Origin of the sequence: Commensalibacter melissae, from assembly GCF_009734185.1 — a bacterium.
In the GTDB taxonomy this organism is placed as follows: domain Bacteria; phylum Pseudomonadota; class Alphaproteobacteria; order Acetobacterales; family Acetobacteraceae; genus Commensalibacter; species Commensalibacter melissae.
Genome location: NZ_CP046393.1, coordinates 1,571,272 through 1,628,942 on the forward strand (window position 1 = coordinate 1,571,272; position 57,671 = coordinate 1,628,942).

A 57,671-nucleotide genomic window follows, 5' to 3' on the forward strand; every position below is an offset into this window, starting at 1 on the left:
CCTGTTTATATTGATTGTCGTAAAATTATTTTTTATCCTCGTGCCCGGGCAAAGATTATTGAATTAGGGGTTGAAAAAATTTATCGTCACGTTGGATATGAATCTTTTGATGCCGTCGTGGGTGGTGAAACAGCTGGAATTCCATTTGCTGCATGGTTCGCAGACCGAATGATGACTCCAATGGCCTATGTCCGCAAAAAACCTAAAGGATTTGGTAAAAATGCACAGATCGAAGGGGATGTACCTGAAAATATGCGTACTCTTTTGGTGGAAGACTTAACTACAGATGGTATTTCCAAGGTTGGGTTTGCCAAAGCTTTACGCAAGGCTGGTGCAATTGTTGATCATGCTTTTGTTGTTTTCTTTTATGGAGTTTTTTCAAGCGCTTATCAGACACTAAATGATATTGGTATCAGTCTGCATTCCCTTTGCACTTGGTGGGATATTTTAGAAGTCAGTTCAGAATACCCAGCCTTTTCAAATGGAGATACCTCAGAAATCAGACGTTTCCTTGAAGATCCTTGCGCATGGTCTGCCAAGCATGGCGGAGTCAGCAATGAACAGGAGGCTCTAGCTTATAAACAATCCCGTTTATAATCTTTTATACCCTATGCCTTATCGTGTTTTAGCATTCGATTCTGGTATTGGAGGTTTAGGCATCGTTCAAAACCTCCAAACACAATTGAAAACAACTGATTTACAGGTTTCAATTGACTATCTTGCCGACAACCTTGTTTTCCCTTATGGTGAGCAAGAAGATAATTTTCTGGTTAAACGAATTATCAATCTTATCGGACAGGCGATTCAATCAATTAAACCAAACCTTGTTATCATTGCCTGTAATACCGCCAGTACTATTGCACTCGACAAGCTGAGGAAAATATATCCTTTCATTCCATTTGTTGGCTGTGTTCCACCTGTTCGATGGGCCGCCCGCGTGAGTCAAAGCAAAATAATTGGATTATTGGCAACACGTGCGACCATTGCACGACCCTATTTATGTCATTTAAAAGAACAATTTGCCTCGGATTGCAAACTTATCGCTTATGGTTCTCCTGTACTTGCAAAACTGGCAGAGAATTATTTCCGGACAAAGTCTTGCGATATACATCTAATCCAGCAAGAACTTGATAATATGTTTAATCATCCATATTCTGATCAAATGGATGCAATATGTATAGGATGTACCCATTACAGCTTTATTCTTGATCTTTTACGTCAGAACACATCCCCATCCATTCAATGGCTGGATCCTGCAGCTGCTGTAGCCAAGCACACTATTGACATTTTACGGCAAGAGAAATTTTCACATACTGATAATAACGTAAATAACTGTTTTTATTCTACTGCACCATTAACTAAGGACAAACCTCTTTTAAGTCGGCTTGCCCTGATGAAATTTACACAAATCAAAACATTTATATTGCAATAAACCAATTTTAAAAATGTCTATGCACGGTGTAATTAGCAATATTTTTTAAGATAGTATGTAATTCACTCTCTGGAAAAACATCGAGCGCTGAACTGGCTTTATTTGCAAAAACCATAGCTTCTTTAAGGGTTTCTTCAATTACATTGTACTTTCGAATAAGGATTAGGGCCTGTTTTAAATCGCCTTTTTCCTGCTTGCCATCCTGTATTACCCGTTGCCAAAATTCCTTTTCCACTGGAGTGGACTTTTCATAGGCAATCAAAATTGGATAGGTTATTTTACCCTCACGAAAATCATCGCCAATCGTTTTACCCAATTCTTCCTGTTTCGCTGAATAATCCAATGCATCATCAACCAGCTGAAAAGCCATTCCCAAATTTGTACCAAAAGATTCCAACGCCAATTCATGCTGTCTTGATTGATTGGCTACAATAGCCCCAACTCGACAAGAAGCTGCAAATAATGCCGCAGTCTTTCCATGAATAACTTCAAAATAGCGTGATATTGAAGTTGACAAATCATTCTGTACGGTCATTTGCAAAATTTCACCTTCAGCAATGGTTGCCGAAGCCTTTGAAATGATTCGCATAACTTCTAAGGAACCATCTTCTGTCATGATCTGAAATGCACGGGAAAAAAGAAAATCTCCCACCAATACAGACGCTGAATTACCAAAAACAGCATTTGCACTTTCCGTCCCCCGTCGCAACATACTTTCATCAACCACATCATCATGCAACAGGGTCGCGGTATGAAGGAATTCAATACAGGCAGCCAACCGGACATGACGTGTAATGTGATCTGCAGAATCTTTTTCGTATCCACATAATCGTGCTGAGGCCAAGGTTAGTAAAGGTCTTAAACGCTTTCCTCCTGCCACAATTAGATGTGCTGCCAATTGTGAAACTAACGGTACGGAGCTTTGCATCCGATCCATAATGACATGATTACAAGCTTGCATGTCAACAGCTAAATAATCCACTAATGCTTGTAAAGGTTCTTCTTTCCCCATCAGAACAGGCATTTTACTTTCTACCTTCTGTCTCATTGGCATATGTTGATCCAACCGACCCTATATAAAACTTATAAAAATTTATTCAAGTTGTAAAAATAAAAACAGAATTGATCATTATCATTAACATTTCATTATCGGTTACGCTAGAATACATTTTATTTGTCTAACATATTTATTTGGTTAATGATTTATGCAGTCGCTTTCTTTTACGTCACCTTATATACACCATAAATCAAAAAATACATCCAATGGAACGTTATTAGAAGGAAAGATATTTTATAAACAATTCCAAAAAGGATACAGGACAGCCCTCGAGCCCATATTGATGGCAGCCAGTATTCCAGCCAAAAAAAAACAGATAATTATTGAGGGTGGATGTGGAGCCGGTGCAGGATTGATGTGTCTTGCCTATCGTATTCCCTTGATTACTGGAATAGGTTTTGAGCAACATCCAGAGATGGTTGAACTAGCAAATGAAAATTTTCAACTTAATGCGATGTCCAATCTAAAGGCAATGCAGGTCACATTACCAAAACTTCCAAAACGTCCTTTTACATTTTTACCTAATGGTCAGGAACTTGTTGATCATGTCTTCGCCAACCCTCCCTGGCATCAACATAATAGCTGTCCTTCACCAGACCCAGAAAAAAATCTGGCAAAAAAACTTCCCCGAGGCTTGCTTGCTGAATGGATTTATGCTTTAAGCCGTCCATTACGACAAGGAGGAACATTAACTCTGGCCCTTTCAGCCAGCCTGTATAGTGAAGCAAGTGCCCTTATGTATCAATATAAACTGGGATCGATTATTCTATTTCCTTTATGGCCAAAACTAAACCGACCACCCCGAATTATACTTTTACAAGGACGAATGGGATCGACCGGAGGGAGTCAGATTGCACCAGGCCTGATACTACATAATGACAATGGAGAATTTACCAATGAAACAAATCGAATCTTGCGTCAGGGAAAAAAACTAACCTTGTTATCTTGATATAAGCGTTTATATGGGATGAATCTAAGTCAAGAAGTTTATTTTTATAAAACACTATATATCGATATTAAATTTATTTATATGACTATATATTGATAAAAGAGCATAATTAAATCATAAATCACCCAAGGAGTTAAAACTGTGGAAAAGCAAGATTCAAAAACAGCACAAACACATAATCTGATGACGTATAACCCAGTTTACAAACCCTTTCATTATCCTTGGGCCTATGATGTATGGCTAACCCAACAGAGACTACATTGGTTACCTGAAGAGGTTCCATTGGCGGAAGATGTCAAGGACTGGCATAAAAAATTGACCGAACCCGAACGGAATTTGATCACCCAAATTTTTCGATTCTTTACGCAATCAGATGTCGAGGTAAATAATGCCTATATGAAATATTACAGCCAAGTATTCAAACCTATTGAGGTTCTTATGATGCTGTCAGCATTCTCCAATATCGAGACGATTCATATCGCGGCATATAGTTATCTTCTTGATACTATTGGTATGCCGGAAGTCGAATATTCTGCTTTCCTCAAATATAAGGAAATGAAAGATAAATACGACTACATGCAGAATTTTTCAATTGATAATCCACTCGAAATTGCCAAAACAATGGCGGTTTTCGGAGCATTCACTGAAGGATTACAATTATTCTCATCCTTTGCCATCCTTATGAACTTTCCACGTTTTAATAAACTAAAAGGAATGGGGCAGATTATTTCGTGGTCGGTAAGAGATGAAACATTACATTGCCTATCCATTATCAAGCTTTTCCGTACGTTCATTCAAGAAAATCCCCATTTGTGGACGGAAAAATTTCAACAAGAGCTGATCCATATATGTAAAACTATCGTTGAACATGAATTTGCCTTTATTGACCTAGCTTTCGAAATGGGTTCTGTCGAAGGATTAACCGCACAGGATGTCAAAAATTATATTTGTTTCATTGCCAATCGTCGCTTAACACAGTTAGGCTTGGATACAATTTACGATATTGATAAAAATCCGTTACCCTGGATGGATGAAATGCTCAATGCTGTTGAACATACCAATTTCTTTGAAAATCGTGCCACCGAATATAGCCGAGCCGCCACAGAAGGAACCTGGGAAGAAGCTTTTGAAAGCATGACAGTTTAGGAATTCCCTGTTATTCCTCAGGGTCAAATAGATATTAATCCTGAGGGAATAATATTAAGAATTAAAATTCTTCATATTTTGAGGGATCCTGTCCTTTTAAACGACCATCTGGTTTTGATAATGCATCAATTTTTTGCATATCTTCTGTCGTAATATCAAAATCAAATATGTCAAGATTTTCCTTTTGCCTTTGATCTGATGTTGCTTTTGGAATGGGAACAACACCAAGCTGGACATGCCAGCGCAAAATTAGTTGTCCTACCGACTTATGATAATTTTTGGCAATTTCTTTCAGGATCGGGTGTGTCAACAGATCATTGGCACGGCCCAGCGGACTCCAGGCCTCTGTAACAATTCCCAATTTTTTATCATAGGCACGCTGTTTTGCCTGGGAGAAATATGGATGCAATTCCACTTGGTTAATACTTGGTGTCACCCCTGTTTCCTTAATAATACAATCAAGATGCTCAGGCAGGAAATTTGAAACACCTATGGATTTAATCATCCCTCTTTTTTTCGCCTCGACCAGAGCTTCCCAGGCTTCAAGATATTTTCCTGTTATCGGGTTGGGCCAATGAATCAAATATATATCATAATAATCAAGCTGTGCACGATATAAAGATTCCTCAATCGTTAACAATGCCTGATCATATTGATGACGACGTCCTGGTAATTTGGAAGTGATTCGCAACTGATCACGGGAAATTCCACATTGTCGGACCGCTTCACCAACAGCACCTTCATTTTCATAATTAAAAGCTGAATCCAACAAACGGTAACCATTATGAATGGCACTGATGATAGATTTTACCCCTTCCCTACCGTTAAGTTTGTAAGTGCCAAATCCAACAGCAGGAATATTCGTCCCATCATTTAATTTAATTTGAGGGATAGATGACATTCAATATGTGTCCTTTTTACAAAAAATATTAAAGACAAAATCAATATTTCGATTGATATCATAAATAGATGTCTGTTTAAAAAGCAATATTATCTTGTTTATAAATGAATATCACCTATATCGGCCAAAAATCTTCCTAAATCTTAAAATATTAGGGATATAGAAAGAATAAAATCCGTTTAGATCAGACTTTTGCCCAGTTAACAAAAAAGACCTTTTCCTCTAAAAAATCCTTCAAAACAATATTATTGACAAGATAGACATTCTTCATAACTTGTCGAGGTATCAGCCTGTATCTGATCACCTTTATTTAGAATATCCTCTTTAACTGCCAAATTGCTAACAGTATCTGCACGCTGGATAGAAAGAGAACGGCAATAATATAGGGATTTCATTCCTTTTTTCCATGCCTGATAATGCATCATATGTAAATCACGCTTGTGAACATTGGCTGGAACAAATAAATTAACTGATTGAGACTGACAAATAAAAGGTGAACGGTCAGCAGCATGTTCAATGATCCAACGTTGATCCAATTCAAATGCTGTTTTGTAAATATCCTTTTCATCCTGAGTCAGAAAATCAAGATGTTGAACACTCCCTTTGTTTAAAGTGATAGAAGACCAGACTGCCTCAGTATCCTGGCCTTTTTCCTGTAATACCTTACGTAAATGCCTATTTCTTACGGTAAAGGAGCCTGACAAGGTTTTCTGCAAAAATACATTGGCCGTAATTGGTTCAATACCGGGACTTGCATTTCCCGCAATAATCGAAATGGAAGCCGTTGGCGCAATCGCAATCTTGTTTGAAAAGCGCTCATTAATGCCGTAATCGGCAGCATCCGGACAAGGTCCACGCAAATTCGCCAGGGTAACGGATGCCTTGTCTGCTTCCTGACGTATATGCTGAAACATTTTCTTGTTCCATACTTTTGCCATAACGCTTTCAAACGGAATTTTATGAGCTTGAAGAAAAGAATGAAAACCCATTACACCCATACCAACGGAACGTTCACGTGCAGCGGCATATCTTGCACGTTCCATTTCGTCAGGAGCATGATCAATGAAATCCTGCAAAACATTATCAAGAAACAACATGACATCCTGGATAAATTGTGGGTTTCTTGACCATTGATCCCAATATTCAAGATTTAAAGAGGAAAGACAACAAACAGCCGTCCGTTCCTTTCCTTTATGATCTATTCCTGTAGGTAACGTAATTTCAGCACAAAGATTAGAGGTTTTTACTTCCAGTCCAGCCAGTTTATGATGTTCAGGACGGGCATTATTCACCGTATCGGAAAAGACAATATAAGGCTCACCCTGTTCAATTCGTGTCGTCAGCAGTCTGATCCACAAAGAACGGGCAGAAATTTTCCTAATGACTGACTGATCTTTTGGGGAGACAAGCGCCCATTCCTCATTATTTTCAACTGCACGCATAAAAGCGTCAGAAATTAGAACACCATGATGTAGATTCAAGGCTTTACGATTGGGATCTCCACCCGTTGGTCTGCGTAATTCAATAAATTCCTCAATTTCAGGATGCCAGATAGGCAAATAAACAGCTGCTGAACCCCGTCTCAAAGATCCCTGACTAATTGCCAGGGTCAGGCTGTCCATCACCCTTATGAATGGAATGACACCTGAAGTTTTGCCATTCCGACTAACATTTTCACCAATAGAACGCAAATTTCCCCAATAAGATCCAATTCCCCCGCCACGAGAGGCAAGCCAGACATTTTCATTCCACAGTTCAACAATTCCCTTCAGGCTGTCTTCCGCTTCATTCAAAAAACAGGAAATAGGCAACCCTCTGGCCGTCCCACCATTTGACAGTACTGGAGTGGCCGGCATAAACCAATGCTGAGACATATAGTCATATAAACGCTGGGCATGTTCCGCATCATCCCCGTAGTAGGAAGCCACCCTTGCAAACAGCTCCTGGTAGCTTTCACCTTCAATAAGATAACGGTCATCAAGCGTCGCTTTACCAAAATCTGTCAATAAAGCATCACGAGAATGATCTAATTTAACCTGATAACGCCCATACAACTGTATTTTTCCTGCCAAGGCATCTGTAAAAAGAGAACCATTATCTGTTTTACCTTTTCCAGCATTGGCAACAGGCTTTTTTTCAAGCAGATCAACTGGGGTCACAACCATATCCTCGCAAAACAACAAACCTTTAAGGATTTTACATCCTTACTATACCATTATAAAATTTTAAATGTAATGGTAAATTTCTATATATAGTATATAAAAAAACATACATACCTATATGATGATATAAAATCAACATAACATTAGGCTTGACATGCAAGATTTTGATAAAAACAAAAACTTTAATTTTACAATCGAAAAAGATCAGAAATGATAACAATATGGTATAATATAGGTCAGACTTTATTGGTTTAACAATATATTTAATTTTAAAATTTTTTTTAAATATATTAGCCAGATACCTCTGTATATTTATCGAGTTTTAAAAATAGAATGGCTATACAATTATATTGTCATAAATTCCTTATATAAAAAACAAGTCTATAACTTGTCAATGCGTAACCTGAACAATAGATAGCACCCCAATTAAACCTATGAAATAATTGAGGTGACACTTTCTCAAGATATTGATTATCTTGCAATCTTATTCCCATTCAATTGTTCCGGGTGGTTTTGATGTAATATCATAAGTTACACGATTAATGCCTTTGACTTCATTAACAATCCGCCCCGCCACTCTGGTAAGGAATTCCATATCAAAAGAATAAACATCGGCAGTCATACCATCCACACTTGTAACAGCCCGCAATGCACAAGCCTGATCATATGTTCGGCTATCCCCCATAACGCCAACCGTACGAATAGGCAACAAAACAGCAAACGCTTGCCAAATTTTGTCATATAACCCAGCCTTGCGAATTTCATCCAAATACACGGCATCAACACGACGCAACAAATCAAGCCGTTCACGCGTAATGTCCCCTAAAATTCGTATGGCAAGACCTGGTCCTGGAAATGGATGACGACCAACAATATTTTCTGGAATACCCAATTCCCGACCCAAATCCCTGACTTCATCCTTGAAAAGTTCACGTAAAGGTTCGACAAGCTTCATATTCATCCGTTCAGGCAATCCACCCACATTATGATGAGACTTAATAGTTACTGATTTTCCCGTGACACTGACGCTTTCAATAACATCCGGATAAAGGGTACCCTGAGCCAGAAAATCAGCCCCACCCAGTTTTTGCGCCTCCTGTTCAAATACCTCGATAAACAAACGGCCAATGGTTTTACGTTTAACCTCTGGATCGGTTACTCCAGTCAATTCTTTCAGAAACAAGTCAGACGCGTCTTTAGCAATCAAATGAATATTAAATTTCTCTTTGAATGTTTTAACAACCTCGTCCGCTTCATTTTGACGCAGCATGCCGTGATCGACAAAAATACAGGTTAGCTGATCTCCAATAGCTTCATGAATCAATACAGCTGCCACTGCGGAATCAACCCCACCTGATAAACCGCAGATGACTTTTTTGTCACCAACCTTTTGACGAATACGTTCAATTTCCAAATTACGAAAACCGGCCATGGTCCAATTACCCTGACACCCGGCAATATTATGCGTGAAATTCTTTAATAATGCGGCACCGTGAGGTGTATGAACAACTTCAGGATGAAACTGAACACCATAATAGTGACGATCCTCATCAGCAATCATGGCATAGGGTGCACCCTCACTAACCCCTACCACCTTGAATCCGGGGGGGATTTTTGTAACTCGATCACCATGACTCATCCATACTTGTTCACGGTTCCCCTTTGACCATACACCCTGACATAACGCACTATCCTCAAGAATTTTAACATACGCACGGCCAAATTCACGGTGGTCACCGGATTCCACCTGTCCACCCAATTGATGACACATTGCCTGTTCACCATAACAAATTCCCAATACGGGAACCTTTAATGTAAAAACTTCATTCGGAATCCTTGGGGCATCCATTTGAGTGACGCTGGAAGGGCCGCCAGATAAAATAATCCCTTTTGGTGCAAATGAACGAATCTTTTCATCATCACTCGTATAAGGCCATATTTCGCAATAAACGCCACTTTCTCTTATTCTGCGTGCAATCAACTGGGTTACCTGACTGCCAAAATCAAGAATAAGAATCTTTTCTTGATGTAAAGATTGTTCCAATTCGCTTACCTGGGTCATTTTTATCAATCACTTCCTCTTTCAGTAAAATACGTTTTCATATCACAAATAGATAAAAAAAATGTAAATTAAACAATTTATCTGAAAAAAAACTATTTCTCCTTTATATAGAAATAAATTCCTTTTCATATTTTTTCACTCTGGAGCATTCCGTGATCAAGTATCGCCTGAAATTAGTCCATCGCAAAATACGGATTATCCCTATTTTTATATTAGTGTTGACTGCTGCCTGCAGTCATTTAGCCGAAGACCACCCCACAGGAATATGGTTAGGCAAAATGGAAACACAACAGGGAATTTGTCCACATGATCGTATGGCCGCCCTGAGAATCGATAAAAAGAAAATATTGTTTTCACCTGATAATGGGGCATTGGTCTTGACAGGTATCTATCACAAAAAGGAACATCCAAGGCATCTTGTCGCTGTCCTCCACCGTACGGATATGGATCATAAACCCTACGATCTCATTTTTGAAGGGAAAGCCAAGGATAAAAATATAATTGGAACCTATGGAACTCCTGACTGTCGGGCGACAATTACCTTTTATCGTCCACATCATTACGGCTTATCAAACGCTATTGCACATTAAAATCACAAAAAGTTAAAAAAACACTTGCAGAGGGGAAAAAGATCGGTTAAAAGCCTAGGGCAAGACGCACCCGTAGCTCAACTGGATAGAGCACCAGACTACGAATCTGGGGGTTATGGGTTCGATTCCTGTCGGGTGCGCCACTTAAATTAGAGGTCAATTTCATAACTAGATTGAAAACCTGATTAAAAAGTTAAAATAAGCTTTATTAATATTATTTAACTACTCCTTTATACATATTAAATTATACTTTATTTATACGTTTTTTTTTGGTATAAAGATAAAAAAGTAATTTTTTTGATAGATTTCTAAATGCTTTCTAATACGTCTCTTCTTATTATAGAAGATCAGCCTGAGATATGCGATCTTATTAAGTTAAGCTTTGCCAATCGAATTCCGACAATTCAACTGGCACATTCTCTTGCTGAAGCTGCTGAACTAATCAAAGAAACTTCATTTACCCTCATGATTGTCGATGTTTATTTACCTGACGGGGATCCATATCCGCTGATTCTTAAAATGTTGCAAAAAAAATGCAGGGTACTTTTGATGAGTGGAAATTTTCAAATCAACCAGCGTATTAATGATTTACCATTTCCACGTATTGAAAAACCATTCAGGATAAAGAATTTAATTAAAAAAGTGGAAGAAACCGTTTCCAACCCTTTATCAGATGAATTGATAGAACTCGCTTCCTAATTGAAATTTTCATTAGGGCAGATAAACGATTTCATGCTGGTTAGCATTTGAATAATTTAACTCTACTTTATAGATATTATAGGTTTCCGCAATTCTCTGTTTGATTCTTCTTACGACAATCCCCTGTTTTTCTGAATTTAAAAAATAAACTGAAGGTGGCATATCTTTGCGACGCTGTGTACGAATTAAATAGCCATTTTTCCCATGGTAATCAGCTAAAGCAAAATATTTCCAGCGTCTATCAACCAGAATAATTGGATGATGCACCTCATAAAATGCCAATTCTGCAGCTATGCCATATTCATCGACAATTATTGGAACTGAATCAGGAATTTGACATGAAACCACTTTAGCTAATTCAGCCCACCCCCCCAATCGTTTTAACATGAGATCATATTTTGCCGGAATTGGAAAATATGCAAAAACCGATTGAATGTAAATCAAACCAACCATTATATTCCCGAGGATACAGGCTGACTTGATAAAACGATGAAAATAAATTGCCGTTATGACAGACAGGACCGGATATAATATTCCCATCCAGTTGGCCTGTACACGATCCCCAAAGGCATGCTGAACAAATACACAAACTGGAATAATAACCCATAACCACAATAAAAAATCATTCTCCGCTTTACTCTCCCAAACAATTTTTGTCAGTTTAATCATGGCCCAACAAAAACAAACAAAAAGAATGGGAGTAGCCAATCCGATCTGGCCGATCATTAATTCAGACAAAAACTGAACCGCACGACTGGGATGCCAATCCGCTGTTCTTCCACCCTGTTTTAAAAAACTGATCCATTGATGTCTTGAATTCCAAATAATCACGGGTAAGAAAATAAGTATCGTTAAAAACAGCCCTCCCCATAATTTCCAGGATTTTAAAGAAGATCGACCCAAAACTGTCAGAATGCACCAAACTCCTAATCCCGCAATCATTAACAACGCAGTATACTTACTGAGCAATGCGCATCCTGCAGCTATACCAATAACCAGCCACCATCCCAATTTTTGAGTGGCAAGTAAACGTCCACATCCCCATATAAAAATACAAATAAAGAAAATTAATGGAGTATCGGGAGTTATTGTTACACTACCGACGCTAATAGCGAGGGTTGTATTTAATGTCAAAACCGCAGTAATCGCATTTTTTTCTTTATCATGACTGGTATGACAAAAATCCATAACACTAAAATATATAAAAACACTTCCTATCAAACCGGCAAAAGGGGCAAGAAAACGGACACCCAGAGCGGTTTTATTACCAATCCAGCATCCCAATTTTATCCACAACGCCACCATTGGTGGATGATCATAAAAACTGTAATCTAAATGATTTGACCATAACCAATAATATGCTTCATCTGGCGTAAGCGGGCTGGCGGCAGCAACCCATAAACGAATGAGTGTCACGATAGATAAACCAAACCAAAACCATAATAAACAAGGTTTTACCGTTAACTTTTTTACCCATTCAAAATCAGCTTTTACAGAAAACATACCAATAACCAAAATTCATGAGATCATCTGTTTTACATATTTTAAATTATAATTCGTTATCAAGAATGATTGGATGACACAGTATATAAATATTTTAATTTTCGTCAGTTTTTTTGATAAATTCCTCAAAGCAGCAAAATGGATTTATCAGATTGTCATCGTTAAATTTGAATTATCTAGGATATCTTTTTAATTTTTTTTGAAGCAGCATTACAATAAATTGCATCATTATTTTTAAACCAAGTTTACTTTGTCCTGAAAAACGTTTTCGAAACTGAAAGGGAATTTCGATAACACGTATTGTAGAAGGACAGGATAATATCAAATCAAGTAATATTTTAAAACCGGTTCCTGTTAATGTCGGCATAAGATTTAAAAACAGCTTTCTTTTCAATACAAAAAAACCGCTCATTGGATCCTTTAATGGAACAGGTAAAATTTTTTGTGATAATGCAATGCCACGATCCGATAAAAATCTCCTCCAGTAATTTGCCAATCCCTGATTACTGCCACCCGATACATGACGGCTGCCAACTGCAAAATCAAAATTTCTATGAATTACAGCCTCAAGCATATCTGGCAATCGTGTCTCATCATGCTGCATATCTCCATCAATTACCGCTATATAATCAGCAGAAGAGGATAAGACACCATCAATCACTGCAGACGACAAGCCTCTTTTGTTAACTCTAAGTATTCCACGTGCCCTTATATCTTGTCTGGCAAGTTTTCTAATCTCTTCAATTGTACCATCCGGAGAATTATCATCGACATAAATAGCCTCCCATCGCCACCCTACCAAAGCCGTTTCTAAAGCTCTAAAAAGAGGAAGGACATTATTTTTTTCATTATAACACGGAACAATAATACTAACTTCCGCGCCTATCGCTTTTTCTGAAGCGGATAAATATTTCATTTTTCAATAAAAGTTTACATTTGATCATCCAGTATTTATTTAGATATATCTGGATGATCGTATTCCAATGGAACGCCATGTCGATTAAAGCTGGTATGAATAACTTGTAATGTCTGAACCCTGGCAATGTGAGGATGCGTTATCAATTCATGCGTTATTCTATTTTCATCTTCGGTATTTCGCGCAATAAAACGAATTAAGAAATCAACGCCACCACGCACCATATGACATTCCCTTACCTCGGGAATATCCGCCATTTCCTTTTCAAATTCTTTTAATATGGCCTCTTTCTGGCTATCAAGACCAACCAGCACAAATACTGATAGGCACCATCCTACAGATTTCATATCGATATCCGCATGATAACTTTGAATAACCCCCATCGTTTCCAGACGTCTTACCCGCCTTAAGCAGGGTGGAGCAGAAATACCAACTCTTTGTGCCAATTCAATATTTGTTATTCGCCCATCTTTTTGAAGCTCATCTAAAATGAGCCAGTCAATTTTATCAAGATCCGCTGCCTGATTCATAAATCGATTATCCTACCAAAACTTTCACTTTGTATAATTTAACAATTTATTCTTTAAACAATAGTTTCTTATTATACTATAGATGACTTATATATAAAAAATCTTTGTAATAATAGGACGAATAATATGGGTGAAACATTTCTTACGGATTTATTAATTATTGGGGCAGGCCCAGCAGGATACACAGCGGCAATCTATGGAGCCAGAGCAAATCTAAGTCCAACTCTCCTAACTGGATTACAGCCCGGTGGTCAGTTGACCATTACCAATGAAATCGAGAATTTCCCTGGTTTTGCTGATCCCATACAAGGCCCCTGGTTGATGGAACAGATGACTCAACAAGCCATAAATGTTGGCGCCAAGATTATCAATGACAGCGTAACAAGGTGCTCCCTTCAACATAAACAAAAAGAAAATAATTATTTCATATTTCAAACCGATATGGGAAATACCTACAAAGCAAAAACCGTCATCATTGCTACAGGTGCCCAAGCCCGTTGGCTAGGTCTTGAGGCTGAAAAAAAACTGCAGGGATTTGGTGTTTCCGCCTGTGCAACCTGTGATGGATTTTTTTATCGTGGTAAACAAGTTGCGGTAATTGGTGGAGGAAATACCGCTGTTGAAGAAGCTCTTTATTTAACCCATCATGCAGCTCATGTTTTCCTCATTCATCGTCGCAACAGTTTACGGGCGGAAAAAATCCAACAAACACGCCTCATGAAAAATCCAAAAGTTACGATTATCTGGAATAGCGTTATAGAAGATATTTTGGCGGAAAGTAATCCTCCTTCTGTTACAGGACTTACATTAAAAAATACACTTACAAAAGAAATAAGCCAATTGCCTGTTAATGGTGTTTTTATAGCAATCGGTCACACACCAAATACAGAACTTTTCAAAAATCAAATTGATCTTGATGAGGAAGGCTATATACAAACAACACCGGGAACAACAAAAACATCTGTTCCTGGCATATTTGCCGCTGGAGATGTTCAAGACAAAATCTACCGTCAAGCGATCACCGCAGCAGGCTCAGGTTGCATGGCTGCACTTGAAGCTGAACGTTTCCTTTCCGCTTCAGAAGGATGAATATCGAAAAATAGAGGTCAAATATCTGGATTTTCTGAATAGTCGTATCGTATTCATACAATACGATGATACTGATCATCCAGTCTTACAATATCACTTTCATCAAGATAAGAACCAGATTGTACTTCAATGACAATTAAAGGTATATCACCCGCATTTTTCAATCGGTGCACCATTCCCAGAGGAATGTAAACACTTTCGTTTTCATGCAGAAATATAACTTCATCTCCACGGGTTACCTCAGCAATACCGGAAACAATAACCCAATGTTCTGAACGATGATGATGTTTTTGCAGAGAAAGCTGCGCTCCAGTTTTTACAATAAGCTGTTTGACAAGAAACCGTTCTCCATGTGCCAACGTTTCATAATGCCCCCAGGGTCGATAACATTGGTTATGCCAAACAGCCTCCTGTTGTTTTACAGCATTCAATTTTTGAACAATTTTCTTAACATTTTGCGATTTGTTTCGATCAGAAACCAAAACGGCATCTTTTGTCACAATTACAACAACATTATCTATATCATTAACAGCCGCTACCATTTCTTCAGAACGAATATAGCTATTATGCGTGTTTTCTAGGAATACATTCCCTATAACCACATTCCCTGACCGATCCTTCTGGCTTACATTCCATAATCCATTCCAGCTTCCGATGTCTGACCAGACAAGATCGGCAGATACTACGACCATGGCTTTTGTTTTTTCGGCAATGGCATAATCTATTGAAAGATCAGGGACCTTTATGAAATCATCATATAATATACGCTCGAAATATAAATCTGACTGTCTATTGTCAACAGCCTTTTTAACCAAGGATAGTAATGTTGGGGTATAACGTTTCATTTCCTGCAACATCGTTTGTGCAGAAAACATGAACATGCCCGAATTCCATAAATATCCTCCCGTCTCAACCATTAGCTGAGCCTGTCGAATATCAGGTTTTTCAGTAAAAGCCTTTACGGCATAAATATTCTTGATCTTATCAATAACTGAACCTTTCTCAATATATCCATATCCTGTTTCTAAACGTGTAGGTTGAATGCCGAAAGTTACAATTTTCCCGTTTTGTGCAAAAGCGGCTGTCTCTTCTACCAATTTCACCAGTTTTGGAACATCTTGAATATATGCGTCTGCCGCCATTACCCATAAAATTGTCTGAGCATCCAGTTCATTCGCCAACAAACTTGCAGTTGCTATGGCTGGTGCTGAATTTCGTCCAACCGGTTCCAAAACAATACGGGCATTTTCAACGCCAATTTCTCTCAATTGCTCTGCAATCAAGAAACGATGATCCTGATTGCAAATAACGATTGGCTCTAAAAAAATATCCCCTTTACCGCGTACAACCGTGTCTTGAAACATGGATTTTTCAGTAATAAGGGGCCATAACTGTTTAGGGAAACTGGCACGAGACAGGGGCCATAACCGACTACCCGTGCCTCCTGACAAAATAACAGGAACAATTTTCATTATGGATGTATCCTGCATTGCTGTTTCCCTTTATAATGTTTTAAAATTTTATTGCTGATTTATCCTTTCCCTTAATTCCTTCCCCGTTTTAAAAAAGGGAACATATTTTTCCTCCACAGTTACAGTTTCCCCTGTCCGAGGATTTCTTCCCGTACGGGCTTTACGATTTTTTACAAAAAAGGCACCAAAACCACGAAGCTCAACCCGATCACCCCTCGCCAGCGTTGTCTCTATTTCATCAAAAACTGTTGAAACAATTTCCTCAATATATTTCAACATTAAATTAGGATGTTCGGATGCAATTTCTAATATTAGTTCAGATTTAGTCATTAACTCACTCAAATGTTATTATAGCTTATAATGATTCTTTTATGGGTGCCAAATAGCTAAAATACCACCAAAATTTTCATTTTCCTTATAAAAAATTTGATTGGCAATTGTTTTTAACGAAAAATTCATGATTGATTTGCCGCCAAGCCCAAACCAGTTTTCACTTTTATCTTTTTTTAATGTAACAACTTCAATGTCTGTTGGAAGATGATATGTTTTGATCATCCATTGTTTCGCATCCTCTTCATTACCAATCTGATCGACCAGTCCCAATCTAACGGCTTGCTGACCACTATAAGGTCGCCCATCCCCCAATTCCTTGACACGGGCGATATCTATATGTCGCCCTTCAGCAACCATATTCGTAAACTGATCATAAAAATTGCCAATCAATCCCTGCAGCATTTTTTGACCGGCTGGAGACAAGGGTTTGACCATTGACGGCTGACCCTTTAAAGGACCTGAAACAAGCTGATCAAATGAAATACCGACCTTGTCTAACAACCCAGAAAAATCAGGAGATTCCATAATGACGCCAATTGATCCGGTTAAGGTAGAATTAAATGCAAAAATACGTTTTGCAGGTACTGAAATCATATAGCCTGCTGAAGCTGCCACACCTCCCATTGAAACAACAACAGGTTTGGTTTTTGAGAATTTTACCAGCGCATCATGTAACTGTTCCCCGCCGGTAACCGCCCCACCAGGACTGTTTACATAAAGGATCATTCCCTTGACAGATTTATCCTTTAAAGCAGTATTGATCAGGGTTACCTGTTTGGAAACATCATTTCCAATAACACCCTCAACTTTCAATTTCACCAAATGCGCGTCATGATTACCAAGCCTCTTCGTTATTAATTTGGCAGAACCTGCCATTATCGATAAAACAAACAGACAGACAGCAAATAAACGCCATAAAACCAATTTGCGTTTCATCTTTTGCCGTTCCATTAATAAATCATTATCCACGTAAATTCATTCTCCACTTTTTAATAAAAGCATCAAATCTATCAATCTAAAATTTATAACGATCACGAAGCAAACAGTCAAAACATTATATAAAAATTACTTAATAGGGTTCTATTTTGTCTTAAGAGGCCTCTCTTCTCCCTCTCCTTACACTGCGAATATCACTGATGGTATTTTTACGACCAAGACCGATTTCTCGAGCCAGACTGGAACGACGTTCAGCATAGTTGGGGGCAACCATTGGATAATCAGGAGGCAAATTCCAACGTTCACGGTATTGTTCAGGAGTTAAACCATAGGCACTCTGAATATGCCGTTTCAACATTTTCAATTTTTTACCATCTTCGAGACAAATGATGTAATCCGGAAATACAGACCGTTTTACAGGAACAACAGGCTGTAATTTTTCTGCCTCATGACCATTTTTTTCAATTGAGGAAAGCGTTTGATATACCTGACGAATAAGTTCAGGCAATTGTTCGGTCTCCACTGAATTATTAGATATATGTGATGACACAATCTTGGATGTCAATTGTAATAATGATATTTTCTTGTCTTCTAATTCCATTTTATTCACCAATAATTTTTTAAATTCTAAAATAAATAAAGTATATCAAATACTTCATGTTAAAATAATTTAATGTCGAATAATACTTAGCATTATTTTTTGAAAATTAAAGAAGATAATTAATAAAATAATGTATAAATGTTAATAGTAACTTACTTATGATCAATAATTATGATATTGCTGTACAATATATTGAATAACACTATTTGCAAAAACAATGAGTAACTTTGGAATTAAAAGAATTTTAATTTTATCTTTGATAACAATATTGTTATGCACAACAAATTGTAAAAATAATACACCTCATAATTCTACTGGTCCCTATATAGGAATCAATAATGGGGTTCAACCATAATAATAAAATCTATAATATTACGAATTATAAATATTTAACCACGATAGCAGGAAAATATCATTTTTGATATTCATTTATTTATTCAAACATGGCGGAGAAAGTGGGATTCGAACCCACGGTACAATAGAATTGCACAACGGTTTTCGAGACCGCCCCATTCGACCGCTCTGGCATCTCTCCACAAACAGAAACAACCATGATTTTTTATAAAACCAACGAATATATAATCTATTCCTTCAAAGAAAACCAGATAAAATATTCAAACTTAACGGAATTATGAAAAGAAATTTATTAAACAATTTGTATTTATTTAAATAGCTTATTGACTTTTTACTTTAAAAATCAATATAAACAAGACTTCACAATAAATATATTCCTGTTTTATGGGATATTGATAAAAAGAAACTAAGTTAGATTTTCTAACAAGAGTTTGAAAAATTAAAGGGTTTATTATGTTCGCAATCATCCGCACAGGTGGAAAACAATATCGCGTTACACCTAATATGGTTCTAAAAGTTGAAAAACTGGATACCGAGGCAGGTAATACAGTCACATTCACCGAAGTTTTAAGTGTCGGTAATGAAGGAAACTGCACAATCGGAACACCTGTTGTTGAAGGTGCCAGCGTTAAGGCAACAGTTGTTGCGCAAGATCGTCTTAAAAAAGTCATTATTTTCAAAAAACGTCGCCGTCAAAACAGCCGTCGTAAAAACGGACACCGTCAACCTGTAACAGTTTTACGAATCACTGAAATCAACGCTGCTTAGTTCTAGCCTAAACAGACCATATTGATATTTTTAGAATAGGAGAAAAAAATGGCCCATAAAAAAGCCGGAGGTTCATCCAGAAACGGACGCGATACCATTGGACGTCGTCTTGGCGTTAAGAAATTTGGTGGACAGCATGTTGTTGCTGGAAACATTATCGTTAGACAACGCGGTACAAAAATCAAACCAGGTCAAAATGTCGGTTTAGGTCGTGATCATACCATTTTTGCCCTTATTGATGGAAATGTACGATTTGAAAGCCGTTCAAAAGGTAACGTGCATGTTTCTGTGGATGCAATCAGCAACGCTGCAGAATAGATCAAAATATACTTAAACAATTTTAAGTATTGACTATTATACGAAGGGTCGATTCAATAAGAATCGGCCCTTTTATTTTAAAGGTTTTAAAACATGAAATTTCTGGATCAAGCTAAGATCTATGTTAAATCAGGAAATGGAGGCGATGGTGCGGTCGCCTTTAGAAGAGAGAAATATATTGAATTTGGTGGTCCGGACGGGGGCGATGGCGGACGTGGTGGTGATATCATTTTTGAGGCAGTTGACAATTTAAATACTTTGATAGATTTTCGCTATACCCAACATTTCCGTGCCAAAAAGGGTCAAAATGGATCCGGAGCCAATAAAACTGGTGCAAATGCAGAAAATATCTGTATTAAAGTTCCCATAGGCACACAAATATTTGCCGAAGATAAGGAAACCTTGCTTGCAGACCTAAATCAAAAAGGGAAAAAGATAGTTCTTTGTCGGGGGGGAGATGGAGGATTTGGCAATACACGTTTTAAATCCAGCACAAACCGGGCACCCCGTCATGCTGATAAAGGTTGGCCTGGAGAAGAACGTTGGGTCTGGTTGCGATTAAAGCTTATTGCCGATGTAGGATTAGTAGGCTTACCCAACGCAGGAAAATCAACCTTTCTTTCTGTTGCCTCTGCTGCCCGGCCAAAAATTGCCGATTATCCGTTTACAACCCTGCATCCACAACTAGGAATGGTAAGATTGTCACCAACTGAGGAATTTGTCCTAACAGATATACCCGGTCTCATTGAGGGAGCCCATGAAGGCAATGGATTAGGTGATCGTTTCCTAGGGCATGTTGAACGATGCAGTATGCTATTGCACCTTATCGATGCAACAGCTGATGATGTTGTCAACAACTGGAAAATTATTCGCAATGAATTGGAATCCTATCAAACGGAACTTGCCAATAAACGGGAAGTGATTGGACTTAATAAAACTGATCTGCTTACCCCTGAAGAAATTCTGCAAAAACAAAAAGAGCTGGAACAAGCAAGTGGACATAAGGTTTTCCTTCTTTCAGGGGCTACCCATAATGGGGTGAAAGAAATTTTATTTTATTTACAGAACTACATAACAAAATATAAACAGGATATAATTTTAAAATCAAAACATTTCAGTCCTATATAATGAAAAATCTACATCTTAACCAAGCCCGCAGAATTGTCATAAAAATTGGCAGCGCCTTATTAATTGACGGGAAAAATGCTTGCGTTCGTCAATCATGGCTAGAAAGCCTGATAGAGGATATAATCCATTTACGTCAGCAAAATTGCCAGATTTTAATTGTATCTTCAGGTGCGATCGCTTTGGCACGTTACAAGTTAAAATTAAATCGATATAAGCTTCGCCTCGATGAAAAACAGGCTGCCGCCGCAATAGGTCAAATCAAACTGGCTCAGACCTGGCATGAGGCTTTCGCTGCCCATAAAATCACAACTGCACAAATTTTATTGACTCTGGATGATACGGAAACGCGGTTACAATATAGCAATGCCCGTTCAGCCATTGAAACACTTTTGAAATTAAACTGCATTCCCATCATTAACGAAAATGATACCGTTGCCACTTCCGAAATTCGTTTTGGAGATAATGACCGGTTGGCAGCAAGAGTTGCAGAAATGGTCAAAGCTGATCGGCTTATCCTTTTCTCGGATATTGACGGGTTATATACCGCAGATCCCAAAACCAATCCATCAGCCAAGCATCTTGCCTCAATTCCTGAACTTACTCCACAAATTTACGCCATGGGAGGCAAGGCGCCAACTGGATATTCATCAGGTGGCATGGCAACAAAACTGGCAGCCGCAAAAATAGCCACAACTGCAGGATGTGCCATGGCAATCGCTTATGGAAAACTGCTTCATCCTCTCAAGGCCCTTCAAGAAGGAGCAAGATGTTCATGGTTTCTTCCCAATCGCAAACCCTATCCTGCCCGTAAACGCTGGATTGCTGGAAGCATCTCGACCAAAGGCACTATTTTTATTGATAATGGCGCGGAAAAAGCATTGAAAAACGGAAAATCTTTATTGCCTGCCGGTATTATCAAAGTTGAAGGCCATTTCCAACGGGGAGATATCATTAAAATTGCCAACAAGAATGGAAAAATTGTCGGAAATGGTATTTCTGCTTATGATTCTTCAGAAATCACTCAAATTATAGGTCTTCAAACTGATAAAATTAATTCCCAACTGGGCTGGGACGGCCCCAATGAGGTTATCCATCATGATGATATGGTGATTGTTCCCCCACTCACAGCGGCGGCCAGCGTAAAATAGGTTCTTTACGTTTTTTTAAATTAATAACCTCCTTTTTTTCATCATGAGAAGAGGGAGGGTCATATAATCCCCCCTCCCCATTTTCTACATAAATTTTCTGAGCCTGCTTATCAAAGTTATTTTCCGGTTTCTTAACCTCTACCTTACCAATATTCTCACCAAATTTATTCAGGGATGACCGCGATACATCACATGAATTCTGATTTGAAATATCAGAAGCTGCAAAACGCTTTTTCAAGGCAGGTAAGGGATAAACATAATTTTCAGGCTCATACAATTTTTTTTCTGAATTTTCTATTTTACCTGCTTTTTCTGTATCATCTCGATGATTGGCAACCACTTGTATTTTAGTTTCCAAACGAGGCCGCAAATCAGCCGTGCGCTTTAACAAGATACGTAATTGAGCCTGAATATCCTCCATTTGTTGACTTAAATAATTTAAACGTCCTTTTAGCCCAAAAACAGCAAAAGGCATAAACAAAAAACAAATTCCAAAAGTAACAGTCAATATTAGGATAACAAACTGCGCCCAAGAAGGGATCCACTCTGGAAAAGTTAAATTCATGATATTATTTCAACAATTTTATTAAATCTATATTCTACTACATACCCAATGCACGACGATAAACATCAAAAAGAGTTTCCTGTTCTTCCACTTCAGCAGGCTCCTGTTTACGTGCCCGAATTATCCTTCTGATTACAGGAACGTCAAATCCCGCCGATTTTGCCTCAGCATAAATATCTTTGATATCATTTGCCAACCCTTTTCGCTCCTCTTCCAAACGCTCAATACGTTCAACAATTGTCCGAAGACGATCAACGGCGATCCCTCCGACTTCGGGTTTATTATCAAATTCATTCATCCACTTTTCCTATTTTGATTTTTTTAAAATATATTTAAAGCTGTTTCTATTCATTACGTAACCCTGCATGCCAGGTCAATCGCCAATAGCCACAGAATATGAAAATTTTAATCCTTTGAAAATTTAAAGAATATTTTTTCCTGTTTTGAAAACCATGTTACTATCAAAAAAAATATTACAGAGTAGATTCACAAAATATATACGATTCAAAATAATATTCAAAAATTAAACTTTATAGAATGTAGAGAGACCAAATTTATGGAACAGACACAAGCCTATGCACCTTTTGATATTATCATTTTTGGGGCAACAGGCGACCTAACTGCAAGGAAATTATTACCCGCATTGTATTATCGTTATCTGGACAAACAAATTCCACCCCAAACTCGTATTATCGGTACAGCAAGATCACCTTTGACAGACGACGATTTTAAAAAACGCATTCATGACGGATTGGTTGAATTTGTTCAAGAATCCTATCAAGATCCAGAAAATATTAGAAATTTTTTAAATCTTATTTCCTACGTCAGCTTAAATGGTGCAGAAGCTGATAGCAACTGGCCAGAACTGCAAGCGAAATTCGAACATAACAAGGCTAATGATATTCGCATTTTTTATTTTGCGACTGCACCAAGATTGTATGGTGATATTTGTGACAATCTTGCATTGAAAAAACTGATCACTCCGACAACCCGTATAATCCTTGAAAAACCCATTGGAACCTCGTTAAAAACTGCCGAAGAGATCAACCAGCGTGTTGGCAAGCATTTCCCTGAAAATAATATCTACCGTATTGATCATTATCTTGGCAAGGAAACTGTTCAGAATGTTATTGCCCTTCGTTTCGCCAATCCAGTTTTTGAACGGCTTTGGAATTCGGATGCCATTGACTACGTCCAGATCACCGCTGCTGAAACCGTAGGAGTGGGTAAACGGGGTGGATATTATGATGGAGCTGGCGCATTAAGGGATATGGTTCAGAACCATCTTTTACAGGTTTTATGTATGGTGGCCATGGATCCTCCCATTTCATTAAATGCCGATGACCTGAGAAATGAAAAGTTAAAAGTCCTTCGTTCTTTAAAACCCATGACGGAACAGGATATCAAGAATAATACTGTTCGCGGCCAATATACATCATGCGTTTACAAAAATGAAAAAATACCCGGATATCTTGAGGATCTTGGTAAGGATCAAAGCAATACAGAAACTTTCATTACTTTAAAAGCCGAAATCAATACCGCCCGTTGGGGAGGTGTACCATTTTACCTGAGAACAGGAAAGAGGCTTGCAAAAAAAGTCAGTGAAATCATTATTCAGTTCAAACCCTCCGCCTGGAATCTTTTTGCCACGCCACCAAAAGCGAACCGTCTTGTGATTCGTATTCAACCAGACGAGGGTGTTTCATTATCCCTGCAAATCAAGGATCCACAAAAAACCTATACGAATTTACGCAGCACCTCAATCAATATTGAATTTCCTACAGCCTTTCATATCCGCTACCCCGATTCCTATGAAGGGCTTTTGATGGATGTCGTCAAAGGGGATCCCATTCTTTTCATCCGTCGTGATGAAGTCGAAGCTTCATGGCGCTGGATAGAACCCATTCTTGATGGTTGGGCAAAAAATCTAACCCCACTGACATATTATAAGGCTGGTAGCTGGGGACCACAAGAAGCTCTTGACCTATTAGATCGGGCAAATCATGTTTGGCACGAAAATATGACAGAATAGTGATTGTTGATCACCATGATTTTATCAATTCAAGTCATGGTGGTTAAAAAACTGCATTTAAAGATAAAAAATTTAATCCATAAGATGGATAGATGTTAATGAATTTTTACTTATTAATAACTACCTAAAAATTATTTATAGAATGAATTCATAGCTTTTGTTTTTATCTTTTCCATTCTAATTTGATGATCTTTGCAACGACTTCATTTTGAATTAAATAAAGTCTTAATATTGATTATCCAGTTCCATTTTTTAACTTAATTATATAATTCCATTATTTAATCAATCTGAAAAACTGATGACAAAATCCGATAGATTTGCATTTTCTCCATCAAGAAACTCTTTAAAGAAAAGGATAATACAACGCGTGATTGTTGCGCTACTCTTATCTGGCGGTATTATTTTTTGCCAAGAAATGGGTTGGTTAAATCAATTGACCGATCAGTTTGTAAGACAGAAAATCGACTGGTCTAATAATCAATCTGTAATAAAATATCTAAAACAGACCATCACAGATAAAAATCTAACAGAAATCCCTCTTAGATGCTTAATTCCCGTGATCAACAATGATGATGGATCAACAATTTTGAATGTTGAAATTCATGAAAAACACAATCAGGAATGTCTGAATACAAGAAAGAATTTTCCGACAATTTTCACCTTTCGTGTTAATAGGCAAAATGGTAGTATACAAATTGATAAAAATACACCCAATCATTTTTATCCGCTTCATTAAATAATCATTATATCAACTTTCATAATGAATCAATCTTCCTCTCCCCCTACTGTACCACGTCGTAGTTTCCTAACCCTGCTTACCGCAAGTTCAGTAACGGTAGGAGGTGTGGTTTGCACATGGCCTTTTATAAACAGTTTAAACACTCAAAATACCACCATCACTCATAATTACACGGATGTTGATATTTCCTCGCTTAAAGAGGGTCAGCAAATTACCGTTATGTGGCAGGGACATGCTGTATTTATTCTTCATCGTCCAGCCAAAACACTTGCACTTTTACAAGACAAAGAACTTTTGATCCGTTTACGTGATCCAAGCAGTAAAGAGTTGCAACAACCTCCCTATACAAGAAACTGGCACCGGTCAATTCAGCCAGAAATTGCGGTTTTGATTGGTGTATGCACGCATCTCGGATGTATTCCAAGCCTTAATTTGGGAAATTCACTTGGCGGATATTATAATTGTGCGTGTCATGGATCTAAATTTGATTTGGCGGGAAGAGTATATAACAATGTTCCAGCACCTTATAACCTTCCCGTTCCCCCCTATAAAATTTTAAAACCCGGAATTCTTCGTATTGGTGAAAACCCAGAAGGGGAAAATTTTAGTTTCACATCCATAATGCAGCTTTAAAATCATTTACCTGTTGGATATTTTATAAAATCATCTTGCTTTTTGCACGAAATAGCGACATCTTAACACCATCAGATAGCCAGATGATCGCTATTTACATGATCTGCATCGTAAATAGAGGAAAGTCCGGGCTCCACGGAAAAACGGTGCCAGTTAACGACTGGCGAGGGCGACCTTAGGGAAAGTGCCGCAGAAAACAAACCGCTTGCCAATTTATTTATAAATGCAAGTAAGGGTGAAAAGGCGTGGTAAAAGCACACCGCATGACTGGCAACAGGAATGGCATGGTAAACCCCACCGGGAGCAAAACCTAATAGAGGTAACAGATTTACAGTTAAATCAGGGTTTTTCCGCCCTGTTACCTGGGTTGGTTGCATGAAATACGGTGCGAATCGTATTCAAGATGAATGATCGTCATTTATGTTTCATAAAAACAGAACCCGGCTTACACGCTATCTGATTTTAATTTTATCCATAAATTTCCATTAAGATGCAAAACTATAATTTTTACGGCATTTTAACGATACTTCATATACATCTCAATCATGATTTTATGAAATAAAAGTGATTTCCAACGTAATTATTTGACCTCCCATATTTACCCATGATATCCCAAAGGCTATAATGTAAAACAAAAGCAAAGATCAATAATCAATTCAAATTAAATCTGGGATAGCCTGTAATGAATTTGTTCCTTGGATCACATCAAAATCGACTGGATGCCAAAGGAAGAGTATCTATTCCAGCAAATTTCCGTTTAAATTTACGAAAAGAAAAAACCACCAAGGAAGAACTTTCCTTTATTCTTCGCCCCTCTCATACTTTACCCTGTATCGAAGGATGGCCATTTGCCATTTTCAACAAACTGACCGCCGTATTGGATGATGTCAACATTCTTTCAACGGAACATAATGACCTCGCAACCCTTATTTACGCTCAGGCCTGGCCTATTGAAGTTGACCGTGAGGGAAGAATTATCCTTCCTGACATTCTAAAACAACATGCCAACTTGACCAATAAGGTCACTTTTATGGGACTTGGGACAATTTTCCAAATTTGGGAACCTGTAGCCGCACAAAAACATTATGAATCCGTGCTTAAACGAACAAAAATGGTCATTCTGCCACACGCCGCCAAGGCTAAAACTGAGCAAGCGAACCAATAATCATGGCCGACAATTATTCAGCAATTGATATCAATGGTCATTTCCCCGTCATGCTTAACGAAGTAATTGACCTTTTACAACCAAAATCCGAAGCGGTTTATATTGACGCAACCTTTGGTGGAGGTGGGTACAGCAAGGCCATTCTTTCCGCAGCCAATTGCAATGTATGGGGAATTGATCGTGATCCCGATGCCATCAGGCGAGGACAAAAAATTGTTGACGACTATCCCACGCTTCGTCTTTTACAAGGGGATTTTGCTCAACTTGAAACGCTTGCTCATGAAAATAACATCCAATCTCTGGATGGTATTGTTCTTGATCTGGGAGTTTCCTCTTTTCAGTTGGAAGAGGCAGAAAGAGGTTTTTCATTCCGGTTTGATGGACCGCTGGATATGAGAATGAGTAAATCTGGAAAAACTGCGGCTGATCTTGTTAACCAGTTGTCCGAAACCGAATTGGCAGATATTCTATGGTATTATGGTGAGGAACGTTTCTCACGTCGTATCGCTCGAGCCATCATTCAGGATAGACTTGAAAAACCTTTTGAAACAACACAACAACTGGCAAACCTGATTAAAAGGATTGTTCCGTCCAAAAAAAATGAAATTAATCCCGCAACTCGATCTTTTCAGGCGCTAAGAATTGCCGTCAATGATGAATTGACACAAATCAGGCAAGTCTTAACAAGTGCACTTTCCCTTCTTAAACCAGATGGAAAACTGATTGTTGTCTCATTTCATTCCCTGGAAGACCGTATTGTCAAAGAAATCATGAATCAGGCAACTGGCAATATTGCAAGTCCTTCAAGACATCATCCTCAATCCCTACATCAAAAATCCGAACTGATTAAGTTTGAAGCCCTAACCCATAAGCCTCTTCGCCCTTCAAAACATGAAGTCCTTTTAAATCCCCGTTCACGAAGTGCGAAATTACGAGCCATTAAACGTCTTGCAGGGCAGAAAATAAGGAGTATATCCTGATGATAATCCGTCCATTAACGTTATTTTGCTCAGTACTTGCCGGCCTATCTGGAATGATCCTGTACACTCAAAAACATAAAACCACCGTACTGGATCATCAAATCGCCAAAATTGTGCATGATACGGAACGGCTAAAAGCCCGGACGGCAATGTTACGGACAGAATGGACTTTACTTAATCAGCCTGACCGTTTAAAAACTCTGGCCAACAACTTTTTGCCAAAATTGCACCCTTTGGCTCCCACTCAATTTGTACAAATGTCATCCTTGCTCAATGTGCTTCCTCCCATTCAAAAGGAACAGATTGAGGATAAAACACGCAAACAGCTGCTCCTTGCAGTCGCTAATAATCATGGACAAACCTTGAATAACCCTGATGACAAGCCCGAACCTGCTATTGTTTCAAGTAATACGACCAGACAACATCATGACTCCCCAACAAAACCGAGCACTTCGGATGAAGAAAACCAATCTGCATCCTTCAATTCCCCTTCCAGAAAACCCGAAATCTACACTGCTAAAAAAACGAACAATACAATTGATTCCTCTGATGATATTTCAAATAAAAACATAAAAAAACCTCCTATCAGAACCAAACCTGTTCAAAATGTTAGGGATGATGAAGAAAATCTAGCAACCAAAGATTTCCCTGATATCCCACGAATTGATAAAAAAAATATCAAAACAACAGCCTTAATCAAAAAATCCGCTCATAAACCTGCAGTTCGACCTGCATTTTCAATTGCTGACAGTTCTGAGCCGATGTCAATTGTAAAAGAAAAGAATAACAATGGCACCATTGGTAAAAAGGAAATACACACCGTCGTAATAACCAGTGCAAAACCAAAACATGCGACGCCGGTAAAAATCGCCCAAAACAGCAAACAAAAACAGCATTATCATTCTGAATCAGCCTTTGGGGACGACGCTGATGATTCCCTACCCGCACCTGTTCCTTTTTCTCAATGAATTCTATAAAGTTAAAATAAATGATAAATTATGGAAAAGGTTCACAAAAGGGTCAACTTTATAGACAATCTTTTGAAAAAAGAAAAAAAAATCAAAAAAAAAAAATTAATACCTATCAAATAGATAAAACCAGACTTCGCTTATTTATCACAGCATGTGGCTTCTGCGTCATTTATGGTGCGGTTATGCTAAAATTAATTTTCGCAACCATCATAGCACCTTTGCCCCCTCAAAAACAACAAATCGCTCCCCAGGTTCCCCCAATTCCAATTAGCGATCCAAAAGGAACCATTGCTGGAGATTTTTCGTTACCTCAAATCCACAGAGCCTCTATTATTGACAGAAATGGACAGATTTTGGCCATTTCTCTCCCCGTGGCACAGTTATATGCAAATCCTATCGAAATTATTGACCCTAACGATGTTGCTCAAAAACTGAAATCTATTCTTCCCAATCTTAATCTTGAAAAAACCACTCAAAGACTCTCGTCTAAAAAACAGTTTGTTTATATAGCTCGCGATATTTCTCCAAAACAGGAGATTGATATCAATAACCTTGGCATTCCAGGAATTTATTTTGAAAGTGGCGAACGCAGACATTATCCACTAGGACGATTGGCAGCCCATATTCTCGGCAGCGTGGATATTGATGATCACGGTATTGCAGGTATTGAAAAATATCTTGACCAGCGCTTGATGAATGATCATTCCTCTTTACGATTATCCATTGATACGCATGTTCAAACCGCAGTACAGGAAGAAGTGGAGGCAGCGATGCAAACTTTTCAGGCAGAAGCTGCATGCGGTATTATCATGGATGTTCATACCGGGGAAATTCTGGCAATGGTGAGTTTACCCGATTATGATGCAAATTTTTTCAATAAAGCCCCCCCAAATCAAAGATTCAATCGCGCCACAAACGGGATGTACGAACCTGGATCAACCTTTAAACTTCAAAACGCAGCTATGGCTTTGGAAGTTGGCGGTATACATATTTGGGACCGTTTTGCAACAGCACCAGTCAGAGTGGGTCGCTTTACCATTCACGACTTGAAAACAGATCATTTTGCTCCCTATCTTTCCTTACCTGAAGTATTGGCATATTCCTCAAACCCTGCATCTGCACACATCGCCCTTGATGTTGGGGGAGAAAAACAGCGTGCCTGGTTACAAAGAATGGGTTTTTTAGCACGCGTTCCAATTGAACTACCCGAAGCAGGTCGTCCTTTGGTGCCCTCTGCCAGAAATTGGGGGATATCCACCATCATGACTGTCGCATTTGGTCACGGTATCGCACAATCCCCTTTAGCCATTGTTCGTGGAACCGCGGCAACAGTGAATGACGGTTACCTGATCAGGCCCACTCTATTATCAAGACAGGATGAGACAATGCCTCCGGTAATTATTGATCCAACCTCATCTAGAACTGACATACCTGATGGAGAAAAAGTTATTTCCGATAAAAATTCCCTTATTCTAAGGAAAATACTTCGTTTAGATGTTACACAGGGAACAGGCAAAAACGCAGAGGTTCCAGGTTATTTTGTAGGAGGGAAAACTGGTACCAGTGAAAAAGTGGGAAAAGGTGGGGGTTATTTAAAACATGTCAATGTATCAGCCTTCACTGCTGTTTTTCCGATGAACAATCCCCGATATGCTGTCTATGTCATGCTGGATAGTCCAAAGCCAACCAAATTTACTCATGGCTGGACAACAGCCGGATGGAATGCGGCACCAACTGTATCCAAAATCATTGCACGTATTGGACCCATGCTTGGATTATTTCCAGATATAAAGAATGCCGGAAGGATAGATAATGAGTTATCCATTCCTCTACGTCCTGCAGTTCCTAGAGGAGTAAAAGCTCTCGGTCCAGGAAATGATCCGGGCGATCCTCGTCTTAATCGACAAACAAAATCCGCATTAAAAACAAAATCTAGACACAAAAATATATCATCCTCTTCCCCCTCAGAATAATCAGTTTCATTTTACCATGATTTCACTTGATACATTACGATCCTATATCAATATTCCCTATTATTTCCCTAATCATGAAATAAGAGGAATTGCACTGGACAGCCGGAAAGTGCAAAAAGATTTTCTTTTTGCCGCTTTGCCTGGAAATCAGCTTGATGGACAAGCATTCATTCAACAGGCCATTGAAAATGGAGCCAATACGATTCTCTTGACCAATGGGTCAAACATGGATTTGCCGAGCCAGTGCGTTCCCATTTACTGTGATAATCCCCGTCAAGTGATAGCAAAAATAACTTCCTTATTTTACCCGAAGTTACCCCATCATAAAATAGCGGTTACAGGTACAAATGGTAAAACAAGCACCGTCGATTTTGCCAGACAGTTATGGGAACTGGAAAATCTGAAATCCGCTTCAATTGGCACTTTGGGCGTTCTCAATAATGCTGGCTATCATTATACAGGACCGGTATTAACCACACCTGACACTATTATTTTACATGAAATTATGCAAAATCTTTCCAAAAAACATGTAACACATGTTGCCATGGAAGCATCTTCACATGGATTGGCTCAATACCGGCTTGACAATATTGAACTAGAAGCGGCAGCTTTTACAAATCTAACCCGGGATCATCTGGATTACCATCACAGTTTTGAAGCATATTTTCAGGCAAAACAAAGATTATTTACAGATATATTACCATCAAATGCCATTGCCGCATTGAACAGTGATATGAATGCATCCGTTCTTGAAACATTATTAAATATAATAAAAAAAAGAAAACAACAATTGAGACTGGTTGGCATCAAAGGAAATTTTTTGCGTCTAAATCATGTTAAACCCTTACCCCATGGTCAGGAAATAACCTATAAAACAGCTTCAGGAAACCGTGTTACAACAACCCTTTCTTTACTTGGACGTTACCAGATAGATAATATTCTACTTTCTATGGCACTTATCGCAAAAGATTCTGAACATCTTGAATCCCTTGTTCCTCTACTTCCCAAACTAAAAGGCGTGAAAGGACGCATGGAACAGGCTGCCATCTTACCAAATGGGGCAACTGTTTATGTTGACTATGCCCATACACCTGATGCATTGACCCATCTTTTACAATCTTTGCGTCCACATGTTCATCATGAGTTATATATTATATTTGGGGCAGGTGGGAACCGAGACAAAGGCAAACGCCCTCTGATGGCTCTTGAGGCGGGGAAATATGCAGACCATGTCATTATTACGGATGATAATCCCCGGCATGAAAATCCCGCACTGATCCGTAATGAAATTAAAAAAGGTTTTCCACGGGCCGTTGAAATCGCTGGCAGAGAAGAGGCCATTGCACAAACAGTTAAAAAACTTCAACCTGGCGATATTTTAGTTATTGCTGGTAAGGGGCATGAACAAGGCCAGATTATCGGGAATACTATCCATCCTTTTGATGATGTAAAAATAGTACAGAAATATATGAGATATTTATGACATTCCTTTGGAACGAAACTGATCTTATCCAGGCCACTGGAGGTACCTTATCCATTCATCAGGCCATACATGGAACGGGTGTCTCCATTGATACCAGAACCTTGCGACCCGGGGATATCTTTATTGCCATTCCAGGTGAAAATAGCGATGGTCATGACTATATTCAACAGGCTCTTGCCAATGGAGCATCTTGTGTCATTGTCACGCATATTCCTTCCCAATTCAACAGTCAATTACCCTTTTTAATTGTCTCGGATACGTTACATGCCCTTACAAAAATGGGGATTTATGCTAGACAGCGTTTTCATGGAAAAGCCATAGCGATCACTGGAAGTGTCGGTAAAACCACAACAAAGGAAATGCTTAAAAACGCTTTGCAGCCTTTTGGAAAAATTCATGCTGCCGAAGGTTCATATAACAACCATCTGGGCGTTCCTCTCACTTTGGCAAGACTTCCCTCTGATGCCGACTATTGTATCAGTGAAATTGGCATGAACCACAGTGGCGAAATAGCCCCCCTTGCTGCCATGGTTAAACCTGACATAGCAATTATTACTACGGTATCATCCTCCCATCTTGGATTGATGAAAACCCTGGATGCAATTGCCGAGGAAAAAAGCCAGATTATCACCGCTCTGTCAAAAAACGGCATCTTTATTCTGCCTGAAACAGTTTATGATTTCACTTTATTTGAAAAACGAGCAATGCAATATCATGTTCATCTTTACAGAACAGGTTTATCAGAAAAGGCTGATTTTCAAATCCAGTCCATAAATCTTGGTGCAGATTATTCAATCTTCAAATTTAAAACAGTTAATGAAATCTTTTCCGTCTCTCTTGCGTCTCCCGGGCAACATCTCATTCATGATGCCTCCCTTGTACTCGGTGCCATATTCTCCTTGAAACTCGATTTGCAACAGGCAATTACCGCCCTGCATCAATTTACAGCTGGGTCAGGACGAGGAGAAATCTTACCTTTGATAGATAAAACAGGAATTCTTCTAGATGAAAGCTATAATGCATCAACCCTTTCAATTCAGGCCGCATTAAAAACCCTAACATTATTGAGTCCCAAACGACGTATCGCAGTTTTAGGGGATATATTCGAACTGGATGAACATAGCGAAAAGGAGCATCTCTCCTTGATTCCCAGTATTATACAGAATTCTGATCTTGTTTTTACTTGCGGCTCCTCAATGAAAATTGTATTTGATCAACTTCCCCGATCTATACAAGGGAAATGGTGTAAAAATGCAGAAGAGCTAATCCCTTTCATTCATCAGCAATTGCAAGATCGAGACACTGTTCTGGTAAAAGGAAGTCATGGAATGCATATGGAAAAAATTGTTAGGGCGTTAACTCAAAAAATGAATCAAAGGAAAAATTAATGCTATATGATCTGATTATGCATCATGGGCTGGCCTATGCCTTTTTACTTAATCTTTTTCGTTATATAACATTTCGTGCTGTTGCCGCCTGTTTCACGGCTTTTTTCCTTAGCATTTGGTTGGGTCCCTATATAATAGCCAAACTTCACCAGATTCAGCGTGAAGGTCAGCCCATTCGTGCCCTTGGCCCGGAACGGCATTTGAAAGAAAAAGCAGGAACTCCTACTATGGGAGGAATTTTAATTTTATCCACTTTATTAATTTCAACGCTTTTATGGGCTGACCTGACCAACGGATTTATCTGGATCGTACTATTTGTCACCTTTGGATTTGGCCTAATAGGTTTTTTTGATGATTATAAAAAACTGGCAAAACATAACAGTGATGGATTAAGTAAACGCACACGTTTGGGCGGGGAATTTTTAATCTCACTGGTTGCAACTTATTTTTTACAACAACTGACCCCTTCAGGAATGGCCAATGACCTAGCGCTTCCTTTTCTTAAAAATGTCCTTATTCCATTAGGCTATTTTTTCCCTCTTTTTGGGATGATTGTCATAAGTGGTTTTGGTAATGCGGTTAATTTCACGGATGGACTTGACGGGCTTGCCATTGTTCCAGTTGTTATCTCCTTTTTTGTTTTTGCGCTGATTGCCTATATTGTCGGAAATAGTGTTTTTGCCGATTATCTACAATTGCATTTTATTCCTAAAACTGGGGAATTGGCCATATTCTGTGCTGCTGTCATAGGGGCAGGACTAGGATTTTTATGGTTTAACGCCCCTCCGGCTTCTGTTTTTATGGGGGACACAGGCTCTCTTTCATTGGGTGGCGCCATTGGATCTGTTGCCGTTGCCGTAAAACATGAGCTGGTCTTGTGTATCGTCGGCGGTTTATTTGTAATTGAAACGCTATCCGTCATTATTCAAGTCGCATGGTATAAAAAAACTAAAACAAGAATCTTTCTCATGGCACCTTTACATCACCATTTTGAAAAAAAAGGATGGGCCGAATCAAAAATTGTCATTCGTTTCTGGATTATTTCCATTATTTTAGGCATTATTGGTTTAGCAACATTGAAACTGCGTTAAAATGGATTTCCCAAAAGATTTATTCAAAAATAATCATTACGCCATTTTAGGGTTAGGTAAAAATGGCATTGCCGCTTCCCAACGTCTCTTACAGATGGGTGCAACAATACAGGTCTGGGATGATCAACCCAAAGCTCGTCAGCAAATCCCTGAAAAGTTAAAGCCCCATCTTGCACCTTTTAAAAACTTGGAAAATTTCAATGCCTTAATTTTATCTCCTGGTATTCCGCATTTTTTACCAAAACCACATCCTGTTGCAGAACTTGCCCGACTGAATTCAATTCCTATTTTTTCAGATGCAGAGATTTTATATCAAGCTATCAAAAAATCGGGGTCTCGAGCACGTTTCGTGGCTATAACTGGAACAAATGGTAAATCAACGACCACTGTTTTACTAAACCATATTCTAACAGAAGCTAAAATAACATCTGTAGCAGGAGGTAATCTGGGACCGGCATCCCTATCCCTTCCATATTTGGAGGACGATGGTGTTTACATTCTTGAAATGTCCTCCTATATGCTTGAGCGCTTATCCAGTTTCAAAGCAGATATCGCATGCTTATTAAATATTACACCAGATCATATTGAACGGCATGGAGACATGAAAGGATATGTTCAAGCCAAATATCATATTTTTGATCATCAAAATCAACAGGATATGGCAGTTATTGGAATAGAGGATGATTACTGTAAATCTATTACGAAACGACTTGTCCAAAATGATATTCCGGTTAAAAAAATATCTGGGAAAAAAGATATCAATGCCGATTTTTGGGTTGATCAGCATCTTCTGCAAGACAAGAAAGGCATTATTGCTGATTTAAATCAAGCAAGTCTTCTTCCTGGGCAACACAATGCACAGAATGCTGCGGCTGCTACGGCAATGGCCCTCGCTTTGGGCGTTGCACGGCAACAGATAGCGGAAAGTCTTAATTCTTTTAATGGACTTGCCCATCGACAGCGACCTGTCGCAACCATTAATTCAGTGACTTTTATCAATGATAGTAAAGCCACCAATGCAGATGCGACCTCGAAGGCACTTACCTGCTATAATAAAATCGTATGGATTGCTGGTGGATTGGCCAAGGCTAAAGGAATAGACGATCTTGCACCCTATTTTTCTAAAATAAAATTCGCTTTATTGATTGGTAAAGATGCACCACTGCTAGCAAAAACCCTAGATAGATATCACGTCCATTACCAGATTGTTCACACACTTGATCAAGCAGTCCCTCTCGCTTTTGCATTTGCCAAACAACATCATATTCATACTGTAATACTCTCTCCTGCCTGTGCCAGCTTTGACCAGTTTGATAACTTTGAGGAAAGAGGGAATGTGTTTATTCAACTTGTCAAGCAACTAGAAACATCATTCCGTCAAACCCTAAACGATTAGGAAATTTATCATGTCCAATATTTCCCGTCTCGATAATTCATTACTGGCACGATGGTGGCGAAATATCGATCATTGGATGTTGGGAAGTGTCGGTTTGTTGATCGGGTTTGGCTATATTTTAATGCTAGCCGCCAGCCCTGCCGTTGCACAGAGAATAGGAGCATCACGAGACATGTTTATCTTTAAACAGATCATGTTCCTGAGCATTGCAGCCCTGATTATCATGGTTACCTCAATGCTGTCTGTGGAGGGGATAAAAAGACTTGGAATTATTGGAAGTTTTATTGCCATACTGGCAACCGCCTATACCCTTGTTCATGGTATGGAAATCAAGGGGGCCCGTAGATGGATTGCCTTACCAATGATGTCTGTCCAGCCTTCTGAATTTTTAAAACCCTGCTTTGCGGTTTTAACGGCTTGGTTTTTAACTCGATGGAACAAACGATTTTATATTCCTAATCTTCTCATAACTTTTATTTTTTATGGAGTTATCCTTTTCCTTTTAAAATCTCAACCCGATATCGGCATGCTTGTCGTAATTACCGCTGTTTTGCTAACCCAGCTTTTCGTAAATGGTCTCAACCTATTTTGGGTATTTTCTGCTTTTGGGGCCATGGTTGCCGCTTTTATCGGTGCCTATACCGTTTTTCCACATGTACGTTCTCGTGTTGAACGCTTTCTTCATCCCAATGTTGGTGATCATTATCAGATTGACACCGCTCTGCGTGCGTTTGGAAATGGTGGAATGATGGGACGTGGACCGGGTGAAGGACGCGTGAAAGATCTCTTGCCCGATGCACATGCTGATTTTGTGTTTGCTGTTGCGGGTGAAGAATACGGAATGATTGTTTGCATGATTATTATTTTAATATTCTGTTTCATTGTTGTACGTTCTTTGTTAAAAATGATCAAGGAAGACAATCCTTTCATCATTTTGGCAACAACAGGCATCATTACCGGTTTTGGATTACAAGCTTTTATCAACATGGCCTCTACCCTTCACCTTATTCCAACAAAAGGCATGACCTTACCTTTCATCTCATACGGTGGTTCATCCGCCATGTCTGTTGCATTGGCCATTGGTATGGTGCTTGCTTTGACAAGACACAGGATAGAGGCCCCCAAATTTTCAAAAAATGATTTCCAGCCATTCAGTAAGAGAAATTTAGTTCAATGAACAAACCTGCTATAGCCATTGCCGCAGGGGGAACAGGTGGTCATTTCTTCCCAGCCAAATCCCTTGCCCTACAGCTCACCAGACGAGATTATCCTGTGGTTTTTATGACGGATAAAAGGATTGAAGATCGAGAATTGGCTTCATGGCATGACATTCGTCAATTCGTTATTGATAGTGCTGGCATCAACAAAAAAACAATAATGAAAAAAATAGGTAATACCTTTTCCTTGATGAAGGGGATTATCGAGGCAAGAAAGATCCTAGTTCAGAATCACGTTTCTGCAATTGTCGGGTTTGGTGGATATCCTTCCATTCCGCCTCTTTTTGCCACACGATTATTGTCCAAAAAAAATAGACCTATCATCATTCTTCATGAAGGTAACGCAATTATTGGCAAGGCCAATGCCTTTCTTGCACCTTTCGCCACCAAAATAGCGACATCTTTTCCTGTCACGAAAGGGCTTTCCAATTCTGATAAAATAGTAGTAACCGGTCTTCCCGTGCGACCTGATATCACCTCCCTTTATCCATCCGTTTATGAACCTCCTAAAGAAACAATTCATCTATTAATCTGGGGAGGATCTTTAGGAGCAAGAATTTTTGGTGAAATTGTTCCTTACGCTTTGGGAAATCTCTCTCTATCCTTACGTAAAAAACTGCGCATCACGCAACAGTTACGTCAAGAAGATATTGAAACAATAACCCGATATTATCAGAAAAACGAAATAAAAGCAAAGCTATCACCTTTTTTAACGAACATTGGAGATCTTTTGCAAAAAGCCCACCTAGTAATTGGCCGATCAGGAGGATCATCCACGGCAGAACTTGCCCTGACTAACCGTCCGGCTATTTTAGTTCCCTATCCCCATGCCGCCAACAAAGAACAGTATTATAATGCCCAAATTCTTGAGAAAGAAGGAGCGGCATGGTTGATTAATCAACCTGATTTTACTATTGCAAACCTAACGCAATTAATTAATGATTTGTTCAGCCATCCAGAAAAATTGCAAAAAGCTGCCTTATCCCATAAAACTGCCTATCCCAATGCGGCAAAAAATCTGGCTGATTTAATAGAGCGATCTGTTGCAAATCTATCATTCTAACTTCATTTAACAAGAGCATTTTCATGAGATCCCTTCCTCTTTCAATTGGTATCATTCATTTTGTCGGTATTGGTGGTATTGGCATGTCCGGTATTGCTGAAACTCTACATTATCTAGGCTATCATATTCAGGGTTCTGATATTGCGGAAAACGCTAATGTGGAAAGACTGCGTAAATTAGGCATTTCGATCAAAATTGGTCATAGGGCGGAAAACCTTGGAAAAGCTCAGGTTGTTGTTGTCTCTTCTGCCATTAATAAAGATAATCCAGAGGTTATAGAAGCCAGGGCTCATTTTATACCTGTTGTACAAAGAGCGGAAATGCTTGCGGAACTTATGCGGTTACGCTGGTCAATTGCTGTGGGCGGAACTCATGGAAAAACAACAACTACAAGCCTTATCGCAACATTGCTCGAATATGCCAAACTTGATCCAACAGTTATCAATGGCGGAATAATTGAAGCATACGGTACCAATACAAGAATGGGATCTGGAGACTGGATGGTTGTTGAGGCAGATGAAAGTGATGGCTCCTTTCTTCGCCTCCCCGTTGTTATAGCAGTTGTTACCAACATGGATCCAGAACATATGGATCATTGGGGAACAGTCGAGGCCATGGAAGATGCCTATCAGCAATTTGTTTCCCATATCCCCTTTTACGGTTTTGCTGTCTTATGTATTGATCATCCCAGCGTCCAAAAAATGTTACCCCGACTTTCAGACCGTCGTCTCATTACTTATGGTTTTTCCCCACAAGCTGATGTGCGGGCGGAAAAGGTTATTATGGATAAGTTAGGAACAACATTTAACGTTGTTTTTACAGATCGGCAAAAACAGATCAATCGACATCTTGGTCCGTTCCGTATTCCAATGCTCGGGCAGCATAATGTACAAAATGCCCTTGCCGCTATTGCCGTAGCCTTGGAAATGGATATCAGTGAAGACAACATTCGTTCTGCCTTTGCCGGTTTCAAGGGAGTGCAACGTCGTTTCACTCGTGTCGGGGAAGTCAACAAAATTACCATTATTGACGATTACGGACATCATCCCGTCGAAATTGCAGCGGTTTTGAAAGCTGCCAGACAGGCAACCACTCATAATGTCATTGCAGTCATTCAACCACACCGTTATTCAAGATTACAGAATTTATTTGCCGAATTCTGCTCCTGCATGAATGATGCCAGCACTGTCATTGTTGCTGATGTCTATCCAGCAGGAGAAATTCCTATTCCAGGTATCAATAAAGAGGCGCTTGTTGAAGGATTGCGAGCGCATGGACATCAATCTGTCGTTGCATTGCCCCAACAGGATCAATTGGCAGAAATGATTAATGCAATTGCCGAACCTGGAGACTTCGTTATCTGTTTGGGAGCAGGTTCCATTACAAATTGGGCCCATGCTTTACCCGAACAATTAAAAGCCTTACAAAAAAAATGAAATAAAGGATAAAATTAATGTCTACGGGGCTTTTCACCAAAGAAGCAATTTCCGATTTATTACCCGAACTGAGGGGACGCGTAACCTACAATGCCCCGTTGAAAAACAGAAGCTGGTTTCGTGTAGGAGGTAATGCCGAAATCCTTATCAACCCCGCAGACACGGAAGATCTTGCCTATATTCTTAAAACAATGCCTTTGGAGTGGCCTTATTTTACCATAGGGGCCACCTCTAATCTTCTTATTCGTGACGGTGGGCTTCAAGGAATAAGTTTTCAATTACGCAAGGGATTTCATGAAATTATTCCCGACCGTGAAGGACTTGTTGCAGGTGCAGCTTGTTTGGATATGACAATCGCGGAATATGCCGCCCAGCTTGGTTTAACAGGTATGGAATTCTTGAGTGGTATTCCCGGTAGTATTGGAGGGGCAGTCAAAATGAATGCAGGAGCCCATGGTTCCGATATTGCAACAATTATGGACTGGGCAGAAATACTTACTCGAAACGGAGATTTATTCCGTCTTTCCTCATCTGACCTAAAATTAAGCTATCGTCATTCTATTTTACCACCCGATGGTATTGTCACTCGTGTAAGATTGCGGGGTAAACCCGGCAACAAAGATACCATACACAAAACAATGGACGAAATAAAAGCTCAACGCGAAAATTCACAGCCAATTCATTCAAGAACAGGTGGTTCCACTTTTCGCAACCCCTCACCGAATATTTCCTCTTACAAGGCCTGGGAACTTATCGATATGGTTAAAGGCAGAGGGCTTATCATGGGAGGGGCAAAAGTCAGTGAAAAACATTGTAATTTCTTAATCAATACAGGGGAAGCGACAGCTGGCGATCTTGAAAATTTAGGCGAGGAATTAAGAAAACGGGTTTTCAACGATTTTGGTATTGAACTTGAATGGGAAATAAAACGTATCGGAATACCTTATGCTCAAAGGGAAAATAAGTATGTTAGCTAAACGAGTAACCGTTCTGCGGGGAGGATTATCATCTGAACGAGAAGTCAGTCTGGCCAGTGGTGAGAATATAATCGAGGCATTGAATACGGCAGGCTATGAAGTAACGGATTTAATCGCTAACGATAATTTAAATGAAATTGTCAATTCACTGACCAAAAACCGTCCCGATGTTGTTTTTAATGCTCTGCATGGAAACTTTGGCGAAGATGGAGCCATTCAGGGTGTTTTGGAATGGTTGAATATACCCTACACCCATGGAAATATATGTTCCTCAGCAATCGCGATGAATAAAAAGATTACCCGTATTTTACTTCATGAAGCCGGTCTTCCGATAGCTAAAGGTAAATCTGTTCCTATCACGCTGTTGGATTCAGGGGATCCCTTTCCTGTTCCATATGTGGTAAAACCCATTCAAGAAGGATCATCTGTAGGTGTTCATATCATCCAATCAAACGATGCCAGTATCCGACAGAAACAACGTGAAAAAATCATAAAGGAATGGATCTTTGGTCAAGAGGCCCTGATTGAACAATTTATTCCAGGAAAAGAACTAACAGTCTGCGTGCTTGATGACAAAGCCCTTACCGTAACCGATATATCATCTGGAACAAATATTTTTTACGATTATAACGCAAAATATCAAGCTGGACAATCAACCCATACTGTCCCCGCGGTTATACATCCGCAAGCTTTTCAGACAGCGTTAGACTATGCGCAAAAAGCTCATAAGATTCTAGGATGTGATTCTGTTTCCCGCACTGATTTTCGGTACGATAATCACAATGAAACACAAGACCAACCTGGTGATTTGTATATTCTGGAAGTAAATACACAACCCGGCATGACCAAAACTTCTCTGCTGCCAGAACAAGCCGCCTTTTGTGGGATAACCTATCCCGAACTATGTTCACATCTTGTGGAAAAAGCAAAATGTCGTACTTGAAAAGGCGACCTAATCATCAGGATGATCGTCCCTCAAAACAAAAAATAGCCTATCGCCGTTTGAAGCGAATGCTTCGTCCCTTTTTCTTTCTTCTTATCATCCTTGGGCTTTTTATCGGGGGTGGATGGGCCATTTATAAGTTCGCATCGGAACAGGAATTTTCACTTTTCAGAACAAAAACAGCCAAACTTGTTCCGATGAAACTGGCTAATATCATTATTGATGGCTGTAAACTGACCACTGAATATGAAATAAAACAGGCCCTTGGTATCAATATTGGTGATCCGATTCTTAATTTTTCCATCAATGATGCCCAGAAACGCCTAAATGGCCTAACTTTTGTCAATTATGCCGTTATCAAACGTCAATTACCAGATACTTTAATTGTCCACATTATTGAACGAAGTCCCTTTGCCGTTTGGCAAAACCAAGGAAAATTCAAACTTATTGATAAAAAAGGAAACATTGTCAACGATCAGGGAATGAATGGAAAAGATGGACAGGCTTTTTTAAAACTTCCCTTGGTTGTCGGTATTGGTGCAAATACAGCAGCTTCCGATTTGATCGACATTTTATCCGTTTATCCAGATATCAAAAATCGTATGGTGGCAGCCGTAAGAATCGGGAATAGACGCTGGAACCTAAATTTGAAAAATGGTACAATCATTTTACTTCCCGAAAATCAGGAAATTGCTGCCATTCAACGACTGATTCAATATGAAAAACAGTTCCAGTTACTGGATCGTCCCCTGAAACATATTGATTTGCGTCTTCCCGACCGCTTAATCATACTAAAAGATAAAGAACCGACACCACCCAATCCTGTAAATGATAATCCGGAACCCTCTAATGACAATGACGAAAAAACACCTTGATCAAATCTTTTCTGGTATAATGTAACTCTTGAGGAAATGGTTAAGTGCATGAAACAACTAAATTATAAAACAAGTCAAGGAAATTCCCCCAATCATGCAAAGCAGACCATCGCTATTGCCCGATCCAGGCAATTAGTAAAGAGTAATATATTTCCCCCTGACGACTTACCCGCGCAAAAACAATTTTTACCCGGTGTTTTCGGTGTATTGGATATTGGCAGTACAAAAATCACCTGTCTAATTGGACAGGGTAAATCCAACGGAAAACTAAAAGTTCTGGGATATGGATGGAGACGCTCTCATGGCGTAAAACAAGGTGGTATCATTAATCTTAAAAGTGCTGAACGTGCAATCCGTTCAGCCGTTGGACAGGCAGAAGAAGCAGCCGAGCGTCGGTTAAACAAAATTTATGTAAATCTTTCTGGCGGTAAACCTGACAGCCAGCTTTACAATATCGAATGGCCAATTGGCGGAAGAGAAATCACCAATCATGACATATATCGACTGGTTAACGAAGGAATTTTGAGAGCCCAAGTTGAAGGTCGTGAAATTATTCATGCCTTGCCTCTAAGTTTTAATGTTGATGAGACCGCTGGGGTTGAAGATCCCAGAGGACATCAATGTGAAATACTGAGCACAACATTACATATCATCAGCACTTCCGCCACATCCCTTAAAAATCTGGCAACCGTCTTAATGCGTTCTGAATTGGAAATTGAAAGCATCATATCCACCCCTCTAGCTGCTGGACTGGCAGTAATGGCACCAGACGAAAGGGATTTGGGCGCCACTATTGTGGATATGGGTGGCGGAACAACCTCTATTGGCATTTTCGGCGACAATCAACTTCTCTACACTTCACAAATTCCGATTGGTGGATCCCATATTACCAGGGATATAGCAGGTATTCTTTCAACCTCAATTGATACAGCGGAATGGCTTAAAACTAAATATGGCAGTGCTGAATATTCCTATAACGACGAATATCAGCAATTGCCCATTCAAATGATCGGTGACGATGATTACGAAATTATGACAAAAGTTCCGCTATCAAGAGTTATTTCTATTATCAGGCCACGGATAGAAGAAACACTTGAATTGATTCGAGACCGCCTGGATAATTCAAATATTGGCAAAGCAGCAAATGGCAGGGTTGTATTAACGGGAGGGGGTTCTTTACTTGAAGGACTCGGTCCCTTAGCAGCCCGTATCCTGAACCGTCAAATCCGCTTGGGAAAACCCAACAATATTATAGGATTACCCAATGATAGTACAACCTCGGCTGCCTTTTCTACTGCTGCCGGTTTACTCTGCTGGGCGGCTGGCGAGGGAAGAACCCTTGCAGATCTCGATTTCTCGAATAAAAAAAACAATGGTTTCCTTAAAAAAATAATTGAGTTTATAAGGATACACATATAAATATTTTCTTTGTATAATAGTAACTTTCCATTGTAACCTTACACATAGTTTACGAAATATCGGTTCGAGGACATTCATGACACTCAATTTAACGATTCCACAGCCCGCTTATGAAGATTTCACCCCTCGTATTACTGTTATTGGTGTTGGTGGAGGGGGAACCAACGCTGTGGATAACATGATTTTATTGCATTTGAAAGGCGTAGAATTTGTTGTTGCCAATACCGATGCGCAACAATTGATGAACAGTCATGCTGATAATCGTATTCAATTAGGTCCCCATCTAACCCAAGGGCTGGGAGCTGGTGCAAAACCAGATATTGGTCGCGCAGCTGCAGAGGAAGCCGCTGATGAAATAGCCCGGCATCTTGACAATATTCACATGGTTTTTATCACTGCTGGAATGGGTGGTGGAACAGGAACCGGTGCCGCACCAGTCATTGCAAGAATGGCACGTGAACGTGGAATTCTGACCGTCGGAGTTGTCACTAAACCCTTTACCTTTGAAGGAATTCGCAGGGCTCGATTGGCGGAAGCCGGTATTGCCGAACTTCAACAATTTGTTGATACGCTGATCGTAATCCCAAACCAAAACCTCTTCCGTACAGCAACTGAAAATACAACATGGAAAGATGCTTTCAAAATGGCGGATGAAGTGTTATATATGGGGGTTAAAGGGGTGACAGATCTTATGATGTCGCCAGGACTTGTCAATCTTGATTTTGCCGATATCAGAACAGTCATGGCTGAAATGGGTAAGGCTATGATGGGAACAGGAGAGGTGGAAGGTGAAAATCGGGCTATCCGTGCAGCAGAGGAAGCCATTTCCAATCCATTGCTTGAAGATACGTCTATGGCTGGGGCAAAAGGATTATTGATTAACATTACGGGCGGTGATGATCTGACTCTGTTTGAAGTCGATCAAGCAGCCAACCGTATTCGTGAAGAAGTTGCCGAAGATGCCAATATTATTTTTGGGTCCGCCATTGATGAGAACCTGACAGGAAAAATTCGTGTATCAGTGGTAGCAACCGGCATAGACAGCCCGGTGCAATATGAAAAGCAATCTCAAACTGTACAACAAGAGCAGCAGATATCTTCAAACGATACCGCACAATCAAAAGATTCAAATAACGCACAAACAGATACATCTTCTGAAAATAATCAGACACAGTTTGATACAGAAAAAAAATCGGATGAATCTTCTTTAAATGTATCTTCTGAGGCCAATGCATCATTTGATCAATCGAAAGAAAAGAATCAAACAAATTTTTCTGATGATCCAACCCCTCCCTCCCCTGATTCTGTCCCAGAACGTGTGTCAAAAACATCACCACGTTCAGGTTTATTTTCAGATTCACGTCATCAGGAACCCGAAACTAACACTGCTCCCACACGCAGTCTTTTTGGTATTGTTACCGGTGCCTTACGAGGAAGAAGCAATAATGGTTCACCTTCCTATCATCAAAAAAAGAATGAACCCTCTGTCTCCAATAGTGAGAATTCCAACAAAAATGACCAGAAAAGTCAATCTTCAGCTGAAGAGGCAAGCCTGGATATACCAGCTTTTCTTCGTAGAAAATCAAGATAATATTATTTATTAGAGACTTCAAAAGTTTTGAAGCCTCTAATAAAATATCAAATGCGTAACACTATGCAATAATCTTTGACTAGTATTCCCTTACTAAAAATTATAATGAAATTCATGTGAGTTATTAAATCTTGGTAATTATTTAGAGGAGAAAACTATGAATTATCCGCAGGTTATACCCGCTTCAAAAAAGGTAAACATCGCATATAATTCATTGCTATCTTCCAAATTTACAAATGATATAAACTTATCCTTGCAATATACCCTTGCCTCTCCTGTTAATTTCTCAGGAATGGGATTGCACACAGGCAAGTTAGTTCATGTAAAATTGATTCCAGCCCCCGTAGGAACAGGAATTGTATTTTTTAGAACAGATCTTGATGACAGACCAATTCCAGCCCATTATAATAACGTTATTGATACAAGTCTTAGCACGGTAATTGCCTCTCCGAATAACCCAAATATCAGAATAGGAACGGTTGAACATATTATGTCTGCGCTGGCAGGCTATCAAATTAACAATCTTTTTATCGAATGCAATGGGCCTGAAATGCCCGTTTTGGATGGATCAGCTGCCAAATTCACCACGCTTCTACATAAGGCTGGCCGACAATCTCTTTATGCAGACAAACCCGCCATACAAATTATGAAACCTGTTCGGGTAGAGTATAACGACGCTTTTGCTGAACTTCATCCATCATCCGAAAATCAACTATCATTGTCATTAACGATTGATTTTCCAAATTCTCTGATTGGAAAACAAACCTTTGACATGGATCTAACCCCCCTGAATTTTCAAAGAGAAATAGCCTTCTGCAGAACATTCACCTTTAAAAAAGAAATAGATACACTTCATAAAATGGGTTTGGCAAAAGGGGGTAGCCTACAAAATGCCATTGTTGTTGATAATGGAAAAATTCTAAATCCGGAAGGATTATATTGTCCAAATGAATTTGTCAAACATAAAATGCTTGATGCCATAGGCGATTTATCTTTGGCAGGCCACCGACTGTATGGAAAATTTATTGGATATAAATCAGGACATAAACTAAACAATATGTTACTTCACGCCTTGATGAAACAAACAGATGCATGGCGCTTTCAATTTTCCCATCAATTATCAGGCAGGATTTACCATGATTCCCAGGTCATTTCCCTAGACAGATATCCTCTCAGACAAGAAACATAAAAACCTCACCTGCAAAACAAAATTTAATTTTACTAAATTAAAATCTTCCTCTTTCTTTCTTCCATGTTATAAAAGAAACATTATTTTTATTTTGTGCCATTTTATAGAATAGAAAGTCGTTAAAACTGTGGATACAGTGAATCAAAAACGTTATTTTTATCCAATACGACATTTTTTCCCATTATTACTTGCGACGAGTCTTGTTGCATGTGGTGGCGGTCATAAAGATCAAAAGAAGTTGAATGATAATTCAGCAGCAACATATCAGGAAAATACTCCTGAACAACTGTACAACAACGGTATAGATGGCATCAAGATTAGGAAATACAAATTAGCCACTAAACAATTCGAGTTATTACAGGAGAATTTCCCTTATTCAGGCTATACCCCTAATGCCCAACTAATGGAAGGATATGCTTATTATCTGCAAAATAAGTATCCGGAAGCGGTAAAACAATTGGAAACCTATTTACAGCTTCATCCAAATAGCCCTGATGCACCCTATGCCTTTTATCTTCGCGCCTTATGTTATTACGAACGCATTTCAGATGTCACAAGAGATCAGCAAGGCACAATGGAAGCGCTTAGTGCCTTGAATGATGTAGTAAGCCGTTTCCCCGGAACCTCCTATGCCCGTGATGCACAGCTCAAGATTGACTTATGCCGTGACCATCTCGCCGGTAAAGAAATGCTCATCGGACGCTTTTATGAACAGCAAAAAAACTATGAAGCCGCTGTTACCCGTTATCAACGGGTTATTTTAGACTATCAAACGACCAACCATGTAGCAGAAGCATTACATCGTCTCGTTGAAGTCTCCTTAAAATTGGGACTTACAGATCAAGCCCGTAAGACAGCATCTGTATTGGGATATAACTATCCCAACAGTCACTGGTATCGCTATACATATAATGATTTAAGAAAATATCACCTTGTTTCAGAACAAACAGCCAAACCAACCAGTAAAAAACCTGGATTCTTCAAACGAATGTGGTATTCACTCACTTCTATTTTTTAATAAAACATCCCTGTTTTATATACTGAAGCCCCAATGTTAATACAACTCTCTATACGTAATGTTGTTTTAATTGAAAAGCTGGATTTAACCTTCGATCAGGGACTTACGGTTTTTACTGGAGAAACAGGGGCAGGCAAATCTATTTTACTAGATAGCCTTGCCTTAACATTAGGTGAAAGAGCAAGCTCTTCCTTGATCAGGACTGGATCAAATCAGGCTTCGGTCACAGCTTGTTTTGAAATCGAGAAAACGCATCCTGTCTATCAGCAATTACAATTACAAGGTTATGAAATTTCAGAAATAACCGATCAGCCATTGGTCATTCGTCGTACTATTTCACAGGATGGCCGTTCACGCGCCTATGTTAATGATCAGCTTATCAGTCTTAATTTTTTACGAGAAATTGGTCAACTACTTATCGAAATACAGGGACAGCACTCGCAGATTGGTCTAATGGATATGCGAAATCATCTTTCTCTTCTCGATAATTTTGGCACTCCACTAAACTTATTGAATGAAACTCGCAAAACCTATTATCAATGGACTGAAACAACAGCAAAACTTGCCGCTCTTAAAAAAAATCTTGAAGAAACATTACATGAAGAAAAATGGTTACGAGAATCAGTTGAGGAATTAAAAAATCTTTCTCCACAAGCTGAAGAGGAACAAGAGCTTGTTCATAAAAGACGATCATTACAACAAAATGAAAGACATCTGGAATTACTGGTTTCTGCTCTTAATCAGCTTGCTCCCCAGGACCGTAAAAATAACCAGCCTTCCCAAGTCTTGCTAAATGCAAGTAAAACTCTTCAACGTCTCTTATCCAATTCTGAAAATACTTCATTTTCCGAATCTAATAAATCCATTCAAGCAGCATTGGAAGCGATCACTCAAGCAGAAGAATCTTTAGCGGAAGCGGAAACAACACTTTCACAGCTTGTAAACACGATTGAAATTGATCCTCAACAAATTGATGAAATAGAGGAACGATTATTCTCCCTACGCGGCGCAAGCCGGAAATATGGCGTGACTATTGATGAATTGTCCCATCTGCTTCAAGAATTTGAAATAAAACTCAATCAACTAGATATTGGAACAACACAAATCAAGACCCTCGAAATAGAAGTTAATCAACACCGCCAAAAATTTGAGGAAGCCGCCGAAGCACTATCACAACATAGACAGAAAATTGCCAAAAAGTTGGAACAAGCTGTTACTACCGAATTAAAACCCTTAAAACTGGAACGCGCAAAATTTCTCGTATCTTTGAAGCCCCTTAACAGAGACGCATGGAATCAAAACGGTAAGGAACAAATCGAGTTTTTGATTGCAGCCAATCCCGGTGTCCCTCCTGCCCCTTTGAACAAGTCCGCTTCCGGCGGAGAACTTTCCAGACTTTTATTGGCTTTAAAAGTTGTTTTAAGCCAAAAGTCTACCTTATCAGCGCTGATTTTTGATGAAATTGATTCCGGTGTTGGCGGGGCGACCGCTTCGGCAATCGGTGAAAAATTACATCATGTCGCTCAAACTATGCAGGTATTTGCAGTCACACACAGCCCTCAAGTTGCTGCCAGTGGAGATACGCAATTTCAAATTAGCAAATTAATTAAAAATGGCGTAACCTATACCACAACAAAATGTCTAAATTCAAACGAGCGTAAAGAGGAAATCGCCCGTATGCTTGCTGGGAACCAGATTACTGACGCTGCCCGTTCCGCCGCAGATAGCTTACTAAATAAATAATAAAAAAAAATTAAGTACTCAAAATTATGCAAAAATTTCAAACTGATTTTCACCAGATTTCCATATCTGAACTATCTTCCGAACAGGCTCAAAAAGAATTGTCACAACTTGCCAATTTATTAAAATCATTGGATCACGCATATTACAATCAAGACGAACCTTTGGTGGAAGATGCTACCTACGATAAATTGCGCCAAAGATATAACAAGATCGAACTCCTTTTCCCACAATTCAGACAAAAAGACAGTATTAGCCAAAAGGTTGGAATCAAACCGACGGGAGGATTACAGAAATGTAAACATCTAATACCCATGCTTTCCCTTGATAATGTATTTGATATTAGAGAATTTGAAGATTTCATAAAACGAATCCAGCGTTATCTTGATCTCAAACCAGATGAACTTGATAATCTTCATTTTGTTGCAGAACCAAAAATTGATGGATTATCCATTAACCTTACCTATAAACATGGTAAACTAATCCAAGCCAGCACACGTGGTGATGGAACAACGGGAGAGGATGTTACCGAAAATGTCAAAACATTGCGGAACCTACCCTTGACACTTCCAGAAAATTATCCAGACACAATTGAAATTCGGGGAGAGGTTTACATCTCCAAGCAAGATTTTTTCAATTTAAATAAAGAACAGGAAAAAAATAACAAACGTCTTTTTGCCAATCCAAGAAATGCCGCAGCCGGCTCTCTCAGACAACTTGACCCTGAAATTACACGCTCAAGACCCCTTTCCCTATTTGTGTATGCACAGGGTTATTCAGATAAATCAATCGCGGATACACATGAACATTTTTTAGAACGCTTACAGCAATGGGGCTTCACCGTTAATCCCTTATTCAAGGTTGTTAAAAATGCCCGGGAAGCGGAAGAATTTCAACAGTCCATTATTCATCAGCGTTCCGGATTGCCCTACGATATTGATGGAGTGGTTTATAAAATCAATTCTGTCACCTTACAAAACCGATTGGGATTTATCGGACGATCCCCACGCTGGGCAACTGCATGGAAATTCCCGGCGGAACAGGCAATAACCCGCATAAAAAAAATCGAGATTCAGGTTGGACGTACGGGCGCTTTAACGCCTGTGGCCCTCCTTGAACCCATAAATGTTGGTGGCGTAATCGTAACAAGAGCCACCCTTCATAATGAAGATGAAATAATCCGTAAGGATATCAGGGAACATGACCAGGTCATTATACAACGTGCTGGTGATGTAATTCCCCAAATTTTGCGAGTTGATATATCCTGCAATTCTCAAAATCGTGCAGCGCCTTTTAAATTCCCCACACATTGCCCTGTTTGTGGAGCCATTGCAGAAAAACCAAAAAACGAAGCTGTAAGTCGTTGCACAGGTGGACTGTCTTGTAAAGCCCAGATTGAGGAACGATTAATTCATTTTTGCTCTAAGGATGCTTTCAATATTGAAGGTATGGGGGAAAAAACCGTTCTCGATTTTTTCCGTATGGATTTAATCAAGCAACCTGCGGACATCTTTCGTTTATATCAACATCAACAAACCATACTAAGACTTGAAGGCTGGGGAGAGCTTTCTTTAAAAAACCTTTTAACCGCCATTGACCAGCATAGAAGGATTTCACTGGATCATTTTATTTATTCCCTTGGAATTCGAAGGATAGGACTTACAACAGCTAAAATTCTGGCCAGATACTATACATCATATACCAACTGGAAGGAACAAATGCTGGCCGCCCGGCAAACTGGCTCTGAAGAAAGATTGGTATTGGGTTCCATTGAGGGAATTGGTCCTGCAATCGCGGATGAAATTGTTGCGTTCTTTACCGAAATGCATAATTTGACAACCCTGCAGGATCTTGAAAAGGAACTGACCATTCAGGATGTGCAGTATCAGCAAACAGGAAAACTTGCCGGTAAAACAATTGTTTTTACAGGAACCCTATCTTCCATGACACGTTCCGAAGCTAAAAATATTGCTGAAAGGCTGGGTGCAAAAGTAACAAGTTCCGTTTCACAAAAAACCGATTTCGTGATCGAGGGCACAGATGGTGGCAGTAAAGCACGAAAAGCAAAAGAACTTGGTTTGCAATGTCTCGATGAACAAGAATGGAATGAATTGATTGGATCTGAAAAAATATAATGGTCAAACAAGGTTTATTTCAAATATTTTGGTAAAATATTCTCTTCAATATGATTTAAAACAAACCTTCCGGAAGCTTCGAAACTTTCCTCACTGTAATGCTGTTGCATATATTGACGTGCATTCGCAGCATAATTCTGTGTTTTGCTTGGATTATGATAATATTCCAGAATTTGTCTAGCTAAAAGTTCTGGAGAATTTTTATCAATTAATGTTCCTATTGAATTATTCCTGAAAGCACTCCGCATCTCCCCAACATTTGTTGAAATAACCGGAATACCGACAGCCAAAGCTTCATGAACGGCAATACATAAGCCTTCATAAACAGAAGTTTGCAAATATAAATGAAGTTTTGATAAAAAATTCATGACATCATCTGAAAAACCTATCAATTCGACATTATCCACTTTTAATAAATGAATAAGGTTTTTCAAATGCTGTTCCTCTTTTCCCGATCCAGCAATGGATAATTTTATCCGTTTTCCAACCTCGGGATAATGATGGTTGATGTAAGCCATCGCCCTGATCATTAAGGGAAAATTTTTTACGGTATGTAAACGCCCAACTGAACCAATATGAAATATTCCTTTGCCATTCCATACTGAACCCATAGGTAGATTGTGTGGAATTTTAAATAAAGACCAGATTTTTATACGATCTTCAGGAACTTTCATTTTCGATTTCAAAAAATTGGCAACTCCTGTTGAGTCAGCAATCCAAAGCCGACTTAATCGCTGCATCAGAATTGTTTTGATTAATCTCAAAGAATAGCTGTTTGCACTATGTTTCCAACTGACAACCGGAATCCGGTTCCATAACCCCACCAATTGGCCGTCCACCGTCGCACGTGTCAATGACGTCCATATAACATCGGGAGGAGAACGTTTTACAATTTGGTTGAAATGAAAAGTGGATTTATATCTATTTTCATTATTTCCTGATAATAAACGGTAAGAAATATTACTTTTTTTAAATAAATCAACAGTTTCCATATTTCTCGGTATACAGCCGAACAATTCAACGGAATGCCCCAGTTTCTTGAATAAATTTATCAGATCAGGAATTACGAATTCAGCCCCACCCCCATCAAAACTGCTAACAATATAATATATCTTCATATAGATAACCGAAACAATAATTACAAAACATACTGATCTTACCAACCTTTTACAGAAGATTACGTTATTTGCCAATATCAATATAAAATATTAACAAATAAATAAATAACTATTAATTATCCTTAATAAAAACATAAAACAGGCAAGTAATAATCCAATAATATATTTAAAACTCAAATAGTTACTTTTGAATTATTGATTGTATGATACAATTATTGGGTCAAGAAAATAACAATTGGCTTATGAAACAAAAATAAAATAAGGAGCTACAAATGAGTAAAAAGGTTTTTACTACAGCTGAAGGTATTCCTGTTCCCGATAACCAGAATTCCAGAACCTCTGGACCTCGTGGTCCAATTCTATTGGATGATTTTCATCTGGTTGAGAAACTTGCTCATTTTAACCGTGAAGTTATACCCGAACGGCGTGTTCATGCCAAAGGGGCGGCCGCTCACGGAAAATTTGTAGTTACCCAAGATATAACCAGATATAGCTGTGCCAAAATATTTAGCGAAATAGGTAAAGAAACCCCGATGTTTGCACGCTTCTCACAAGTTGCAGGCGAAAGGGGATCAGCCGATACGGTAAGGGATCCACGCGGTTTTGCCTTGAAATTCTACACTGAAGATGGAAACTGGGATCTTGTCGGAAACAACACTCCCGTGTTTTTTATTCGTGACCCCCTGAAATTCCCCGATTTCATCCGTACCCAGAAAAGGGATCCTCAATCCAATCTAAAAGATCCCAATTTTCAATGGGACTTTTGGTCTTTATCTCCCGAGGCCCTGCATCAGGTCATGATCCTTTTCTCTGACCGGGGTATTCCCGCCAGCTATCGATGCATGCATGGTTATGGAAGCCACACTTTCAGTCTAATCAATAAGGATAATGTCCGCACTTGGGTAAAATGGCATTTCAGAACAGAACAGGGTGTTAAAAATCTTGATCCTAAAAAAGCTGGAGAATTAGCCGGTTCCAATCCGGATTACCTTACCGAGGATTTATTCAATGCAATCAAGGAGGGCCATTTCCCAAGATGGAAAGCCTATATACAGGTTATGTCGATTGAACAAGCAAAGAATCACAAGGATAATCCTTTCGACGTTACCAAAGTTTGGTCACAAAAAGAATTCCCATTGCATGAAGTTGGATATTTTGAATTGGATCGTAATCCAGGAAATTATTTTGCCGAGGTAGAACAGGCGGCTTTTTCCCCTGGCAACGTTGTTCCCGGCATAGGCGTTTCCCCGGACAAAATGTTGCAAGGACGTATATTTGCCTATGCTGATGCCGCACGGTACCGGGTTGGAACAAATCATCAGCTGCTGCCCATCAATGCTGCAAAAAGCCCTGTAAACAATTACCAAAGAGATGGATATATGCGTTTTGATGATAATGGAGGCGGAATGACAAACTATGAACCAAACAGCGATCCAAATGCTCCAAAACAAACGAACACTCCTGAAAACTATTTCCCAGATTATACATCCGGTGAAGGGGGAAGGTACGACAACCGCGTTGACCAGGACTATTACAGTTATCCAAGGGCCTTGTTTCATTTGATGAAACCAGAACAAAAAAGTCTATTGATCAATAATTTTGTTGAATCCTTACAAATGGTTCGAAAGGATATTCAAAAACGCGTGTTGGAACACTTCCAGAAAATTGATCCGGAACTGGAACAAAAAGTAGCGACGGGTCTAAAATGATAAAATAATTATCCGATTTTTCAAATATAGAAATTAATATTTGGTTTTTTAAAGTAATCCCTTGATTAAAACCCATAATCGGGGGATTATAATTTTGTAAAATTTACAAACATACTTAATAAAAAGAGCGCGACTCTTCCCCTTATTTACTTAGAGTAAAGACTTTAATTTTATTAAATTACTCTTATATATCTCTAAGAAACTATAATGGTGATAAAGGATATACAATATTATGAGTACTACATTCTTTCTTCCACCTGTAAATATTATTGGTAAAAACGCCTTACAAGACGCTATTTCCCACATTCAGGGACATGGTCTCAAGCATGGCCTTATCGTTACAGATTCATTTCTAAGCAAAAACGGAGTAGTCAAAAAAATTGCTGATATGCTTGATCAGCAAGGAATTAAAACAAATGTTTTTGATGGCACCCATCCCAATCCTACCGTAACAAATGTTAATGACGGATTAAAAATACTCAAAGAAAATAATTGTGATTTCGTTATTTCCCTTGGGGGTGGTTCTCCGCATGATTGTGCCAAAGGGATTGCCCTGCTTGCCACCAATGGTGGTGAAATCAAAAATTATGAGGGAATTGACAAATCCAATAAACCTCAACTTCCATTAATCGCGATCAACACAACTGCTGGAACAGCCAGTGAAATAACCCGTTTTTGCATTATCACGGATGAAACACGCCATGTTAAAATGGCTATCATTACACCTCATGTAACACCTATTTTGTCTGTCAATGATCCCGCTTTAATGGCGGGTATGCCTCCTGGACTGACTGCTGCGACAGGTATGGATGCTCTGACTCATGCAGTTGAAGCCTATGTTTCCACTGCCGCCACACCCATCACAGATGCGTGTGCCTTGAAGGCCGTAACCCTAATCGAAGAAAATCTGCGCAATGCAGTTAAAAATGGCCAGGACATGCAAGCTCGTGAGAATATGGCCTATGCAGAACTGCTCGCAGGAATGGCATTCAATAACGCATCCTTGGGATATGTCCACGCAATGGCACATCAGCTTGGTGGTTTTTATGGTTTGCCACATGGGGTTTGTAATGCAGTACTGTTGCCTCACGTTCAAGAATACAACCTCCCCAAATGTGCCGCTCGTTTAAAAGATATTGCAAAGGCAATGAATATTGATGTCAGTAGCATGAATGATGAGGAAGGCGCCAAAGCCTGTATCGCGGCTATCCGCAGCCTCTCAAAAGATATTAACATTCCTGCCAATCTGACAGAACTCAAGGTTCAGGAAAAAGATATTCCCACCTTGACTGCCAATGCGCTTAAGGATGCTTGCGCCTTGACCAATCCCCGTCAGGGAAATGCTGAAGAAGTTGCGGCAATCTTTAAATCAGCAATGTAATTAATAATTTCATAACTTAAAAAACAGGATATGGATAACCATATCCTTTTTTTATCATCTATCTAATGTAAATTACTGAAAGATATTTAAAAGTCTACACGACTTTTGAATCCGAGAAAGGCTGCGTTAGGAATATTTTTTTGTGCATTTGGATGAATCTCGTATTGAAAATCAGGTTGAAACATAACTCCATCATAAATATGAATTAAATAAGTAAGCTCTACCGTTATTTCTGCTGATTGTATTCCAGATGCTCCTGAAACAATATCCCCGATGGGAAAACCTGACATTATGTTATATCGTTGTGCCTTGCGTGCTTCCCGACTCATAATTTGATGAACAAATAGAACACCTATTCCATCCATAGGCCGTGATTTCCAAAATCCGGTATTGATAATGGCCGCCAGAAATTGATTTTGTCTTTGAAATGTTTTTGGATTACTGTGAACAAAACCAAGATATCCTATCAACCCGTCCAAATCACCCGGCCCATTTCGCTGAATCATCTGATCCAGTAAAACCCATTCCTCATCCCGTCCCCTTTTCCATTTCTGATCTATTCCATTAGCCGAAGTGATATGCCCCCCGTAAATGGAACGGCCCCAAACAGGATAAGGTGATGTATCATAGGCAAATCCAATTTTATAATGTCCCGTTAATTCATGTTTTCCCCATTTTGGTTGATAGATCATTTCTATAGGAAATTCCCCACCGGCATCTTCACCTGTTCTAACCACAGCGGCCCAGCCTGCCCGATGGCCGGCCCTATTGCTATAAGCCGCCCGACTTACCTGATACATGCCTACACGTATAAAATATTGAGGAGTGGCCTGAAACAGAATATTAATTCCCCATTCTGAATCCGGCCATGCTGAAAAACCTGCCGCCTGTCCACTTAAGGGTTTTGGATTACCGCAAATTCCATTATTCATGAAATAACACTGAATAGGGCTGGTTGCAAAGCTTGCCCCGACATCCATCCTTCCAAAGGACATGATCATGCGATCTTCCAAAAGATGTTTATCCAGATACAGATTTACTAGTTTTGCAACAACATTCCCACCAGCACCATATAATTCCTGCACCTGTGTTATATTTTCCCCAAGCCCTGCACTCAGATTGCTTCCATAACGACCAATGACTGTCATATGTCCAACCAGACCATTCGTGATCCAGTTATCCCCAATCAATACTTCCCAATCAATATCTATATTTGCATCCACTGCACCTGTATTGGTTGATTTCTTTTGATGATATCCTGAAATATTTCCTGCAAATTCATTTTGGTTGTCAAAATTGATATTAATGCCCCGGTTATACAACCACGAATGCAATCCCCACCAATTTCCA

The 57,671-nt window shown here is 39.2% G+C and carries 51 protein-coding genes, 2 tRNA genes and 1 other RNA gene (2 of these 54 only partly in view); 38 read left to right on the forward strand and 16 right to left on the reverse strand.

All coding sequences use genetic code 11. From position 1 onward, the window contains the following. Positions 1-597 carry the 3' portion of an orotate phosphoribosyltransferase gene (locus tag GN303_RS06965; RefSeq protein ID WP_110438435.1) on the forward strand. Its footprint begins 168 nt before the window's first position, so only the last 597 of its 765 coding nucleotides appear in the window; its start codon lies off the left edge, out of view; its stop codon occupies positions 595-597. Positions 598-610: 13 nt separating this feature from the next. Further along, positions 611-1,432 (forward strand): glutamate racemase, encoded by an 822-nt coding sequence (gene murI, locus GN303_RS06970; protein WP_110438436.1) that lies wholly within the window; start codon positions 611-613, stop codon positions 1,430-1,432. A 7-nt stretch (positions 1,433-1,439) separates the two neighbouring features. Here murI and GN303_RS06975 read toward each other — a convergent pair whose 3' ends face one another. After that, complete coding sequence (locus tag GN303_RS06975) at positions 1,440-2,480, reverse strand: polyprenyl synthetase family protein (RefSeq protein WP_230873448.1); 1,041 nt, start codon at positions 2,478-2,480, stop codon at positions 1,440-1,442. A 157-nt stretch (positions 2,481-2,637) separates the two neighbouring features. Here GN303_RS06975 and GN303_RS06980 point away from each other — a divergent pair, with 157 nt between their 5' ends. Both GN303_RS06980 and GN303_RS06985 read left to right on the forward strand, forming a co-directional pair. Further along, the gene (locus GN303_RS06980) at positions 2,638-3,438 is read left to right on the forward strand and encodes a tRNA1(Val) (adenine(37)-N6)-methyltransferase (RefSeq protein WP_110438437.1); all 801 of its coding nucleotides are present in this window, start codon (positions 2,638-2,640) and stop codon (positions 3,436-3,438) included. A gap of 183 nt (positions 3,439-3,621) precedes the next feature. After that, complete coding sequence (locus GN303_RS06985; protein ID WP_110438623.1) at positions 3,622-4,584, forward strand: ribonucleotide-diphosphate reductase subunit beta; 963 nt, start codon at positions 3,622-3,624, stop codon at positions 4,582-4,584. Positions 4,585-4,645: 61 nt separating this feature from the next. On the opposite strand, the gene GN303_RS06990 is transcribed toward GN303_RS06985, so the two are convergent. The 3 genes from GN303_RS06990 to guaA form a co-directional block, all read right to left on the reverse strand. Next, complete coding sequence (locus GN303_RS06990; protein WP_110438438.1) at positions 4,646-5,485, reverse strand: aldo/keto reductase; 840 nt, start codon at positions 5,483-5,485, stop codon at positions 4,646-4,648. A 245-nt stretch (positions 5,486-5,730) separates the two neighbouring features. Then, on the reverse strand, positions 5,731-7,650 hold the full coding sequence (locus tag GN303_RS06995; RefSeq protein ID WP_110438439.1) for a ribonucleoside-diphosphate reductase subunit alpha: 1,920 nt from the start codon (positions 7,648-7,650) through the stop codon (positions 5,731-5,733). Between the two features lie 481 nt (positions 7,651-8,131). Beyond that, positions 8,132-9,709: a glutamine-hydrolyzing GMP synthase gene (gene guaA / locus GN303_RS07000; RefSeq protein WP_110438440.1), complete on the reverse strand. Its 1,578-nt coding sequence runs from the start codon at positions 9,707-9,709 to the stop codon at positions 8,132-8,134. A gap of 152 nt (positions 9,710-9,861) precedes the next feature. On the opposite strand from guaA, the gene GN303_RS07005 reads away from it, so the two are divergent. The 3 genes from GN303_RS07005 (at position 9,862) to GN303_RS07015 (ending at position 10,998) form a co-directional block, all read left to right on the forward strand. Then, the gene (locus tag GN303_RS07005; RefSeq protein WP_146206653.1) at positions 9,862-10,299 is read left to right on the forward strand and encodes a hypothetical protein; all 438 of its coding nucleotides are present in this window, start codon (positions 9,862-9,864) and stop codon (positions 10,297-10,299) included. Positions 10,300-10,365: 66 nt separating this feature from the next. Beyond that, positions 10,366-10,442, forward strand: a tRNA-Arg gene (locus GN303_RS07010). A 169-nt stretch (positions 10,443-10,611) separates the two neighbouring features. Continuing rightward, a complete protein-coding gene (locus tag GN303_RS07015) occupies positions 10,612-10,998 on the forward strand; it encodes a response regulator (protein ID WP_110438442.1) in 387 nt (128 codons plus the stop codon). 12 nt (positions 10,999-11,010) lie between these two features. On the opposite strand, the gene GN303_RS07020 is transcribed toward GN303_RS07015, so the two are convergent. From GN303_RS07020 to GN303_RS07030, 3 genes are all read right to left on the reverse strand, one after another. Continuing rightward, a complete protein-coding gene (locus GN303_RS07020; RefSeq protein ID WP_110438443.1) occupies positions 11,011-12,501 on the reverse strand; it encodes an ArnT family glycosyltransferase in 1,491 nt (496 codons plus the stop codon). Positions 12,502-12,673: 172 nt separating this feature from the next. Further along, positions 12,674-13,417, reverse strand: coding sequence for a polyprenol monophosphomannose synthase (locus GN303_RS07025; protein ID WP_110438444.1), 744 nt, complete (start codon positions 13,415-13,417; stop codon positions 12,674-12,676). 35 nt (positions 13,418-13,452) lie between these two features. After that, positions 13,453-13,947 carry an Lrp/AsnC family transcriptional regulator gene (locus tag GN303_RS07030; RefSeq protein ID WP_110438445.1) on the reverse strand — a complete coding sequence of 165 codons (495 nt, stop codon included), beginning with the start codon at positions 13,945-13,947 and terminating at the stop codon, positions 13,453-13,455. Between the two features lie 126 nt (positions 13,948-14,073). Here GN303_RS07030 and trxB point away from each other — a divergent pair, with 126 nt between their 5' ends. Then, positions 14,074-15,036: a thioredoxin-disulfide reductase gene (gene trxB, locus GN303_RS07035; protein ID WP_110438446.1), complete on the forward strand. Its 963-nt coding sequence runs from the start codon at positions 14,074-14,076 to the stop codon at positions 15,034-15,036. Positions 15,037-15,089: 53 nt separating this feature from the next. Here the strand turns inward: trxB and GN303_RS07040 are convergent, their stop codons facing one another. From GN303_RS07040 to GN303_RS07060, 5 genes are all read right to left on the reverse strand, one after another. After that, entirely contained in the window at positions 15,090-16,526 is a 1,437-nt protein-coding gene (locus GN303_RS07040) for a mannose-1-phosphate guanylyltransferase/mannose-6-phosphate isomerase (RefSeq protein WP_110438447.1), read from the reverse strand. A gap of 30 nt (positions 16,527-16,556) precedes the next feature. Then, on the reverse strand, positions 16,557-16,838 hold the full coding sequence (locus GN303_RS07045) for an integration host factor subunit beta (protein ID WP_110438448.1): 282 nt from the start codon (positions 16,836-16,838) through the stop codon (positions 16,557-16,559). Between the two features lie 39 nt (positions 16,839-16,877). After that, positions 16,878-17,810, reverse strand: coding sequence for a signal peptide peptidase SppA (sppA, locus tag GN303_RS07050; protein ID WP_231504016.1), 933 nt, complete (start codon positions 17,808-17,810; stop codon positions 16,878-16,880). Positions 17,811-17,931: 121 nt separating this feature from the next. Next, positions 17,932-18,378 (reverse strand): MucR family transcriptional regulator, encoded by a 447-nt coding sequence (locus GN303_RS07055; protein ID WP_110438449.1) that lies wholly within the window; start codon positions 18,376-18,378, stop codon positions 17,932-17,934. 444 nt (positions 18,379-18,822) lie between these two features. Next, a tRNA-Ser gene (locus GN303_RS07060) sits at positions 18,823-18,913 on the reverse strand. 272 nt (positions 18,914-19,185) lie between these two features. Here GN303_RS07060 and rplU point away from each other — a divergent pair. The 4 genes from rplU to proB all read left to right on the forward strand — a co-directional run bounded on the left by rplU (position 19,186) and on the right by proB (position 22,094). After that, a complete protein-coding gene (gene rplU / locus GN303_RS07065) occupies positions 19,186-19,500 on the forward strand; it encodes a 50S ribosomal protein L21 (protein WP_110438450.1) in 315 nt (104 codons plus the stop codon). A 48-nt stretch (positions 19,501-19,548) separates the two neighbouring features. Further along, a complete protein-coding gene (rpmA, locus tag GN303_RS07070) occupies positions 19,549-19,818 on the forward strand; it encodes a 50S ribosomal protein L27 (RefSeq protein ID WP_110438451.1) in 270 nt (89 codons plus the stop codon). Positions 19,819-19,911: 93 nt separating this feature from the next. Beyond that, a complete protein-coding gene (gene obgE / locus GN303_RS07075; protein ID WP_110438452.1) occupies positions 19,912-20,946 on the forward strand; it encodes a GTPase ObgE in 1,035 nt (344 codons plus the stop codon). Next, positions 20,946-22,094 carry a glutamate 5-kinase gene (proB, locus tag GN303_RS07080; RefSeq protein WP_110438453.1) on the forward strand — a complete coding sequence of 383 codons (1,149 nt, stop codon included), beginning with the start codon at positions 20,946-20,948 and terminating at the stop codon, positions 22,092-22,094. The genes obgE and proB overlap by 1 nt, the downstream gene beginning before the upstream one ends. Here proB and GN303_RS07085 read toward each other — a convergent pair. Together GN303_RS07085 and GN303_RS07090 are read right to left on the reverse strand one after the other, a co-directional pair. After that, the gene (locus tag GN303_RS07085; RefSeq protein ID WP_110438454.1) at positions 22,069-22,659 is read right to left on the reverse strand and encodes a hypothetical protein; all 591 of its coding nucleotides are present in this window, start codon (positions 22,657-22,659) and stop codon (positions 22,069-22,071) included. The two genes, proB and GN303_RS07085, sit on opposite strands and share 26 nt — an antisense overlap. A gap of 37 nt (positions 22,660-22,696) precedes the next feature. Continuing rightward, positions 22,697-22,957, reverse strand: coding sequence for a DUF2312 domain-containing protein (locus GN303_RS07090; RefSeq protein ID WP_110438455.1), 261 nt, complete (start codon positions 22,955-22,957; stop codon positions 22,697-22,699). 258 nt (positions 22,958-23,215) lie between these two features. On the opposite strand from GN303_RS07090, the gene zwf reads away from it, so the two are divergent. The 24 genes from zwf to ligA all read left to right on the forward strand — a co-directional run bounded on the left by zwf (position 23,216) and on the right by ligA (position 52,113). Next, positions 23,216-24,691: a glucose-6-phosphate dehydrogenase gene (gene zwf / locus GN303_RS07095; RefSeq protein WP_110438456.1), complete on the forward strand. Its 1,476-nt coding sequence runs from the start codon at positions 23,216-23,218 to the stop codon at positions 24,689-24,691. 298 nt (positions 24,692-24,989) lie between these two features. Beyond that, entirely contained in the window at positions 24,990-25,427 is a 438-nt protein-coding gene (locus tag GN303_RS07100; protein ID WP_146206654.1) for a hypothetical protein, read from the forward strand. A gap of 24 nt (positions 25,428-25,451) precedes the next feature. Next, positions 25,452-26,063, forward strand: coding sequence for a ubiquinol-cytochrome c reductase iron-sulfur subunit (gene petA / locus GN303_RS07105; RefSeq protein ID WP_110438458.1), 612 nt, complete (start codon positions 25,452-25,454; stop codon positions 26,061-26,063). A gap of 71 nt (positions 26,064-26,134) precedes the next feature. Beyond that, positions 26,135-26,527: RNase P RNA component class A (rnpB, locus tag GN303_RS07110), an RNA gene on the forward strand. A 218-nt stretch (positions 26,528-26,745) separates the two neighbouring features. Then, positions 26,746-27,228: a division/cell wall cluster transcriptional repressor MraZ gene (gene mraZ, locus GN303_RS07115; RefSeq protein WP_110438459.1), complete on the forward strand. Its 483-nt coding sequence runs from the start codon at positions 26,746-26,748 to the stop codon at positions 27,226-27,228. A gap of 2 nt (positions 27,229-27,230) precedes the next feature. After that, the gene (gene rsmH, locus GN303_RS07120) at positions 27,231-28,208 is read left to right on the forward strand and encodes a 16S rRNA (cytosine(1402)-N(4))-methyltransferase RsmH (protein ID WP_110438460.1); all 978 of its coding nucleotides are present in this window, start codon (positions 27,231-27,233) and stop codon (positions 28,206-28,208) included. Then, positions 28,208-29,176 (forward strand): cell division protein FtsL, encoded by a 969-nt coding sequence (gene ftsL / locus GN303_RS07125; RefSeq protein ID WP_110438461.1) that lies wholly within the window; start codon positions 28,208-28,210, stop codon positions 29,174-29,176. The genes rsmH and ftsL overlap by 1 nt, the downstream gene beginning before the upstream one ends. 20 nt (positions 29,177-29,196) lie before the next feature. Then, entirely contained in the window at positions 29,197-31,152 is a 1,956-nt protein-coding gene (locus tag GN303_RS07130; protein ID WP_110438462.1) for a peptidoglycan D,D-transpeptidase FtsI family protein, read from the forward strand. Between the two features lie 16 nt (positions 31,153-31,168). Beyond that, a complete protein-coding gene (locus GN303_RS07135) occupies positions 31,169-32,635 on the forward strand; it encodes a UDP-N-acetylmuramoyl-L-alanyl-D-glutamate--2,6-diaminopimelate ligase (RefSeq protein WP_110438463.1) in 1,467 nt (488 codons plus the stop codon). Further along, the gene (locus tag GN303_RS07140) at positions 32,632-34,023 is read left to right on the forward strand and encodes a UDP-N-acetylmuramoyl-tripeptide--D-alanyl-D-alanine ligase (protein WP_110438464.1); all 1,392 of its coding nucleotides are present in this window, start codon (positions 32,632-32,634) and stop codon (positions 34,021-34,023) included. Before GN303_RS07135 ends, GN303_RS07140 begins: the two co-directional genes overlap by 4 nt. Further along, positions 34,023-35,114 (forward strand): phospho-N-acetylmuramoyl-pentapeptide-transferase, encoded by a 1,092-nt coding sequence (gene mraY, locus GN303_RS07145; RefSeq protein ID WP_110438465.1) that lies wholly within the window; start codon positions 34,023-34,025, stop codon positions 35,112-35,114. The genes GN303_RS07140 and mraY overlap by 1 nt, the downstream gene beginning before the upstream one ends. 1 nt (position 35,115) lies before the next feature. Beyond that, positions 35,116-36,510: a UDP-N-acetylmuramoyl-L-alanine--D-glutamate ligase gene (murD, locus tag GN303_RS07150; RefSeq protein ID WP_110438466.1), complete on the forward strand. Its 1,395-nt coding sequence runs from the start codon at positions 35,116-35,118 to the stop codon at positions 36,508-36,510. A gap of 10 nt (positions 36,511-36,520) precedes the next feature. Further along, complete coding sequence (locus GN303_RS07155; protein WP_110438467.1) at positions 36,521-37,687, forward strand: FtsW/RodA/SpoVE family cell cycle protein; 1,167 nt, start codon at positions 36,521-36,523, stop codon at positions 37,685-37,687. Continuing rightward, positions 37,684-38,790, forward strand: coding sequence for an undecaprenyldiphospho-muramoylpentapeptide beta-N-acetylglucosaminyltransferase (gene murG / locus GN303_RS07160; protein ID WP_110438468.1), 1,107 nt, complete (start codon positions 37,684-37,686; stop codon positions 38,788-38,790). The genes GN303_RS07155 and murG overlap by 4 nt, the downstream gene beginning before the upstream one ends. A gap of 23 nt (positions 38,791-38,813) precedes the next feature. Further along, entirely contained in the window at positions 38,814-40,226 is a 1,413-nt protein-coding gene (gene murC, locus GN303_RS07165) for a UDP-N-acetylmuramate--L-alanine ligase (protein WP_110438469.1), read from the forward strand. A gap of 17 nt (positions 40,227-40,243) precedes the next feature. Continuing rightward, on the forward strand, positions 40,244-41,203 hold the full coding sequence (gene murB / locus GN303_RS07170; protein WP_110438470.1) for a UDP-N-acetylmuramate dehydrogenase: 960 nt from the start codon (positions 40,244-40,246) through the stop codon (positions 41,201-41,203). Continuing rightward, on the forward strand, positions 41,193-42,146 hold the full coding sequence (locus tag GN303_RS07175) for a D-alanine--D-alanine ligase (protein WP_110438471.1): 954 nt from the start codon (positions 41,193-41,195) through the stop codon (positions 42,144-42,146). Before murB ends, GN303_RS07175 begins: the two co-directional genes overlap by 11 nt. Next, positions 42,134-43,021, forward strand: a complete 888-nt coding sequence (locus tag GN303_RS07180; protein ID WP_158523859.1) for a cell division protein FtsQ/DivIB — start codon at positions 42,134-42,136, stop codon at positions 43,019-43,021. The genes GN303_RS07175 and GN303_RS07180 overlap by 13 nt, the downstream gene beginning before the upstream one ends. Before the next feature lie 48 nt (positions 43,022-43,069). Then, complete coding sequence (ftsA, locus tag GN303_RS07185) at positions 43,070-44,440, forward strand: cell division protein FtsA (RefSeq protein ID WP_196424164.1); 1,371 nt, start codon at positions 43,070-43,072, stop codon at positions 44,438-44,440. Between the two features lie 76 nt (positions 44,441-44,516). Continuing rightward, positions 44,517-46,031 carry a cell division protein FtsZ gene (gene ftsZ, locus GN303_RS07190; protein ID WP_110438474.1) on the forward strand — a complete coding sequence of 505 codons (1,515 nt, stop codon included), beginning with the start codon at positions 44,517-44,519 and terminating at the stop codon, positions 46,029-46,031. 157 nt (positions 46,032-46,188) lie between these two features. Continuing rightward, entirely contained in the window at positions 46,189-47,220 is a 1,032-nt protein-coding gene (lpxC, locus tag GN303_RS07195; RefSeq protein ID WP_110438475.1) for a UDP-3-O-acyl-N-acetylglucosamine deacetylase, read from the forward strand. Positions 47,221-47,356: 136 nt separating this feature from the next. Beyond that, on the forward strand, positions 47,357-48,238 hold the full coding sequence (locus GN303_RS07200; RefSeq protein WP_231504017.1) for an outer membrane protein assembly factor BamD: 882 nt from the start codon (positions 47,357-47,359) through the stop codon (positions 48,236-48,238). Between the two features lie 33 nt (positions 48,239-48,271). After that, a complete protein-coding gene (recN, locus tag GN303_RS07205) occupies positions 48,272-49,981 on the forward strand; it encodes a DNA repair protein RecN (protein WP_110438477.1) in 1,710 nt (569 codons plus the stop codon). 26 nt (positions 49,982-50,007) lie between these two features. Continuing rightward, the gene (ligA, locus tag GN303_RS07210; protein ID WP_110438478.1) at positions 50,008-52,113 is read left to right on the forward strand and encodes an NAD-dependent DNA ligase LigA; all 2,106 of its coding nucleotides are present in this window, start codon (positions 50,008-50,010) and stop codon (positions 52,111-52,113) included. Positions 52,114-52,127: 14 nt separating this feature from the next. Here ligA and GN303_RS07215 read toward each other — a convergent pair whose 3' ends face one another. Beyond that, the gene (locus GN303_RS07215; RefSeq protein ID WP_110438479.1) at positions 52,128-53,231 is read right to left on the reverse strand and encodes a glycosyltransferase family 4 protein; all 1,104 of its coding nucleotides are present in this window, start codon (positions 53,229-53,231) and stop codon (positions 52,128-52,130) included. A 272-nt stretch (positions 53,232-53,503) separates the two neighbouring features. Between GN303_RS07215 and GN303_RS07220 the strand changes: the two genes are divergently transcribed. Then, positions 53,504-54,940 carry a catalase gene (locus GN303_RS07220; RefSeq protein WP_110438480.1) on the forward strand — a complete coding sequence of 479 codons (1,437 nt, stop codon included), beginning with the start codon at positions 53,504-53,506 and terminating at the stop codon, positions 54,938-54,940. A gap of 232 nt (positions 54,941-55,172) precedes the next feature. Further along, on the forward strand, positions 55,173-56,321 hold the full coding sequence (gene yiaY, locus GN303_RS07225) for an L-threonine dehydrogenase (RefSeq protein ID WP_110438481.1): 1,149 nt from the start codon (positions 55,173-55,175) through the stop codon (positions 56,319-56,321). 86 nt (positions 56,322-56,407) lie between these two features. On the opposite strand, the gene GN303_RS07230 is transcribed toward yiaY, so the two are convergent. Then, positions 56,408-57,671, reverse strand: the 3' portion of a protein-coding gene (locus GN303_RS07230) for a carbohydrate porin (protein WP_110438482.1). The gene runs 308 nt beyond the window's last position; the window shows 1,264 of its 1,572 coding nt (coding positions 309-1,572); its start codon lies beyond the right edge, outside the window; its stop codon occupies positions 56,408-56,410.

Excerpts from the sequence above, each read along its gene's own strand:
- murI (WP_110438436.1), top strand. The coding sequence starts at position 611 with ATGCCTTATCGTGTTTTAGCATTCGATTCTGGTATTGGAGGTTTAGGC.
- GN303_RS06975 (WP_230873448.1), bottom strand. The coding sequence starts at position 2,480 with ATGAGACAGAAGGTAGAAAGTAAAATGCCTGTTCTGATGGGGAAAGAA.
- GN303_RS06980 (WP_110438437.1), top strand. The coding sequence starts at position 2,638 with ATGCAGTCGCTTTCTTTTACGTCACCTTATATACACCATAAATCAAAA.
- GN303_RS06985 (WP_110438623.1), top strand. The coding sequence starts at position 3,622 with ATGACGTATAACCCAGTTTACAAACCCTTTCATTATCCTTGGGCCTAT.
- GN303_RS06990 (WP_110438438.1), bottom strand. The coding sequence starts at position 5,485 with ATGTCATCTATCCCTCAAATTAAATTAAATGATGGGACGAATATTCCT.
- GN303_RS06995 (WP_110438439.1), bottom strand. The coding sequence starts at position 7,650 with ATGGTTGTGACCCCAGTTGATCTGCTTGAAAAAAAGCCTGTTGCCAAT.
- guaA (WP_110438440.1), bottom strand. The coding sequence starts at position 9,709 with ATGACCCAGGTAAGCGAATTGGAACAATCTTTACATCAAGAAAAGATT.
- GN303_RS07015 (WP_110438442.1), top strand. The coding sequence starts at position 10,612 with ATGCTTTCTAATACGTCTCTTCTTATTATAGAAGATCAGCCTGAGATA.
- GN303_RS07020 (WP_110438443.1), bottom strand. The coding sequence starts at position 12,501 with ATGTTTTCTGTAAAAGCTGATTTTGAATGGGTAAAAAAGTTAACGGTA.
- GN303_RS07025 (WP_110438444.1), bottom strand. The coding sequence starts at position 13,417 with ATGAAATATTTATCCGCTTCAGAAAAAGCGATAGGCGCGGAAGTTAGT.
- GN303_RS07030 (WP_110438445.1), bottom strand. The coding sequence starts at position 13,947 with ATGAATCAGGCAGCGGATCTTGATAAAATTGACTGGCTCATTTTAGAT.
- trxB (WP_110438446.1), top strand. The coding sequence starts at position 14,074 with ATGGGTGAAACATTTCTTACGGATTTATTAATTATTGGGGCAGGCCCA.
- GN303_RS07040 (WP_110438447.1), bottom strand. The coding sequence starts at position 16,526 with ATGCAGGATACATCCATAATGAAAATTGTTCCTGTTATTTTGTCAGGA.
- GN303_RS07045 (WP_110438448.1), bottom strand. The coding sequence starts at position 16,838 with ATGACTAAATCTGAACTAATATTAGAAATTGCATCCGAACATCCTAAT.
- GN303_RS07055 (WP_110438449.1), bottom strand. The coding sequence starts at position 18,378 with ATGGAATTAGAAGACAAGAAAATATCATTATTACAATTGACATCCAAG.
- rplU (WP_110438450.1), top strand. The coding sequence starts at position 19,186 with ATGTTCGCAATCATCCGCACAGGTGGAAAACAATATCGCGTTACACCT.
- rpmA (WP_110438451.1), top strand. The coding sequence starts at position 19,549 with ATGGCCCATAAAAAAGCCGGAGGTTCATCCAGAAACGGACGCGATACC.
- obgE (WP_110438452.1), top strand. The coding sequence starts at position 19,912 with ATGAAATTTCTGGATCAAGCTAAGATCTATGTTAAATCAGGAAATGGA.
- proB (WP_110438453.1), top strand. The coding sequence starts at position 20,946 with ATGAAAAATCTACATCTTAACCAAGCCCGCAGAATTGTCATAAAAATT.
- GN303_RS07085 (WP_110438454.1), bottom strand. The coding sequence starts at position 22,659 with ATGAATTTAACTTTTCCAGAGTGGATCCCTTCTTGGGCGCAGTTTGTT.
- GN303_RS07090 (WP_110438455.1), bottom strand. The coding sequence starts at position 22,957 with ATGAATGAATTTGATAATAAACCCGAAGTCGGAGGGATCGCCGTTGAT.
- zwf (WP_110438456.1), top strand. The coding sequence starts at position 23,216 with ATGGAACAGACACAAGCCTATGCACCTTTTGATATTATCATTTTTGGG.
- GN303_RS07100 (WP_146206654.1), top strand. The coding sequence starts at position 24,990 with ATGACAAAATCCGATAGATTTGCATTTTCTCCATCAAGAAACTCTTTA.
- petA (WP_110438458.1), top strand. The coding sequence starts at position 25,452 with ATGAATCAATCTTCCTCTCCCCCTACTGTACCACGTCGTAGTTTCCTA.
- mraZ (WP_110438459.1), top strand. The coding sequence starts at position 26,746 with ATGAATTTGTTCCTTGGATCACATCAAAATCGACTGGATGCCAAAGGA.
- rsmH (WP_110438460.1), top strand. The coding sequence starts at position 27,231 with ATGGCCGACAATTATTCAGCAATTGATATCAATGGTCATTTCCCCGTC.
- ftsL (WP_110438461.1), top strand. The coding sequence starts at position 28,208 with ATGATAATCCGTCCATTAACGTTATTTTGCTCAGTACTTGCCGGCCTA.
- GN303_RS07130 (WP_110438462.1), top strand. The coding sequence starts at position 29,197 with ATGATAAATTATGGAAAAGGTTCACAAAAGGGTCAACTTTATAGACAA.
- GN303_RS07135 (WP_110438463.1), top strand. The coding sequence starts at position 31,169 with ATGATTTCACTTGATACATTACGATCCTATATCAATATTCCCTATTAT.
- GN303_RS07140 (WP_110438464.1), top strand. The coding sequence starts at position 32,632 with ATGACATTCCTTTGGAACGAAACTGATCTTATCCAGGCCACTGGAGGT.
- mraY (WP_110438465.1), top strand. The coding sequence starts at position 34,023 with ATGCTATATGATCTGATTATGCATCATGGGCTGGCCTATGCCTTTTTA.
- murD (WP_110438466.1), top strand. The coding sequence starts at position 35,116 with ATGGATTTCCCAAAAGATTTATTCAAAAATAATCATTACGCCATTTTA.
- GN303_RS07155 (WP_110438467.1), top strand. The coding sequence starts at position 36,521 with ATGTCCAATATTTCCCGTCTCGATAATTCATTACTGGCACGATGGTGG.
- murG (WP_110438468.1), top strand. The coding sequence starts at position 37,684 with ATGAACAAACCTGCTATAGCCATTGCCGCAGGGGGAACAGGTGGTCAT.
- murC (WP_110438469.1), top strand. The coding sequence starts at position 38,814 with ATGAGATCCCTTCCTCTTTCAATTGGTATCATTCATTTTGTCGGTATT.
- murB (WP_110438470.1), top strand. The coding sequence starts at position 40,244 with ATGTCTACGGGGCTTTTCACCAAAGAAGCAATTTCCGATTTATTACCC.
- GN303_RS07175 (WP_110438471.1), top strand. The coding sequence starts at position 41,193 with ATGTTAGCTAAACGAGTAACCGTTCTGCGGGGAGGATTATCATCTGAA.
- GN303_RS07180 (WP_158523859.1), top strand. The coding sequence starts at position 42,134 with ATGTCGTACTTGAAAAGGCGACCTAATCATCAGGATGATCGTCCCTCA.
- ftsA (WP_196424164.1), top strand. The coding sequence starts at position 43,070 with ATGAAACAACTAAATTATAAAACAAGTCAAGGAAATTCCCCCAATCAT.
- ftsZ (WP_110438474.1), top strand. The coding sequence starts at position 44,517 with ATGACACTCAATTTAACGATTCCACAGCCCGCTTATGAAGATTTCACC.
- lpxC (WP_110438475.1), top strand. The coding sequence starts at position 46,189 with ATGAATTATCCGCAGGTTATACCCGCTTCAAAAAAGGTAAACATCGCA.
- recN (WP_110438477.1), top strand. The coding sequence starts at position 48,272 with ATGTTAATACAACTCTCTATACGTAATGTTGTTTTAATTGAAAAGCTG.
- ligA (WP_110438478.1), top strand. The coding sequence starts at position 50,008 with ATGCAAAAATTTCAAACTGATTTTCACCAGATTTCCATATCTGAACTA.
- GN303_RS07215 (WP_110438479.1), bottom strand. The coding sequence starts at position 53,231 with ATGAAGATATATTATATTGTTAGCAGTTTTGATGGGGGTGGGGCTGAA.
- GN303_RS07220 (WP_110438480.1), top strand. The coding sequence starts at position 53,504 with ATGAGTAAAAAGGTTTTTACTACAGCTGAAGGTATTCCTGTTCCCGAT.
- yiaY (WP_110438481.1), top strand. The coding sequence starts at position 55,173 with ATGAGTACTACATTCTTTCTTCCACCTGTAAATATTATTGGTAAAAAC.